The organism is Prevotella sp. ICM33, from assembly GCF_000517825.1.
In the GTDB taxonomy this organism is placed as follows: domain Bacteria; phylum Bacteroidota; class Bacteroidia; order Bacteroidales; family Bacteroidaceae; genus Prevotella; species Prevotella melaninogenica.
Window position 1 is genome coordinate 1 of the sequence record NZ_JACD01000105.1, and the last position, 57,671, is coordinate 57,671.

A 57,671-nucleotide genomic window follows, 5' to 3' on the forward strand; every position below is an offset into this window, starting at 1 on the left:
TGTTTGTAGAAGGCAGATAGACATCGCACCTAATTACATTTATCATGTAGTTTATTCTTCTCCATAAAACCATTTAATTAGAGCAAATCATACCATGTATGTGGATTAATCTCATTTTGTTAACAATCTACAAATTTAACGGAAGAACTTTTTTTATCCTTACTCTGTGACTATATTATAACGATAAGATACAAACTAAACCTTTTTCTTTTTGATTTATGTCCGTCATTCCTTTGTAGACTGAAATAAAAGCATTAATTTTGTAGGCATAAAAAGAAAAGCAAATGCAGGCAATGATTTTTGCAGCCGGACTCGGTACCCGTTTGAAACCGCTTACTGACACAATGCCAAAAGCGTTGGTAAGGGTGGGAGGTGCTCCACTGCTTGAGCATGTAATCAGGAGATTAATAGATGCTGGATGCAGTCGTATGGTTGTTAATGTACATCATTTTGCAAACCAGATAACAGACTATTTGGATGCACACAACTATGGTGTGGATATCTATGTGTCTGATGAAACAGAGCAGCTCCTTGACACCGGTGGTGGTATCAAGCGAGCTGCTTCGCTTTTTGATCAGCATCAGCCAGTGCTGATTCACAATGTTGATATATTAAGTAATGTGGATTTAGCAGCTTTCTATCGCCATGCTTTAGAAACAAAGGCAGATGCTCTGCTGTTGGTAAGCCGTCGTGTGACCCAACGTTACTTGATATTTGATAGTAATATGCGCTTGGTGGGCTGGACAAATGTGGCTACAGGCGAGGTGAAGTCACCTCATGCCGAGATACGTCAGTTGCATTTCGTCTCACCAACAGAGGAAGAAAGTTCTTATTATCAGAACAACTGTTACCTCTGTGCCTTCTCTGGTATACACGTGTTAGCTCCCTCTGCGGTACAAACCGTTGAGGCTGTTGATAAGGATAAGTTCCCCATTATGGACTTCTATCTCAACAATTGCGGCACACTTGATATCCGTGGCGAACTAAAAACCGACCTTCATCTACTTGATGTAGGCAAACTCGACAGCTTACAAGCTGCTGAAGACTTTATTGCAAATTCAGAGTATCAAAGCTCCAAGACGGAGAACTGATATTTTTAAATACATTCATTTACATGCAACAGAAGATTATCATTTTGGATTTCGGCTCACAGACGACACAGCTTATTGGCCGTCGTGTACGTGAGTTGGATACCTTCTGCGAGATCCTCCCTTACAACAAGTTCCCGAAGGACGACCCATCTGTGATTGGTGTGATTCTTTCTGGTTCACCTTATTCCGTACATGACCCAGAGGCTTTCAAGGTAGACCTCAGTCAGTTTATCGGTAAGATTCCAGTGCTCGGTATCTGTTATGGTGCTCAGTACATCTCTTATTCAAATGGAGGTAAGGTTGAGCAGACGGGTACACGTGAGTATGGTCGTGCCAACTTAGAGAGTATCGACCTTAACAACCGCCTTTTTGCAGGCTTTGAGAAAGGCTCGCAGGTATGGATGAGTCATGGTGATACGATTACAGCAATCCCAGAGGATTACGAGATTATAGCTTCTACTGGTGATGTTAAGTATGCTGCCTTTGCATCAAAGACACAGCCAGTATGGGCAGTACAGTTCCATCCAGAGGTTTACCACTCATTGCAGGGTAAGCAGTTGTTGGAGAACTTCGTTGTGAATATCTGTGGTAGCAAGCAGGAGTGGAGTGCAGCTTCATTTGTAGAGAGTGCTGTTCAGGAGATTCGTGAGCAGGTGGGTAACGACCGCGTTATCCTTGGTCTTTCTGGTGGTGTTGACTCTTCTGTTTGTGCAGTATTGCTCAATAAGGCTATCGGTAAGAACCTTACTTGTATCTTCGTAGACCATGGTATGCTCCGTAAGAACGAATTTACAAAGGTGATGGAAGCTTATAAGGGACTTGGACTGAACGTTATCGGCGTTGATGCATCGGAACAGTTCTTTAAGGATTTGGAAGGTGTTACCGATCCAGAGCAGAAGCGTAAGATTATTGGTCGTGACTTCGTTGAGGTGTTTAATGCTGAAGCTAAGAAGATTACGGATGCTAAGTGGCTCGCACAGGGTACTATTTACCCAGACCGTATTGAGAGTCTTAGCATTACGGGTATGGTTATCAAGAGTCACCATAACGTAGGTGGTCTTCCAGAAGAGATGCACCTTCAACTTTGTGAGCCACTTCGTTGGCTTTTCAAAGACGAGGTTCGCCGTGTAGGTTATGAGCTTGGAATGCCAGAACGACTTATCAAGCGTCATCCATTCCCAGGTCCTGGTCTTGCTGTTCGTATCTTGGGTGATATTACTTGTGATAAGGTTCGTATCCTTCAAGATGCAGATGATATCTATATTGAGAAGATGCACAACTATACTATGCCAGATGGTTCAAGTCTTTACGACCATGTTTGGCAGGCAGGTACCGTATTGCTCTCTACGATTCGTTCAGTAGGAGTGATGGGTGATGAGCGTACTTACGAGCATCCAGTTGCTCTCCGTGCCGTTACATCAATGGACGCAATGACAGCTGACTGGGCACACCTCCCTTATGATTTCATGGCAGATGTTTCTAATGAAATCATTCGTAAAGTGAAGGGAGTTAACCGCGTATGTTATGATATCTCTTCAAAACCACCTTCAACAATTGAGTGGGAGTAAGAAGGAAAACAGACAAAATAAAAGGATAGGGACGCAGTTGTGTCCCTATTTTTCGTTATACAATATTATAAAGAAATAAGAACAGGATTTGTATAGGACTTTAGGATAGTGTAAGATATTGTTTGTTGCATTGATAATCAGGTTGTAAAGTCTTGTTTTACTTGGTTGGTTTCATTACAGTCTTTTAATCATTGCAAATTATTTACGTGAAAAAAAATATTTATTTTCATGAAGAAAAATATTTATGTTCATGAAAATAATTCTTTTTTATCGTGAAGAAAATTCGAAAGTAACACTTTGTAGACTGAATAAAGGGTAAGGCTCATGGTCTTGAAACAGTGTTTTAACAGCTTTAGAAGGCTGATATTAGGACGAAGGTGGCGGGAAGGAAAAGTGGTTTGGTAATCTTAATGGAAAGAAATTAGCGCTGTTGTTAAAAAAAAGTCCGAAGACTCATAGTGAATCTTCGGACTGATTATATCTGTATTTCAGATAGTTACTTACTTGTTCTTCAGCAAATCGCGAATCTCAGAGAGCAGTTTCTCCTCGTTAGTTGGCTCTGGATCAGGTGCAGGAGCAGCTGGTTCCTCTTCCTTCTTCTTAGAGAGCTTGTTGATACCCTTTACCATCATGAATACGCAGAAAGCAATGATAATAAAGTCAAGCAATGTCTGCAAGAAGTTACCATAGTTGATGGTTGCTGGAGCAGGAGCAGTTACACCAGGAATTTCTACTTGTGGAAGTGTGTACTTAAGGTCTGAAAAGTTAACGCCACCGATAAGCCATCCGATAGGAGGCATGATGATATCGTCAACGATAGATGAAACAATCTTGCCGAAAGCACCACCGATGATTACACCGACAGCCATATCAACGGCATTACCCTTTACTGCAAATTCCTTGAATTCTTGAATAAGTTTGCTCATAATTAATTTTGTTGTTAATTTGTTTGTTTGTCTTGCGTTTTTATACTAATACCCTTTCTTTTGTTATATAGACTTTGCAATCTTGGTTCGTTAGATTGCATAGAATTGCCTATGTGTGCGAAACGAGTTATTTTTTATAATAATTAATACGCTAAGCGACTGCAAAAATAAAAAAAAAATTGTATCTTTGCAATCGTAAGATAGAAAATCTTCTATAAGGAGGTAAAAAGAAATTCGTTTTTATAAACTTTTATAAATAATTTAAAGTAAAATGGTAAATGTAGCTATTAACGGCTTTGGCCGTATTGGTCGTCTCGCATTCCGTCAGATGTTCGAGGCTGAAGGTTATGAGGTTGTTGCAATTAACGACTTGACAAGTCCTAAGATGCTTGCTCATCTGTTGAAGTATGATACCGCTCAGGGTGGTTTCGCTGGCAAGTTCGGTGAGGGTAAGCACACTGTAGAGGCTACTGAGAATTCTATCATCGTTGATGGTAAGGAGATTAAGATCTCTGCTGAGATGGACGCTGCTAACTGCCCATGGGCTGCTAACAACGTAGACGTAGTTCTCGAGTGTACAGGTTTCTACACATCTAAGGAGAAGGCTTCTGCTCACCTCAAGGCTGGTGCTAAGAAGGTAGTTATCTCTGCTCCTGCAGGTAACGATCTCCCAACAGTTGTTTTCAATACTAACCACAAGACTTTGACTGCAGCTGATACTGTTATTTCTGCAGCTTCTTGTACAACAAACTGCTTGGCTCCAATGGCAGCTGCGTTGAACGCATATGCTCCAATCCAGTCAGGTATCATGTCAACAATCCACGCTTACACTGGTGACCAGATGATTCTCGATGGTCCACAGCGCAAGGGTGACCTCCGTCGTTCACGTGCAGGTGCTTGCAACATCGTTCCTAACTCAACTGGTGCTGCTAAGGCTATCGGTCTCGTTATCCCAGAGTTGAATGGTAAGTTGATCGGTTCTGCACAGCGCGTTCCAACTCCAACAGGTTCTACAACAATCCTCGTTGCTGTTGTTAAGGGTAAGGACGTAACTGTTGAGGGTATCAACGCTGCAATGAAGGCTGCTTCAACTGAGAGCTTCGGTTATACTGAGGATCAGATCGTTTCTTCTGATATCATCGGTATGCGTTTCGGTTCTTTGTTCGATGCAACTCAGACTATGGTAAGCAAGATCAGCGATGATTGCTACCAGGTACAGGTTGTTTCTTGGTACGACAATGAGAACTCATATACTTCTCAGATGGTTCGTACAATCAAGTACTTCGCAGAGTTGAAGTAATACCAACCGGAAGTTCATCTGCAATCCTCTCTTGCGTAGAGAGTGATTGACGGATAAAATAATAGTCCCTGTCAGCTTGCTGGCAGGGATTTTTTTGTTATCTTTGCGACATGAAGAACGAACAGATAGGTGAGGGTACGGCTGCAGGTATAGCTCTTGACAAGCGTATGATAACCATTCTTGGTCCTACGGCTTCGGGTAAGACCGATCTTGCTGCACATTTGGCAGCCCGGCTTAACGCTGAAATCATCAGTGCAGACAGCCGTCAGGTCTATCGTGGCATGGATATTGGTACGGGTAAAGACTTGGCTGATTACACAGTTGAGGGGCATGCAATACCTTATCACCTTATAGATATATGTGAACCAGGTACGAAGTATAATCTTTTTCGCTATCAACAGGATTTCCTTGATAGTTATGAAGATATACGGAGTAGGGGAGTGTTGCCTATTCTCTGCGGCGGTACAGGTCTTTATATTGAAGCTGTGCTGAAGGGTTATAGCCTTTCGCCAGTGCCACAGAATCCTGAACTGCGTAAGGAGTTAGAGGAAAAGTCGCTTGAGGAATTGACGGCAATGTTGGTTGAACTGAAGAAAAAGAATCATTCCGTCATGCACAACAAGACGGATGTTGACTCTTGTCAGCGTGCTATTCGTGCGATAGAGATTGAAACCTATAATCTCACAAAGCCAACAGAAGAGCGGCAATGTCCACCAATTGAGTCATTAATAATAGGTGTAGACATAGATCGTGAAGCACGAAGAAAGAAAATAACCAACCGCTTAAAAGCACGTCTTGAAGAAGGAATGGTTGGCGAGATAGAAGGATTACTGAAGCAGGGTATACCTGCAGAAGACCTTATCTATTATGGTTTGGAATATAAGTTTGTGACAGAGTATCTCATAGGAAAGCTGTCTTACAATGAGATGTTCCGACAGTTAGAAATCGCCATTCATCAGTTTGCTAAGCGACAGATGACGTGGTTTCGTGGTATGGAGCGTCGTGGCTTTACGATTCATTGGGTAAATGCTGCACAAAAGATGGAAGATAAAGTTGAAGAAATATTGAGCTTATGGTAGAGGAAGGAAGATGGGGCATCATTTATTGTCCGAAGGGAGGATTACTTGGTAATCCAGTAAAGCGTTGGGAACAAGCTGAACGCTGTTTGCAAGCACACAACATACAGTATGATATGGTGCAAAGTGAGAATCCACGTAGTGTGGATAGACTCGTGCGGATGCTGATTAGTAATGGTTATAAAACTATTATTATCTATGGCGGTGACTCTGCGTTAAATGATGCGGTCAACTATCTCATGCTCTTAGAACCAGAAGAGCGTGAGCGTATTACGTTGGGTGTTATCCCGAATGGCGTGTTAAATGACTTTGCACACTTCTGGGGTTTCGATGAGTCACACTTAGAACAGACGATTGTTTGGCTCAAGCAGAAGCGTGTAAGACGAGTAGATGTTGGCTGTATTCGCTACGAGAATAAGAAGAATGAGCGTTGCCGTCGATATTTTCTTAACTGTGTAAACATTGGTATGGTGGCAAATATCATGAGTCTTCGTCGCCGTATGCGCCACCTTTTTATATCCCGCACAATCTCCTTCATCCTCTCTTGCTTCCTACTAATGTTTCAGCGTATGGATTATTTCATGTCGCTGAAAATCAATGTAGATAGTATAAAACAGCGTCTGATGACTGTTTGTATTGGTAATGCCCAGGGTTATGGGCAGACCCCGAATGCTGTACCTTATAATGGTCTGCTCGATGTTTCCATCGTTTCTCAGCCAAAGCTGTGGCAAGCAATGGAAGGAATGTATCTCTTGTTGCGGGATAAGATATTAAATCATCGTAATGTGATGCCATATAGAACACAGGAGTTGAGTGGACAAATTGCTGAGCACACACCTGTCAGTGTTGATGGTCGACTCTTGAATGGTACGCCTGTTGGTACGTTTACGATTGGTGTTGAGAAAGAAGTTATAAACTTCCTTATTCCAGATTAACCTTTTACTATTAAATAGTTATAGATTTTGTCTAAACTACTTATAGAAATGTTGAATGCTGGTTATGAGTGCTCAGCAAAGTTTTTTCGTGTACGTAGGTTTTAGTGGCATTCTCTCTCTTATTATAGAGATAGTAGTTACTCTCTTCTTACCTTTTTGGCTAACGTTTTATTGCCCCGCACAATATGTGCGGAGGCTTCGCACACATGGTGTTGGTGCTTAGTATGCATGGTCTTGTATGCTAAATATTCTGCAATCTATTGTTTGGATAAGCGTAGATTGTTGTTACGAAAAATGTTATATTTTACTCTAAAAAAATAGGACTTTCTTGGTTAGGAAACAACACAAAAACAAGAAATTCTGAAACATTGTAGTCTAATGATTGGTTTGGGTTTAAATATGTTCAAGCACTGATAAGCCAGTTGAAAGAAAAATCAAATTTGCTGTCACTTCTGTCATCTCATATAAGATGCTAACAGATTAGTTTACAGTTAGTTCTATGAGAATGTTAAAATGACAGCAAATTAAATTAAAAGTAAATTTGTAATAAGAGCTATATTACCCTTCTCATTCTATTAAGTATTATAACTGCAAACACAAGAAAACAGAATATTTCGAAGATGAGAATGGGAGACTTGTAGAGGAATGTTTTATTGTACACTAATAATTGAAAATATTATCTTACTTTATGATGCCATTATGAAAAATATTTGTATCTTTGAAGAGCCGAAGGGCAAAGTCTGTAAAGACTTCTACCAAAGGACAAATAAAAACCAAACAATAAACCTTAAAAGACATGAGCTACTTAAAATTTGAAAAAGCTCTGATGACCAATCTTCAAGATTCGCTTCCCAGAGAGCTGTTACGAACGAATCGCTCTGGTGCCTATTCTTGTTCGACGATTGTTGATTGTAACACACGCAAGTACCATGGACTGCTTGTTGTTCCTGTTCCTGAACTGGACGACGAGAATCACGTACTGCTGAGTTCGCTCGACCCTACCGTCATTCAGCATGGTGCCTCTTTCAATCTGGGTTTGCACAAGTATCAGGGCAATAACTTTAGTCCACAAGGACATAAGTATATTCGTGAATTTGACTGTGATACTGTGCCAACTACGCTTTATAGGGTAGGTGGTGTCTTGTTAAAAAAAGAGGTTGTCTTCCAGCATTATGAAGACCGTATTTTAATCCGTTATACTTTATTAGAGGCTCACTCAAAGACTACTTTGCAGTTCCGCCCATTCCTTGCCTTTCGTAGTGTTCGCCAGTTTACTCATGAAAATGGTGCTGCTAATCGTTCGTATGAGGTTGTGGATAATGGTATCAGCACGTGTATGTATGCTGGTTATCCATCGCTTTTTATGCAGTTCTCAAAGAAGAATGAGTTTCACTTTGAACCCTACTGGTATCGTGGATTGGAATATCCAAAGGAGCAGGAGCGTGGTTATGCTTCTAATGAGGACCTTTATGTTCCTGGCTATTTTGAGATGAATATCAGCAAGGGCGAAAGTATTGTCTTTGCAGCATCAACGGCAGAATGTCGTACATCAACTTTAAAGAATCTGTTTGATAAGGAAGTGGAGTCACGTAGTCCACGTGATAACTTCTTCCACTGCCTTGTTAATGCTGCTCATCAGTTCCATAATCGTACAAAGAACGATGAGCGTTATATTCTTGCAGGCTATCCTTGGTTCAAGTGTCGTGCTCGTGATCAATTCATTGCTTTACCAGGACTTACTTTGAGTATCGAAGAACAAGATTACTTCGAACTGGTAATGGAGACCGCTGCAAAGGGATTACGTGAGTTTATGGAAGGTAAGCCACTCAGCGTGAAGATATACGAGATGGAGAAACCAGACGTTCCTCTTTGGTGCGTGTGGGCTATACAACAGTATGCTAAGGAGGCTGGTAAGGAGCGTTGTAGAAAACTCTACATGGGTTTGATTCGTGATATCGTTGATTATCTCTTAGCAAGTAAGCATCCAAACCTCACTTTAGACACGAATGGATTGCTCTATGCTGATGCAAAGGGAGAAGCGATTACATGGATGAATTCTATGAATAATGGTCAACCAGTTGTTCCACGCTCTGGGTATATCGTAGAGTTTAATGCGCTATGGTACAATGCACTACGCTTTACAGCCGCAATGGAGATGGAGAGTGGTAATGAAGAGCGTGCAAACGAACTTGATGTACTTGCAGAGAAATGTAAGGTTTCATTTGTTGAAACATTCCTCAATGAGTATGGCTACCTTTATGACTATGTTGATGGTAGAATGGTTGACTGGAGTGTACGCCCTAATATGGTGTTTGCTGTAGCACTTGATTATTCTCCACTTGACCAAAAGCAGAGGAGGGGAGTCTTAGATGTTTGTACACGAGAGTTACTTACACCAAAGGGACTGCGTTCGCTTTCTCCAAAGAGTGGCGGATATAATCCGATGTATACTGGCCCACAGAGTCAACGCGACCTTGCCTATCATCAAGGAACAGCTTGGCCATGGTTGGGTGGCTTCTATCTTGAGGCCTGCTTGAAGCTTTATAAGCAGACACGTCTGAGCTTTGTAGAACGTCAGTTGGTAGGTTATGAAGATGAGATGATTAACCATTGTCTTAGTACACTACCTGAACTCTTCGACGGTAATCCACCGTTTAATGGACGTGGAGCTATCTCCTTTGCCATGAACGTAGCTGAGGTGCTTCGTACGTTAGAATTACTTGAGAAGTATAAATTTTAAGAGGAGGAACCAGTATGAAAGTTTTAATGTTTGGATGGGAGTATCCTCCTCATGTATATGGTGGTTTAGCAACTGCTAACTTTGGTATTTCAGAAGGTCTGCATGCACAGGGTGATGTTGAGACGATTCTCTGTTTGCCACATCCTTTTGGTGATGAAGACCATACTTATGCTGAGATTGTAGCAATGAATCATGTGCCTATCGCTTATCGTGAATTGGGTTATGATTATGTAAAGAGTCGTCTTGGCAATATTATGTCACCAGAACTTTACTACAAGTTGCGTGAGCATATTTATGCTGACTTCAATTATATGAACGTCAACGACCTTGGCGCAATGGATTTTGCAGGAGGTTATCCTTCAAATCTGCACGAGGAGATTAATAATTATTCGATTATTGCTGGTGTTGTTGCACGTACATATGATTTCGATATTATTCATGCACACGACTGGTTGACTTATCCTGCTGGTATTCATGCCAAGCGTGTGTCAGGTAAGCCTTTGTGTATTCATGTACATGCAACCGACTTCGACCGTTCACGTGGTAAGGTTAATCCAACCGTATATGGTATAGAAAAGGATGGTATGGATAATGCTGATTGTATTATGTGTGTGTCAGAACTTACACGCCAGACGGTAATTAATCAGTATCATCAGGATCCACGTAAAGTGTTTACGGTTCATAATGCCGTTTATCCTTTGCCACAGGAGATTGTAGATATCCCACGTCCTGACCATAAGGGTAAGGAGAAGATTGTTACTTTCCTTGGTCGTTTGACGATGCAGAAAGGACCAGAATACTTTGTTGAGGCTGCCAATATGGTGCTTCATCGTACACGTAACGTTCGTTTCTGTATGGCAGGTTCAGGCGATATGATGGACCAGATGATTTATCTTGCTGCTGAAAGAGATATTGCGGACCGTTTCCATTTCCCTGGTTTTATGCGTGGGAAGCAGGTTTACGAGTGTTTGAAGGCCTCTGATGTCTATGTTATGCCGTCTGTCAGTGAGCCTTTTGGTATCTCTCCTTTGGAGGCAATGCAATGTGGTACACCGAGTATCATTTCAAAACAGAGCGGTTGTGCAGAAATTCTTAACAACTGTATCAAGGTAGACTATTGGGATATTCATGCGCTTGCTGATGCTATTTACTCCATTTGTCATAATGAGAGCCTCTTCGATTATCTCTCTGTAGAGGGTAAGCGGGAAGTGGACCAGATAACATGGGAGAAGGTTGGTGCGTGGATTCGTGAACTTTACCTTCGTACCTTGGGTTGGCAATAAAAGCCATGAGAGTACTAATAACCTTTTTAAAACTAAAACAAAAAGATAATGAAAACAATCTGTTTATATTTCGAGATACACCAGGTCATTCACCTGAAACGCTACCGCTTCTTTGATATTGGTACCGACCATTATTATTATGACGATTTTGAGAACGAACGTTCTGTATCAGAAATCGCTGAGAGAAGCTATATGCCAGCACTGGATACGCTGTTGCAGATGATTAAAGACAATGGGAAAGCATTTAAGGTAGCCTTCTCACTTTCGGGTGTGGGTATTGAGCAACTTGAGATGCATGCTCCACAGGTGCTTGACAAACTGCAAGAACTGAATAATACAGGCTGTGTAGAATTCCTTGCAGAACCTTACTCTCATGGTTTGGCATCATTAGCTAATGAGGAAAGCTTTAAGTCTGAAGTAAAACGTCAGGCTCAGAAGATTAAGGAATACTTTGGTCAGACACCAAAGATATTACGTAACTCATCACTTATTTATAGTGACGATATTGGTTTGATAGCTTCTCAGATGGGCTTTAAGGGAATGTTGACAGAGGGTGCAAAGCATGTCTTGGGTTGGAAGAGTCCACATTATGTATATAACTGTGCGCTTGCTCCTAACTTAAAACTTCTGTTGCGTGATGTGAAGTTGAGTGATGATATCTCATTGCGTTTCAATAATTCAGATTGGGATGGCTATCCATTGTTTGCTGATACATATATGGCACAGATTGCAGCACTCCCAGAGGAGGAGCAGGTAATCGGTATCTTTATGAACCTTTCAGCACTTGGTATAGAACAGCCATTGTCAAGTAATATTCTTGAGTTCTTCAAGGCGTTACCAGTTTGTGCTAAGCAGCAGGGTATTACCTTCTCTACTCCAACAGAAATTTGCATGAAATTGAAGAGTGTTGACAATCTCTATGTGCCAGATACCTTGAGTTGGATGGATGAAGAACGTGATGTCAGTACATGGTTGGGTAATCCAATGCAGCGTGAAGCTTTTAACAAGTTGTATAGTATTGCTGATCGTGTACGTATTGCTAACGACCCACGTATCAATCAAGACTGGGACTATTTGCAGGCAAGTGATAACTTCCGCTTTATGTCAACCAAACCTTCACGTGTTGGAATGGATCGTGGTATCTATGATAGTCCATTTGATGCCTTCACCAATTATATGAATATTCTTGGCGACTTCTTGAATCGTGTCAATACGCTTTATCCTGCTGATATTGATAATGAGGAGTTGAATAGCTTGCTTACCACTATCCGCAACCAGGGCGATGAGATTGAAATGAGAACTAATGATATTAGTAATCTTCAAGCAAAGGTTGACAAATTGGAAGTTGAAGGCGATAAACTTCGTGCGCAGTTAGAGAAGAAATCGTCAGCGAAGAAGGCTACTACATCAAAAACGGCAGCAAAGAAACCTGTCAAGAAAGTTTCTGCTAAAAAGGCTGTAAAGGCTGTTGCTGAAGAAGTGAAAGCTAAGTAAGTCTTTTATAACATACGCCTAACGCTCATATAGCAAACTGGTGAATCTATCAGCTGTGCTATATGAGTGTTTTTTTGTTATCGGATAGCAATATTTTGAAATGTCATCTGATATTATTCGTCTCTAATGAAGGTTATTAGAAGTTTGGTTTAAGGGAGTAGGGGTAGTTGTTATAATGTACAATATCTTAGTGTGGTATGGTATAAAGTGTATAGTAAAACTGATATGAGACTTATTTCTCCTCCATTGAAACACAGCACCAGCGAGAAACCTTGAGCATTACCCCTATGCCAGGGATTTCTTTTAGGAGATAATACTTCTTACTTGAGCGAACTAATCGCCCAATCATCCCCTTTAATGGTCCAAACTTAACAAGAACCTCGTCCCCAGCTTTCATTTGTGCCTCGTCTGAAGATAGGAACTTACGCATCGTTATCTCTGGATTACACATCAAACGGAACTCATACATCTGGTCGTGTGGGATAAGTGCATACTCTTGTGAATCCTTAGCTTTCTTTACAACGCTAATCTTATAGTTGGCTTCTTGTACAATCTTCTGAAATGAAATGTCTTCTCCAGGTTTCTTAACAAAGATAAGATTGCGAACAACAGGACGAAGAACAGAGTGGGGTTTGCCATCATGTCCTTCTATATCGACATATTGTTCTGGAACGAAACATTCCAAACCATGACTTGTAAAGTAGGATCTCACCTCTTCAAGCTTCAGTGTGAATAGCCTCACTGCATACCAAGGCGTTCCATCATCAATGACTCCGTCTATATAGCTTGCTGCTGTTGTCATAGTTTGTACAAGAATAATTATTTGTTAGATGTGCAACCAATTAGCCATAATCCTTTTCCCATCTGGTGTTAGAACGCTCTCTGGGTGGAATTGGATGCCATAGATGTTATGCGTTCTATGGCGTAATGCCATGATTAGTCCCTCTTTGCTTTCGGCTATTATTTCTAAGCAATCGGGGAAGTTTGTTTTCTCTACGACCCAACTATGATAGCGTCCCACGAGAAAGTTTTTAGGCAAACCAGCAAACAATGGCGTTTCAACGATTTGTGTGGTTTCAGTTGTTACACCATGGAAGACATCAGACAAATTCTTCAACTTTGCTCCGAATACCTCACCAATGGCTTGATGTCCTAAGCAAACGCCCAAGATAGGCCTTACCCCAGCATAACGATGAATAACGTCCAATAGTAAGCCAGCTTCTGAAGGAACCCCAGGACCAGGACTTAAAACAATACGATCGTAGTTATTCAAATCTTCAAGGGAGAACTGATTGTTGCGAACTACCGTTACATCAACTCCTAATTCCTTTATGAGATGAACAAGATTATAGGTAAAAGAATCGTAGTTATCAATGATAACACAATTTGTTTTCATTCGTGTACCAACCTTCTAATCAATAGACTTACTTTACTTTTTCAAGAAAGTCCTTTAGTAAAGCAAAATCCTTTACCGCTGGTGCTGTCTCAAACTTCTCGTTCACACTGATACCATAGAACTGGGGATGAGAAAAGCTTTTAATCTTGTCAATATCTTCGGCACCAATATTCCCACTTACAAGGAAAGGAACTTTCCCTTCATATGCTTCCAAAATGCTCCAATCCTTTAGATTATCTTCGATGTCAAAGAGGAAATAATCAACCCCTTCTACATATTCTTTGTATTTCTCAATGTCCTCACGCTTTGTAATAACAATACGCTTCATAATCTTTATTCCAGCATGAATGTCAGGGTCGAGGGTGCGTCGAAGATTATCAATCATCACCATACTTTCTTCTCCATTGAGTTGGATGATATCAAGATTGAAGTTTACAACACGTGTAACAATATTCTGTGGCATGTCATCAGCAAAGACTCCACAAAGAGTAGGTCTTTGTTGCTGTTGAGATGATTCATGTGCAGATAAGGCAGACAGCGTTCCATAATCGGGAATAATACCAGCACATGACGATATCTGACTAACGTAACGTTCGCTTTTAGGAAGGAAATTCAATCCCACCCAGTCTATGCCAAGTTGAGAAACTTCGTGAATATTGTGGGCATCACGCATGCCGCATACCTTTATAATCATATAGATATAAAAATCTCAAATTCTTTTACGCTACAAACTTACATAAAATTATCGAATTATACGCTTGTGAATTAAAGAAAAACTCTTTTATTTAAAGGAAAGATGAATAAAAAGGAATGATACAAGATAATCCCAACAAATTAATGCATATAAAGTGAAAATATTCTTGTAGGAAGATATAATAATATTTTTTAGATAGCGTTTAGAAGACATATAACTCTCAACAACTTATTTTTGGCCTATGGTTAGAATATTTACTTCCGAAGAACTTAAGCCGTCTGAGAAGACGCTTAATATTATCCGACAGATAGCTTATACCTATCGTGTTATTAAAATCAATGGGAAGATGCAAACCTTCTGTTTGAATTAATATTTATATGGAAATAATAGTATCACCTTCCCTGCTCTCCGCTGACTTCCTTCATTTGGATAAGGAGATTGAAATGATTAATGAAAGTGAGGCTGATTGGCTTCACATGGATGTAATGGATGGCGTCTTTGTGCCTAATATCTCTTTTGGCTTTCCTGTGCTTGAAGCAGTAGGTAAGGCGTGTAAGAAGCCAATGGACGTACACTTTATGATTGTTCATCCAGAGAACTATATCCAACAGACAGCTGACACTGGTGCAGCTATCATGAATGTTCAGTATGAGGCTTGTGTTCATTTACATCGAACGATACAAGCGATTCATGCTGCTGGTATGAAAGCTGGTGTGACACTTAATCCTTCAACACCTGTCAATGTTCTTGAGGATATCATTGGTGATGTGGATATCGTTCAGCTCATGAGTGTAAACCCAGGTTTTGGTGGACAGAAATTCATAGAGAGCAGTATCAAGAAAGTACAACGCCTTCGTCAGTTGATTGACCGTGAAGGTAGTAAAGCTCTGATAGAGGTTGATGGCGGTGTACAGGCTGACACGGCTCCTCGTTTGGTTGAAGCTGGTGTCGACATTCTTGTTAGTGGCAGTTATGTCTTTAAGGCTGCAGATCCTAAGGCAACTATCCATTCACTCAAACAATTACATAGATAATTATAAGGTATAAAAGATACCCTCACTTGTTCTTAACGTGATAGTTAAGAGATAAGTGAGGGCATTTTATATCGTTAAGAAAAGAACTATTTGTTCTTATGTTAGTTGCAAACTTACTTTGTGTTCACGAACCATTCTCCGCAAGTTGAATATGGCATAACGCATACGCCCAAGGCTGGTGTTAATGCTAACACCCGTCGTCTCAGCAATCTCTTTAAAAGACATCTCTTGGTAAAAACGCATAAATACCACTTCACGTTGTGTCGCAGGAAGAAGGTTCACCATTCGTTTTACATCAGAGAGTGTCTGACTGTTAATGAATTGACACTCAATGTTATCAATAACAGTATCATCACCACCAACATTAGATAGGTCATTATCCTTAGGGGCATCAATCACTTTATCTGCACGCTGCGCACGATACCAGTCCATGATTACATTATGAGCAATGCGCATAATCCATGCAGAGAACTTACCCGTTGGAGAGTATCTTCCCTGTTGCAACTTCGTGATAATCTTCACGAATGTCTCTTGAAATAAGTCGTCAGCAGCATCCCTATCACGCACAACGAATAGAATATACGAAAAAAGTTTCGATTGATTGCGCGATAGCAACAAATCGAAAGCATCGTTGCTTCCTTCAATGTATGACAATGCCAACTGCTCGTCGGTCATCTCATTCAGATTCTTCATTTTCAATTTTCTTTCTTATGAAGTAGAAGTATGTCGATAGGCTTTTCTAACTTTTATTATTATTTGGGGTTGCAAATATAATCAATTTTCTTATTTGCTGCAAATCTTTTATATAAAAAGTCACTCGTTCAACCATTCGCTTGCCAGTATATGCTTTTTCATACCTGGTATTCCTAAGTATTTTTGTTTAATGCCAAAGAAGGCAATATGTCTACCATAATTCTGAGGATTAGCGGCTAAAGCAATATCTTCTTTCATTTGTTTGTTGACCATTTGGATAGAAATAACATTCTCTGGGTCAGCCTCTTCTGGGTCATCAGCTAATAGGATTGCAGAGTCATACGTGAAAGGTGGTTCCCATTCAGCCTGCTTGATATTTCGTTTGCAAGCTCCAACAATATAACCATGTACCCAAACTCCATTATTCCCAAAGTCTCCTTTAATAAATTCCGAAACAGTATAGATCTTCGCTTCATTAGGTGAGTGAGAAGGTGAGTACTTTTCTGTTTCGTCTTCATTATCATCATCTGATGGTAGAATTGTTTTACCACAACTAAACAATAGTACAGCTGCGAAAAGTAAGAAGGAAAGTTGGTTTATCTTCATAGAATTAAGTTTAATAATCTGATACAAAGGTAAATAAAGATTATCAATAAGTCAAGAGTTGGACACGTTTTTCTGAAATGTAGGTAAATAAAAAAGAGGTTGGTGCAGGAAGCTACCAACCTCGAAAATGATTTAGCAAAATATCTAAATCAGTGAAAAACACATCGCAAATATAGGATAAATAGTGGAATAAAACAAATTTTATCAACAAAAAAATATGTTTTTAACATTGTATGCGCACACATGGGCTAAATATGAAACGGTAGGTTCTTCTGAAATATACCGTGATAAAGACGCTATATTTGGTGTAAAACGATAATACCTCTTTATACGAATAGTTTTATTTTTACTTTGCTGTCACTTTTAACACTTTACGTAACACTGCTGTAAATGAGTAAGTTATATTCTTGAAGTGACTGACAGAAGTGACAGGAACTTTATTTTTGAGAGGATTGCTTTGCTGTAATCGCTTTTCTTATTTTATATTTAGTTATAAGACGAAAGAGATAATGACAATGCAGAGAGCATTCAATGACTATATTGAAATCTAAGGGCTTGTAGTGAAACGGATGTGCCAATATAAAAGAATGATTCCAACAGCAGTCGTATGTTGGAGGGCTCACACATGAGTACATGATAAAAAGAATTCGTATAAGGATTATACATTGATTTATAATTGCATATATCATAATTATTAGCTAAATTTGCATTGTATTTAAACCTTTTTATTAATTAAATAAAGTTATTATGAATAAAATTCTACGCTTTGCTTTTGTTGCAGCATTCGCTGCTGTTAGTTCTTTATCATTTGCACAGAAGACTGTGACTTTTGAGCTTTCGTCGGCTGAAAGCTATAAGCAGTTCGGATTAGCAGGTCAGTCATCTCAAACATCCAAAGATGGTGATTTTACGGAGGATAAGTCTGTAACTTCGGGTGATGTAAAACTCACCGTCTCTACAAGTGGGGGAAAGACTGCAAACCGAATGTGGAAAGGTTCGTTGAGAATGTATGGTGGAACACTTACTGTTGAAAGTGCTAATGACAATATTGTTAAGGTTGTTTATGCTGTATTTTTCGATAATTGGGATGAAAGTAACAATGTTGATAATAAGAATCTTGAGATGACTTCGGAGAAAGAAGGGACGAAGGTTTTTAAGTTCTACAATTGGACTGGAGTCTCAAAGAAAGTAGTCCTCAATGTAAAAAAGGCTTTTCTTAGAAGTGTTACAATAACGTCAGTTACTGCTGCTGGTATCAAGAATGTTCAGACGATTGAGGTAAATGAGAATGCACCTATCTACAACCTCGCTGGTCAGCGTGTAGATAAGGATTATAAGGGAGTAGTTGTACAGAACGGTAAGAAGTTTATCAAGAAGTAAGCAAGTTTATTGAATTATCTGATAAACTCCTCTCATAGATTCGATTCATTAGTGTCTTATCTTATTAATATAAACATTTTTGAACACATATTCTAATCTTTAACCGATGTGTTGAGTGTCCGCACATGTTGTGTTGATGCCCAACACATGTGGTGTGGATGCTTAGCACATATAGTGCGGTTGGCAAACAGACATCGTTTTGTAGGCAATCACCATTACAATATAATAGATGGGTAGAAGTCGTTTGCCGTTTGGAAGCGTGTGTATCTCTCTTAAGATAGAGCGATATTTCGATGAACAGAGAGTTAACTTTGGGTTTAAGTTCTGTCAGATAGCTTAACTTGTTTATAATGAGCGTGTTATTAAAGTTCTATTTACACGCCTAATCATATAAAAAAGCACCAAAGAAACGATATGTTCTTTGGTGCTTTTATCATGTCATATTCTTAGATTAGAATTCACTTGTAAAGTGGAAACGGATATTCTCAAAGTCTTGCTGTGCCATGCTTAGCACATAACCTGAGTCAGCGAGGAAGACGTCACGTCCCTCAATATCCTTAGCCATATACTGGTATTTACGCTTTTTGAAGTTCTCTAACTCTTTCTCGTCGTCAGCCTCAATCCAACAAGCTTTATAGAGGTGTACAGGCTCCCAACGACACTTGGCATTATACTCATGCTCCAATCGATACTGGATAACCTCAAACTGAAGTTGTCCAACGGTTCCCACGATACGACGGTTGTTGAATTGATTGACAAATGACTGTGCAACGCCTTCATTCATCAACTGTTCTATACCTTTTTGGAACTGCTTAGACTTCATTGGGTCATCGTTCTCAATGTATTTAAATAGTTCTGGTGAGAAGCTTGGCAGACCGCGGAAGTGGATGTTTTCTCCCTCAGTTAATGTGTCACCAATCTTAAATACACCACCACTATCAGGCAGACCAACGATGTCACCTGGGTAAGCCTCTTCTACTGTACTCTTGCGTTGAGCCATAAACTGAGTAGGAGAGGAGAAGCGCATCGTCTTTCCATTACGAACATGGAGGTAAGGCTGGTTACGTTGGAACTTACCAGAACATACCTTACAGAAAGCAATACAACTACGGTGGTTGGGGTCGATATTGGCTGTAATCTTGAAGATAAAGCCTGTGAACTTTGGTTCACTTGGCTCAACCATACGCTCTTCTGCTTTAGTAGGACGTGGACTTGGTGCTATTTCAACGAAACAATCGAGCAACTCTTGCACACCAAAGTTATTCAATGCAGATCCGAAGAACACTGGTGCAACCTCTGCACGGCGATAAGCTTCAACATCAAAGTCAGGGTAAACACCATTGACTAATTCAAGGTCGTTGCGTAGCTGTTCAGCAAAGTCAGCACCTACTTGCTCGTCCAAATCATTTGAGTTGATATCTACTTCGATTTTCTCTGTCACACGCTGCTTATTAGGTGTAAAGAGGTTCAACTGCTGTTCGTAGATGTTATATACACCCTTGAAGCGCTGTCCCTGACCGATAGGCCATGAGAGTGGACGTACACTAATCTTGAGTTCTTCTTCCAACTCGTCTAAAACCTCGAATGGATCACGACCTTCACGGTCCATCTTATTGATAAAGATGATAACTGGTGTGTTGCGCATACGACACACCTCCATCAACTTACGTGTCTGAGCTTCCACACCCTTGGCAGAGTCAACAACGATGATAGCAGAGTCAACAGCCGTCAGTGTGCGATAAGTATCTTCTGCAAAGTCTTGGTGACCAGGAGTATCAAGGATATTTACCTTATAATCTTTATAGTCAAACTCCATTACAGAAGTTGATACAGAGATACCACGCTGTTTCTCAATATCCATCCAGTCGGATGTAGCTGTCTTACGTATCTTGTTGCTCTTCACCGCACCAGCAACCTGAATCTGACCACCGAAGAGAAGGAATTTCTCAGTCAAAGTAGTCTTACCAGCATCTGGGTGAGAGATTATGGCGAACGTTCGCCTGCGTTCTATTTCATTCATTTGTTTTATATTCTTTGGGAGTAAAAACCTTGTCAGCTGTTGTTGAAGTGGAGCTAACTAAATTAGCTTATAGTTCTTTAAATCAATTTATAGCTGAACTAAGTCTAACAATCTTTCTTTTTAACTCCTATTATTTGTCTTGTTCCTGTAAGCCTTTCATGCACTTCTTCAGTGAATCAACCCAATATGGAATCTTTATGCCAAAGGTTTCCTTAATCTTTGTCTTATCAAGGACAGAGTAGGCAGGACGTGTAACAGGTGAAGGGAACTCGTCGCTGTGGCAAGGTTGGATGTCACATGCTGTGTTTCCAGCAAGTTCTGCAATCTTAATCGTGAAGTCATACCAGCTACATACGCCCTCATTAGAGAAGTGGTAGATGCCACTATTTCCTTCATACTTGCGGTTCTCAACGATATCGAAGATGGCATCTGCTAAGTCGCCAGCATAGGTTGGTGTTCCGCACTGGTCGAATACAACCTTCAGCTGTGGCTTAGTAGCTGTGAGATTTATCATCGTCTTAACGAAGTTATGACCAAACTCGCTGTAAAGCCATGCTGTACGAAGAATAATATGGTTTACACCAGTAGCTTGAATCTTCTCCTCACCATGTAGTTTTGTTAAACCATAAACGCCAGTAGGAGTACCCTTCATGTCCTCTTTGCAAGGAGTGTTATATGGGTCGCCACCGAAGACATAGTCTGTGCTGACATGAACAAGCAAGCCACCAACCTCTTTCATAGCCTTTGCAAGGTTCTCTGGTGCAGTCGCATTGAGTAATTCAACAATCTCACCCGCCGTCTCTGCTTTGTCTACATTGGTCCACGCAGCGCAGTTGATGATACATTCAATCTTATTGTCTTGTACCATCTTGCGGATGTCTTCGAGATTAGTAATGTCTAACTTCGTATATCCCTCACATACGTCCGTGAAGATATAGTGGTCTTTACTCTGTTTAGATACAAGCTGTATCTCATTGCCAAGCTGTCCGTTAGCTCCAGTAACTAAAATATTCATAAGCTATCTCCTTTATTCTTCGCCGAAGTTTAAGCCTTCAGTCTTATCCTTTATGTAGTAGTCGGACAACATACCAATGAAGGTTGTTATCTCGTTAAGCGCACGAGTTGTCTCGGGGGTAATCTCTTTCTTCTGCAAACGAAGCATCATCACTCCATAAAGAAGGTCGAAACAAGTTTCGATCTCACTCTTTCCTAACTGTGCAGCAACACTCTTTAAGCGTTCATCATTTGTACGTGCCATCTTGTCTGCTGTACGTTTTGTCTTACCTCTTAGCTCAACAATGAATGGTAAGACACGATAATATTCAGCAGAATAGAACGGAAACTTTGATGATTGCAGCAACTGTGCGTGCAACTCTGTAAGGTCCTGCATGAGCACCTTGTTAATCTGTAGGTGTCCACCTTCTCGACAACCTTCTTGATTCATCATGCGTACAAGGTCACCAAACCAGTCTTCCTCTTCCTCCTTTTGTTCTTCAGTGTATTGGAACTGGTCGATATATTCTTTACGGATTCGTGTCAATGAGCAACCGTAAGCACGGATAGTATCTTCTATCTGCCACATATAAAGCAGATATTCAGCTATACTCTTCTTTCTTAATTCCTTAGCTACAAACATAAATTATCCTTATTCCATTAATCCATCAATAGTTGGCAGATGATAAAGATTAAATATTGTACCCACAAGCATAATGATAGAAAACAGAATGACAACAGAACCTATAACCTTATTTATAATAAGAATACCATTGACATCAAACTTTCCTCTAATCTTATCTATCAACCATGATAAGCCATACCACCAAAGTAACGCACCAGCAGGGATACAGGCAAAGCCTATAATCATCTCTAATGGGCGATTGGGCTGTACGAAAGCGAATTGTGCGTAACTTGCAATGAAGAGGAAGATAATCATTGGATTAGAGAGGGTTACCAAGAAGGCTGTAACGCCATTATGGAAGAGAGACCCCTTCTCCTTACCACTCTGATGAGCTTTCTTCATCGGATCTGACTTGAAGCAATAGATTCCAAAGAGTAATAATAATATACTTCCTGTAATCTGTACTATCAACTTATAGGTAGGGTTTTCTAAAGGTCCCATAATGAAACTCATACCTAACCCTACGATAAGTGCATAAATTGTGTCGCTGATGGCGGCTCCAATACCTGTTATAAAACCATACCAACGCCCCTTGTTCAAAGTTCGTTGTATACATAATATTCCAACTGGACCCATGGGAGCCGATGCTATAATTCCAATAAGCAGTCCCTTGAAGATGAAATCCAGTATATCTAATTGAATAGGAAATTGCATGCTTGTTATTTTGGGTGCAAAATTGCAAAAATAATACGAGATAAGCAAATTTACCTAACAAAACTTTGTGGCATTCCTCTTTTTTTCATAACTTTGCCCATAGTATATTCAAACTAAAAACTTATTATGTCATGGACGTAACAGAGCAGAAACCAGTTGTAACTGGATTGGAAAAGCCATTCGTAATTGGCTTGGATTTAGGAGGAACAAACGCAGTATTCGGTGTCGTAGATCAGCGTGGTCAGGTACTTGCCACCAATTCTATTAAGACACAGGCTTATAAGACAGTCGACGATTTTGTAGAGGCAGGTGTAGAGGCAATAAAACCTCTCGTTGCAAAATATGGTGGAATAGGTCAGTTCCGTGCTATGGGTATTGGTGCACCTAATGGTAACTTCTATCGTGGCACGATTGAGTTCGCACCAAACCTCTCATGGGGTCACGATGGTGTTGTGCCATTGGGAGAAATGTTCTCACAGAAGTTGGGTATTCCTGTTGGTCTTACCAACGATGCAAATGCTGCAGCTATCGGTGAGATGCAGTATGGTGTAGCACGTGGCTTGAAGGATTTCATCATGATTACTCTTGGTACAGGCGTAGGCTCAGGTATTGTTATCAATGGCCAGATGGTCTATGGTTCTGATGGCTTTGCTGGTGAGTTGGGTCATATGATCATGGTTCGTGGAGAGAAGGGTCGTACTTGCGGTTGTGGTCGTACAGGTTGTTTGGAAACTTACTGCTCTGCAACAGGTGTTGCTCGTACCGCTCGTGAGTTCTTGAAGAATAGCAAGGAAGACTCTTTGTTGCGTGAGATGAAGCCAGAAGATATCACTTCTTTGGATGTTTCTATTGCTGCTGGTCGTGGCGATGCACTTGCGAAGCGTGTTTACGAGTTCACTGGTAATATGTTAGGTGAGGCTTGTGCTGACTTCGCAACCTTCTCTTCTCCAGAGGCTTTCATCTTCTTTGGCGGTCTAACTAAGGCTGGTGACTTATTGATGGAACCTATCATGCGTTCTTATAAGGAGCATGCTTTGGAAATCTTCAAGGACAAACCAAAGTTCTTGGTAAGTTCGCTTGACGATGCTGCTGCAGCCGTTCTCGGTGCTTCAGCTATTGGTTGGGAATTGTAATTAATGATATAAAGTCCAGAGTTCTTTTGAGTTATATGTGCAGTTTGTCTGCTTGTCTACTTGAAAGAGTCTAAAACTTATATATTCAAAGTAGGGACAAACACCCTTGTCAGACATTCTTTTTATAATTAAAAGAACTGACTTACGAGGTTGTTTGTCCCTATTATGCTTTTTCTATATTGCTAACTTTATGCGATTTCCTTTTTGTAATGGTGTCTGCAGGCTATGTCTAAGTTGATAGAAGGCGATTTTCAATAAATTACCTATGTGTGTCTTGTTATATTGATAGTGTTAAAAAGGATTTTTACTACCCGTATTCTTTCTATGTGTTGCTATTCCGCACATCTCGTGTTGATGCCCCGCACATATTGTGCTGATGCTTCGCACCAATGGTGTTGAGTATAGAATGTCTTGCTAAACATTGATTAGAAGGAGGCTATTTGTAGTTAGTATAGAATTGTTCAGTCAAAAGTAATCATATGGAAGATTCTTCGTTTGAAAGTTATATCAGGCTTTAAAACTCTTTGTAGACTTTCTTTTTGTAGTTTTTGTTTTGTGTTCTCATTTTTTTAATCTAACTTTGCGAATACTTATAATACTTAGAAAGAAAAAACAATAACAGAAGATGAAACAGGAAGACGACATCAAGAAAGCGATTGAAGTGATGAGAAAGGGGGGTATCATTCTTTACCCAACTGATACAGTGTGGGGTATAGGTTGCGATGCTACCAATGCGGAAGCTGTAGCAAAGGTATATGCCTTGAAACGCAGAGATGATTCGAAGGCTCTTATTTGCTTAGTTGATTCTGATAACCGACTTCAGCGTTATGTTCGCAATGTTCCTGATGTTGCTTGGCAGTTGATAGAAGCTGTTGAGAAACCAACAACATTGATTCTTGATGGTGCTGTTAATCTTGCTCCAAATCTGATAGCAGAAGATGGCTCTATAGGTATTCGCATTACAAAGGAGCCCTTCTCACATGAGTTATGCTATCGATTCCAGAAGGCTATTGTAAGTACTTCGGCAAATGTCAGTGGTGAACCTGCTGCGCAGAATTATCGTGATATCTCACAGGAGATTCTTGATGGTGTTGACTATGTTTGTGAGTCAAGACGTCAGGAACACAAACCACATACTCCATCCAGCATTATCAAATTGGCTGCTGATGGCGAAGTAAAAGTTATAAGGAAATAATTGAATAGATAGATGAAAGTATCAGGTAGTCAGGGGATTATTTCTCGACTTGATAATTGGCGAAAGAATCATGTTTCCAATCGCGAGTTAGTCTTAGTACTGGCGTTTGCTATTGGTCTTCTTGCTTCATTGGCAGCATATATTCTTCACTTTATTATCAAATTGATAGAGGAATTAGTAACCTCTGGTTTCGATGTTGCAACGATTAACTGGCTCTATCTCATCTATCCAATCGTAGGTATTTGGCTGACAAGTCTATTTGTTAAGTATGTTGTACGTGATAATATTTCGCATGGTATTACGCGTGTCCTCTATGCTATTTCTACGAAACAATCTCGGTTGAAAGCTCATAATACTTGGTCGTCTATCGTTGCTTCTGCCATTACGATTGGTTTTGGTGGTTCGGTAGGAGCAGAGGCACCTATTGTGTTGACGGGTTCAGCTATTGGTAGTAACCTCGGATGTATCTTTAATTTAGATAATCGCACACTCATGCTTCTTGTGGGTTGTGGTGCAACGGCGGCTGTATCTGGTATTTTCAAGGCTCCAATAGCAGGATTGGTATTTACATTGGAAGTGTTGATGGTCGATTTGACCATGGCTTCTCTTTTGCCGATATTGATTGCATCAGTGACGGCAACGTGTTTCTCCTATTTCTTCACAGGTGGTTCGTCAATGTTTCATTTCCAAATGGATAACATTTGGGGACTTGATCGCGTTCCACCGACAATCTTGTTAGGCATCGCTTGCGGTTTTGTATCACTCTACTTCATGCGCTTAATGTCATGGTGTGAGAATGGTTATGGGAAACTTTCTTCTAAGCCTTATCTGAAACTTCTTGTGGGAGGCTTGGTGCTTTCTCCGCTTATTTTCCTCTTTCCCTCTCTCTATGGTGAAGGCTATGATAGTTTGAGATTGTTTATAGAAGGAAAGACAGAGACTGACTGGATGCAAATCATGAGTGGTTCTATGTTTGCTGAAAAGTCAAATTTCTTACTGCTTTATGTGGGATTAGTTGTAATGACGAAGGTCTTTGCAACCAGTGCAACAAATGGTGCAGGCGGTTGTGGTGGAACCTTTGCGCCTTCTTTGTTCATCGGTGGCTTTGGTGGTTTCTTCTTTGCTCGTTTTTGGAATATGGAGCAACTTGGTGTTTATATTCCAGAGAAAAACTTTACGCTCTATGGTATGGCAGCTGTGATGTCGGCTGTGATGCATGCACCTTTGACGGGTATCTTCCTGATTGCCGAGCTAACAGGCGGTTATCAACTCTTCATCCCATTGATTATCGTGACTATCAGTTCTTATCTTACGATAAATATCTTTGAACATCATAGTATATATGCTGTACGTTTGGCAAAGCAAGGTAAACTTCTCACACACCATACAGATAAGTCTATCCTCACTTTGATGAGTATGGATAAGATTATCGATCATGACTTTACATCTGTCGAACCGGATATGGAGATGGGAAAACTTATTCATGCTATCAGTTCAAGTCGCAATGATTATATTCCTGTGCTCGATGAGTCTCGTAAGTTATTAGGTGAGATTGATATTAACAATCTACGACATATTATTTTCCGTACAGAGCTTTATCACCGTTTCCATGTCAATCAATTGATGTCGCCACCAGCAGCAATGCTCGGTGTCAACGACCCAATGGAGGATGTGATGAAGACTTTTGAACGTACAGATGCACAGTATTTACCTGTTGTGAATATTGATAGCCAGTTGGTTGGCTATATCTCTCGAGCTCGCCTTTATAGTATGTATCGTCAGTTTGTAGCAGATTTTAGTGCAGAATAATAGGTATCTGCCGTCTCTTACTTATTATCTCATCTCTTGTTAAATTCCCAAAGATAATGAAAAAAGAAAATATACGTATTGTTTTTATGGGCACTCCAGAGTTTGCTGTGGAGTCGTTGAAAGCATTAGTTGAGAATGGATATAATGTTGTAGCTGTAGTCACACAGCCTGATAAACCTGTTGGACGTCATCAAGAACAGCTGCAGCCATCACCGGTGAAACTCTATGCACTTGAACATAACTTGCCTGTTTTGCAGCCTGTAAAGATGAAGGATGCTGATTTTATAGAAGAATTGCGTTCTTATAAAGCTGATATGCAGGTGGTTGTAGCCTTTCGAATGTTGCCGGAGATGGTGTGGAGTATGCCTCGCCTGGGTACGTTTAACGTTCATGCAGCTTTGCTCCCACAGTATCGTGGTGCAGCTCCAATCAACTGGGCGGTTATTAATGGTGAGACCGAGACAGGTGTGACGACCTTCTTCCTTGATAAAGACATAGATACTGGTCGCATTATCCTTCAAAAACCATTTGCTATTCCTGATACAGCTGATGTTGAGTATGTCTATGATGGCTTGATGTATTTGGGTGCAAAGATTGCTATGGAAACAATTGATCTCATTGCATCTAAATTGCCTGAAGATAGTCTTGATAACGTTGATTTCTCTGCAGTTCTTGATGGCATAAGTGCTCCTCAAGTGTGTGAAGATGCTGAATTACATCATGCACCGAAGATATTCAAAGAGACATGCGAAATCAATTGGAACCAGTCTGCTAAGAAAGTTTATGATTTTGTGCGTGGACTCAGTCCTTATCCTGGCACTTGGAGTATACTCTGTTCCATTGAAGACAATGGAGTAAAGCCTTTGATTATGAAGGTTTATAAGACAGCTAAGTCAGATCGCGCAGCTGTAGGAGAGCCTGGTACGCTCGTTGTAGAAAAGTCTCGTCTATATGTTAATACGTCTGACAGTCTCTTGGAACTTCTTGATATTCAGTTGACTGGTAAGAAGCGAATGGATGTTCGATCATTCTTAAATGGCTTTAAGGATATAGAGAAGTACCTCTTCCAGACAGAATGACGATAGTTTAGACAGAATGACATAAAGACATATTCCTTTAATGACATATTTTGTTGTTTGGTTTAAAAAATGTGGAGTATATATCAGACAGAAATACATAAGCTATCTTAATCCACAGCCCACAAATCCCATATTAAATATGTCATTAAGGAAATATGTCTTTATGTCATTCTGTCTTCAACTAAAATATGTCATTGAAGGAATATGCCTTTATGTCATTCTGTCTAAACTATCGTCATTCTGTCTTGCTCTATAGCTTCACTGGCATTGTTACTTGTAGTTCCGTGAAGTCTGCCTTCGTTGCATGTGCATTAACGCTAAAGCCTAAAGTAAGATTCTTTAGCTTAGGGAAACTATAAAACACACCAACTTGTTCATGATAAGGTCTTTCCAATCCATTGCGTGATTTATAACCCATGTGTCGGTAGAGGTAATAACCTAAGCTGACACGAACAGACATGTTACCATAAAAGATCTCGTGACGACCTTCGATGCTAAGTGACCACGGACTATGCTTCTCTCCGATGTATCCATGCTCCTTATCATGTTGTGCAACCCTACTGGCATAATCTCCATAGAAAAGACCAAAGCCTATGCCAGATGCCCAGCGACGTGCATAACGATAGAGTAGGTGAGTATGGAAAGAATAGGATCCGTAGAAAGTAAACTGCTCCTTACGATAGTCGGGATGTCCTTGTGGAGTTTCAAATTGTGTCTGCTGCCAATCCTCAAGTAAAGTTTTACCACCTATTCCAAGCGTAAATTCAGTAAACCAATACTTTTGGAAGGGATTTTTAGGAAGTGTGTTCCCCTTTGCAACCTTTGTTGTTTCCTTCTCTGGTTCGTATACAATACCCAGGAATGGACCTAAATAGTTTGCTCCTTTGTTGGGTCGTGCCATAGCTCCATTACTATGGTGTGCGAAGTCTAATCCAGCCTTAATGCTCCATTCCTTCGCTACCTTATATTGTCCGTACAGTCCTGCTGTGAAGAAGATATTAAGGTGTGAACCAATATATTCGTTGTCAATATTGTTCTTCTGGTTATATTTTAGTGAAGTATATCCTACGCCAGTGCCTAAGTAATAGCCCCATTGCCAGTGTTTACTACGATAAAGTGGACGATTAAACGTACCATAGAGTGTCAGAAAGTTGCCTAATTTACTGGTGTAGTCTACTGGCTGTGCTTCTCCCCATGGATAGTCTTTATGCATCGTTGTCCCATGGTTGAAGTTATAACGCAAGCCAATAGAGAAGGTTGGATAATTATAATCGCGTGCAAAATCATTCTCTGATGGTGTGATATTTAGCTGTGCAGCTATGGCATGCGTTTCTTTCGTCTTAGTCCAAATACGTGGCTCCTTATCTAAACATAAGGTTTGGGCAGGGATATAACGCATCTCTACCCCTGTTTTGGGTATAGCTATAGAATCATACTCTTCTGCAGAAGCAACTGCAGAGAGTAGTAAAAAATGTATGAAAAGGAGTTTTCTCACTTGTTCTCAGGCAACATTAAAGCACCTGTATTCTGTAGCCAAGTGTTACTTCCAACATGCTGTTTCGAGCACTCTTTAATAAATCCTTTGCTTCAGTATCTCTTGCTAACTTTCTGAAGTATAGGTTGTAACGTGCTTCTATCTGCCATTGCTTCCATTCATAACTAACACCAAGAGGAAGTGCGACATCACCACTATGGATATGATTCTTGAGGTTGATATCTTCACCATTTTTCTCTTTAGCATGTGCGCTGATAACATATCCTGCGTGTACTCCAGTAGTGAAACTCCATGGTAAATCTGCCCAAGGATACCAACGTACTATATAGTTAGTGTTGATATAATGTAAATTGACATTGTATGGACCATATTTTTGTATAATAGGGTTTCCATAGTCGTCTGTGGTGTTGATATTACGATAGATACCAGAACCTCCTTGGTGGCTATATTGCATTTCAACGTCTATTGCAAGGTTTTTAGCCACGAAGACTTCAACATAGGCACCAGCAACAGCCCCCAACTTAAAATTGTTATCAACACCTAAGAGGTTTGATAAGTTTAATCCAACTTTTGGGGCTGCATATAAATCCCATACCGTATGCTCACCAGTTGGTTCAGTATCTTGAACAATGGCTCCTTTAACGTCTTGGTAGCCTTCTTTAACAACTTCGCCAATACGTTTCGCGACGTTTTTGTTTATTACCTGAGCCTGTCCGTTTGTCAATGCCCCTAAAAGGATGGCAGCAATCAATATAATCTTTTTCATTTTTTAGGAAAACTGATTCTGATGCAAAGATAGTGATTTTTCTTCAAACCATTGATATCTTGTGGCTTTTTCATACATATAAAGATAGAGAATACAATACAGAATGACATAAAAGTATAGATAATGTTAAGCCAGAATGACAAAAATACATATTTTTCAATGACATATTCAATATAGTCTGTGTAGATAAATATGTTAAGCCATAATGACATAAAGACATTTTTAATGACATATTCAATACAAAAAAGGTGGTTGGAGTATTAATTATGTCTCTATGTCATTCTGTCTTAGCTTTGTCATCATATGTGCGGGGTATCTCGGTGATTACTCCCCTCCCTTTGGGGGAGGGGCGAGGAGGAGGGGCCAGTTGGTGGATTAGGCCTTGTTGCTCATTCTTTCTTTTTTATATCGTGTGCCTACAATTATTCTATGAATATTCTTTCTTTTCTCATTTTTTTTATTTAATTTTGTACCCATAATAAAGGAAATTAGAACTATTAACAGAATGATTCTGCGAACGAAGCATCTACTGAATTGACCAACACAGTTTTTGTTGTTTAAGTTAACGATTGTTACTGTACCACGTCTATTTGTTTTTTGCCCATTCGTTCTTATGTGGAGTGACCGTGATAGTTGTCAGCCTGCAAGCTTTTCATTGTTTGTAGGGAGGAGATGATATTTTCTCTTTTTGACTTAATCGGTATCTACGTCTTCTTTGTTTTGTTCTCTTTTCCTTATCTAATCTAAGAGTATCTTAATATTATGAATAACCAATGGAAATAAACGAATTGCTGAGCTTAGAAACTTTCCCTAAGAGTTATGAAGCTTGCTTTTTGGAATCTTGTTCTGTAAAAGAGAACTGACGTGTCATTTATATATTCAAACAATAGTCTGCTACTAACACGTTGAGAAGGTTCTTGTAAGAAAATAGGGTCAGTTATTATAATCTTGTAGCGTAGGTGCTTATTTATTTATAATTGTAAGTTTCAAGAAAAATGAACTTGAATAATCAGGAGGTACGACATTCAAGCCTAGATGTCATAAAGTTCTTTGCAGCCTTTATGGTTGTTTATATTCATTATGGAACAGTAGAAACTGGTACATATCATCTTATTTCACACCTGATAGAAGGATTATGTCGTTTAGCAGTTCCCTTATTTTTTATGATATCTGGATATTTCTATCCGATGTTAAAAGAAAAAGGAAGATTTAGAAGGCATCTAATAAAGTTATTATTTTTAGCTATAGGGTCATCTGTCTTGTATAATTTGATTCATAGTGTTGAATTACTGCAAGATGGAGGAAGCATCGTAGAATACTTATCTACAACATATACTCCAAAAATTATTATTGCTTTTTTCATTATCAATGCTGATCCAGCCTCTTTTCATCTATGGTTTTTGTGGGCAAGTTTGTATGTTTATATTATTTTCTTTTTTGTAGATAAGATAAAAAAAGTAAATTCTCTATATATTTTATCTATTTTGGTATATATAGTTAGTATTCCAGTGTTATATTCAAAAGGCTATGTAACGAATTTTTTATTTTTAGGTCTTCCCTATATGTGTTTAGGAAGATATATGAAAGAAAAAAAAGTTTTCTTAGCAAAAACTTCAGATAAGACGCTTATTCTTTTTTTTATAATATCTGCAATACTAATAGTTGTAGAATGTTATGTGCTTAGCTTTTTTTATATGAATGGACTTGATTCACATCTATTTGTATTACCAGCAGCTTATTGTTTATTTAGTTTAGCTCTTCGTAATCCAAGTTACGGGAATCGTATTATATCTACTATAGGTAAGCAAGACTCTGGTTATATTTATATTGTTCATGTTTTAGTTGCTCGTAATATACTTTCTTCTATTTTCCCTCATCAGTCATTATTAGGAGAAATTTTATATCCAGTAACAATATTCTTAGTGACAATAACTATAATAGAAATGATTAGATTTCTTTTTAAAAAGTTTCTTTTTAAGAAAGTAATTTGATTTTTTTTTGAGTAAAAATACGAAGTAAAATGTCTGAGATATCTTCAAAACGTCAAGTTACTAAGAATGCAATCATGTTGTATGTGAGAATGTTTTTCTCTATGATTGTAGGGTTATATTCTTCACGTGTTATATTAAATACACTTGGCGTAACTGACTATGGAATTTATAATGTTGTGGGGACCATAGTTCCAATTTTTGGGTTTTTAAGTAATGCTATGGCTGGCTCAATTTCTAGGTTTATAACTTATGAGCTTGGCAAGGGAAATATAGAACGCTTGAAAAGAACTTTTAGTTCAGCAATAATAGTTCAGTTATCTATAGCTTTAATTATATTTATTTTGGGTGAAGTCGTAGGTTTATGGTTTGTTAATGCAAAATTAGTAATTCCATCAGAACGATTATATGCAGCGAACTGTATACTCCAGTTTTCAATTGTATCTATATTATTGAATATTATACAAGTGCCATATAATGCTTGTATAATAGCACATGAGAAAATGGGAGTTTATGCTTATATCGAAATTTTAAATGTTATATTAAAGTTGCTAATATTATATATGCTTGTTATAGGAGGTTTCGACAAGTTAATTCTTTATGGATTGTTGTCTTTAATAGTATCTATTATCATAATGTCTTCTTATAGAATATATAGTATACGTAAATTTGAAGAATGTCACTTTAAATTTGTCATTGATAAGGATATTCTAAAATCAATGCTTACATTCAGTGGATATGATTTGTATGGGAATATATGTTTGACTGCTAAATTTCAAGGTATACCATTCATTATTAATCTTTTCTTTGGAGTCGTAATGAATGCTGCTGTAGGTATAGTATATACAGTAACAAATGTTTTTCGTTCATTTTGCGGGAATATTTTGACAGCATTTCGACCACAAATAGTGAAGAATTATGCCCAAGAAAATTATACAGATATGTCTTATATGATAAATCTATCTATAAGAATGTTGTTGATGTTGTCAATTCTTATAGTCGTAATTCTTATCTATAATAGTCAGATTGTATTGGAATTATGGTTAGGAAAAGTACCACCAATGACATCTATATTATTAAATATAGCCTTGGTTGAAAATCTTTTTGCTCTTCTTGCTGAGTCACTGCGAATTGGCATAAATGCGACAGGTAAGATAAAGGGGTATAGTTTTTGGAATGGCACATCATTATTGTTGGTAATTCCATTCTCATATATTGCACTTAAGTTTGATAGTTCTCCTGATATTGTTTTTTATATAAGTTTAATATCGCAGATAGGATGTTCTGTGATTAGTTTATATTATCTAAAAAAAGTTCTTTCTCAATATTCTGTAGTTTTATTGTTTAAGATTTTGATTAAAGTTCTTTTTCCATTAATAGTTGTATTGGTGTTTCTTCTCTTTATTGATTTCAATAATTTTCCTATTTTTCTTAGATTATTATATTCTGTAGGGACAATATTCTTCTTGTATTTTGTAAGTGCTTATTTTACTTTGACTCATAGTGAGAAGCAATACATAAAAGGTTATTTATATAGAAAGTTGGGCAAATGAAATCTATTCCTAAAATATCAGTTATTATTCCTGTCTATAATGCTGAAAAATATGTAGCATATTGTATAGAAGGGATTTTACATCAAAAGTTTGATGATATAGAGGTCGTTATCATAGATGATGGCAGTAAAGACAATTCTTTAGTTATATGTAATGAGTATGCAAAAAAAGATTCTAGAATACGTGTTATAAGCCAAGAGAATCAAGGAGTAAGTGCTGCAAGAAATAAAGGAATAGAACTAGCAAAAGGAGAATATATTGCTTTTATAGATAGTGATGATAAAATAACTCCTGAATATTTATCGTCTTTTGGCCTAAAAAATGATATAGAAATTCAAGGACATGTTATATATGAAAATAATATCCAAAGGAGTGTAATATATACCAAGAGAAAGGTGCAAGAAGACGTTGCAAAAGTTTTCTGTTTAGGACCTTTTAATTCTGCTGTATGGGGAAAAATTTTTAAGACTTCAATTATTAAAGATAATAAAATAGTGTTTCCTGTAAATCTATGTTTTAGTGAAGATACTATTTTCTTACTACAATATATCAAACATTGTAAAACACTTGCTGTTTTTGATGCTGCGGAATACATTTATATTAAACATAGTGGGTCCCTGACTGATAAAAAGTATCCAATGAATGATATGATGTTGAAGGAGAAAATGATAGTTGAGTCTTATAAGCTCCTTTTCCCAGAATCTAAATTTCAAAAGGATTTTTTGCGAGAAGTGTCTTTAAGTATAATTTCTAAGTATTATTTTTATTACGATTTAAGTAAGAAGGAGTTTATTAATGTAGGATATTTACGATATTTAGCTGATATTTACTTGAATAAGTTCGATAAGTTTATGCTGTTTATTGGAATGTCGTATTTTGCATATTATGTTAGATGGCGTCATAGAATCAGAGTAAAAGTTTTTGCTCGAATATTCTCAAATAAAGTAGATACATTATTGAATGCTCGTTAATAATTTGTCTTCAGTTTATCTGATTTTAACAATTTTAATATATTAAAAAGATTATTGCGAAATTATATATTTATTTGGTGTGTTGATGAGAGTATGCCGTAAGTTGAAATGAGTTTAACATATAGCTTATGGATATTATTTTTTAGAAAATAATGTGTTTTAGATAGCCATTACTCTTACTTCATTTATTGGAAATTTAAATTATCAGACATGCTTAATTTTACGGTAGGTCCAGTTATGTCCAGCGACATTATTCGTAGCATAGGACAAGAGCAGGTTCCTTATTTTAGAACCAAAGAGTTTTCTGAAGTAATGCTTGAAAATGAGAATCTCATAAAGGAGTTTGCAGGGGTAGAAAAAAAAGGTAGAGTTGTGTTTATGACCTGTTCTGGTACAGGATCAATGGAAGCTTCTGTTATGAATCTCTTTACTTCTAAAGATAAAGTACTTATTATTAATGGTGGAACTTTCGGAGCCCGTTTAGTACAACTTTGCCAAATTCATTCTATTCCTTATACAGAAATAATACCAGATTTTGGGTATGATATTGCAGATGATGTACTGAAGCAATATGATAATAAAGGGTATACAGGTTTCTTAGTAAATTTAGATGAAACCTCAACAGGAGTTCTATATGATATTAATAGGATTAGTAAATTCTGTAAGCGTAATAACTTGTTACTTGTTGTTGATTCTATTAGTTCATTTCTTTGCGATCCATTTAATATGCAAGAGTTAGGGGCAGACATTATGATTACTGGTTCGCAAAAAGCTTTGGCTTGTCCTCCAGGTATCTCACTTATCGCAATGTCGGAGCGTGCAGTTAAATGTATTAAACAAAATAGGGTACAATCTTTGTATTTTAATTTAAAAGATGCTCTTCTGGATGGAGAACGTGGACAAACTCCTTTTACCCCTGCTGTTAGTATTCTTCGTCAGATAAATGTACGTTTACGTGAAATAAAAATGTCTGGTGGTGTTGAGAGTGAGATAAACAGAGTTCAAGAACAGGCGTATGATTTTAGAAGTAAAATTAAGGATTTACCTTTTAAGTTTGCTTCTCATTCTCCAGCTAATGCTGTGACTTCGTTATTCTCTTTGACTGCAAAGGCATTTGATATTTTTACTATATTGAAAGATGAATATAATATATGGGTATGTCCAAATGGAGGTGAGATGCGTGATAAAGTGTTCCGTGTTGGTCATATTGGAAACTTGACAGCTTCTGATAATACAACATTGGTTAATGCCTTCAAGGATCTGCAAAAACGAAATATTATTTAACAGATGATCAGAGTTATTACTTATGGGACGTATGACCTTTTACATAAAGGGCATATACGTCTTTTGGAGAGAGCTAAAGAACTTGGTGATTATTTGATAGTTGGTGTTACTGCAGATAATTTCGACAGATCTCGTGGAAAAATTAATGTTCAACAAACTTTAGCGGAGCGTATAGAGGCTGTAAAAGCTACTGGTCTTGCTGATGAAATTGTTGTTGAAGAATATGAGGGGCAAAAAATAGATGACATACGACGTTATGGTGTCGATATTTTTACAGTCGGATCTGATTGGAAGGGACATTTTGATTATCTAAATGAATATTGCAAGGTTGTTTATCTTGAGCGTACACAAGGAATTTCGAGTTCAGAGCTGAGAGCAGACAGCTGTGGCATCAGACTTGGATTGGTGGGTGAGTCGCCAATTTTAAATAAGGTTGTGAACGAGAGTAGAATAGTTAATGGTATAGATATTTCTGGTATTTTCAATGAAACTACAAAATTTCTTTCAGAGAAATTAGATGTTGTCAACTTTAGCTCGTTTAAGAAGTTGCTGGATAACTCTGATGCAATCTATATTATTTCGAATCCACAAAGGCATTATTGTCAGATTAAAGAAGCTTTACTATTAGGGAAGCATGTTTTGTGCGAGTCACCTATCTGCATAAAGCAGGTAGAATGGGTTGAACTACAAAAAATTGCAGCCGAGCAATCTTGTGTACTAATGGACTCCATCAAGACTGCTTATTCCACGGCTTATTATAGATTATTATTATTAGCAAAGAGTGGACAGATTGGTAAAGTAGTATCTGTAGAAGCAACGTGTACGAGTTTAGATTATCTACAAAAAGCTGATTCCGATGATATAAAATATATTTGGAATAGTATAAGTGCATGGGGACCAACAGCTCTTTTACCAATTTTCCAACTTTTAGGTACAGAGTATCTTTCTAAAACAATAATCTCTCATCCCTTAAATAATAAATCTGATTTTGATGCTTTTACAAAGATAAATTTTATTTATCCAGAAGCTGTCGCCTCTATGATAGTTGGGCAAGGAGTCAAATCTGAAGGAAATCTCATTATTAGTGGTACAAACGGATATATTTATGTTCCTGCACCGTGGTGGAAGACTGATTATTTTGAGTTGAGATTTGAAAATCCTGCAGAAAATAAACGTTATTTCTATCAGTTGGATGGTGAAGGAATTCGGTATGAACTGGTTTCTTTTGTTAAATCAATAAGAACAAAAGAAAATTATTTTTATGTTAGTAAGGATGTCTCACAAGCTATTGTAGGTGTTATTGAAGATTTTAATTCTCGTAAAGAATTTATACAAATATAATGGATAATTATGATTTGGCAAAATTTAAGTACTACCTGTTAGAAACCTTTAAAGCTTTTAAGGAGGTATGTACTATACACAATTTAACATACTACGCAGCCTTTGGTACAGCTTTGGGTGCTGTTCGTCACCAAGGCTTTATTCCTTGGGATGACGATATTGACGTATATATGCCTCGTGAGTCTTTGAAACGTTTTATGACGTTGAAAGGGAAAATTCAAGGGCATTATGATATTGCATTTACGGATGATAATGGTTATTATGTCTATTTTCCTAAATTTATAGACACAAACACTACAGTGTTAGAAGGTGAGGACTTTACTTTTGTTGGCGGTGTTTGGATAGACATTTTCCCATTAGATGAGTTTGATATGAATCGAAAAGATGAGATTCATGAAAAGAATCTTATTTTCAGTCGTGTTTACAAGCAGTATTTTAAATCGGTTCGTGAAACAGGGCTATCTGTTTTATTAAGAAAAATAGTCAAGGGTGATTTTGCTGGAAGTGTTAAAACTATAACAGATATCTTTTATTATAATCCTCGTTCAGAAAAGTTTAAATATGAATTACATTCTCTTATTGAGTATTTTTCCAGTATACGGGGGGCTCATTATTGTAGATATTCTCCTGATATAAATGAGAGTGATACTTATCCAAAAGAGTGGTTCAATGAAGGTGTGGAGGTCCCTTTTGAGGATACAACGATAGTGTTGCCTAAACTTTATGACAAGTATCTTACTACTGAGTTTGGTGATTATATGACTCCTCCCCCAGTAGATCAACGTGTCACTAATCATGGTCATTATTTTTTAGATCTTGATAAGCATTATACACTTGAAGAAGTGAAAAATATTCTTGCAAAAAAAGGATAATTTGCTCATCAATTAAATCGGAATATTTATTTATGTTTATTCAATTGTCAATTCTAATAAGTAGAAATTGTTTTGTTAATACCCAGTACATATCTTTTATGAAATAACAAGATTACGTGTATCATGAGACTCCCAAAAGATAGCGAAGAAGAAAATATATTAATATAATCTTATTATTAGTAGTAGAGTAAGGATTCATCAAAGCAAATTTCTGCTAAGTAATTGTTGTTGTTATCATGTCACATGAAATTTTGAATTGGATATAATATCTGTTCAAGAAAGATGCTGAGTAGTAATGATTTTTGATTGATGGATTGAATGTCCTGAGAGAAGAATATCCTACGGCCCAATTGTTTTACAGAAATTTTGATAGGATTTAAGTCATTATTTATAGAATATATCTTAATAGAAGTGATTTAAGCAAATATGTTAATTTTTTCACAAAGAAACTTAGTGTTTTATGAATATTGATTTTGTGATTTTTTGGGTTGATGGTTCTGATATTGAATGGCAGAAGAAAAAAGCACTATATAAAGGTACTCCTTTTCAGAATGCTGATGTCAGATATAGAGATTGGGATATCCTAAAATTTTGGTTTAGGGCTGTGGAAGAATATGCCCCTTGGGTAAACCATGTATATTTCGTAGCGGATAACCAAAAGCCTGAATGGTTGAATTGGGATAACCCTAAACTTTCTTATGTAGATCATAAGGATTTTATTCCACATGAGTTTCTGCCAACTTTTCAGGCAAACACTATCGAAAATAATCTTCATCGTATATCAGGGTTAAGTGAGCATTTTGTTGTATTCAACGATGATATGTTTATTAATGCCCCTATAACTCCTGAATATTATTTTAAGAACGGCTTACCATGTGATGCTACTTTAGAGTATATTTTTGGGGGTCGCGGTTTTATCTCTCCAGATGATTGGGGAATTAGCGTGATGGAGTATTGTAATACTCAGGTTGTTAATGCTCACTTTAATAGACGAGAGGTGACAAAAGTTAATCCTAAAGGGTGGTACGGAAGTTATTTAGGATGGAAGTATCGTTTGCAGGCCTATCTGATACTTTTTTTCAGACGAACAGAATTCCAGCATTTCTATACCCCTCACAATGAAAAAGCATTTCTTAAATCCGTATATGATGAAGTCTGGAGAGTTGAAAAAGACGCATTAGAGAAGAGCTGTACACGTTTCCGTGAACCAATGTCTATAAATAACTATCTTTTCCGGTATTGGCAGTTGGTAAGTAATAAGTTCTATCCAATGGAAGTATTAAGTAAAAAGAAAGTTATGCAAATCCAACCTGATACAATTTCTATGATTGAACGTATGATTACCGATTCAAGTATAAAATCTCTATGTTTGAACGATTCTACTTATTGTACATTTGAGGATTATCAAATCTTAAAGCCCCAAATCATCAGTTTCTACCAGAAGAAACATCCATCGAAGTCAGAATTTGAAAAGTAGTATGTAAATTTATGGATAAAATTTATAATTGTGGATATTGTTTTACACATTAATTAGTCTATTAGCATAATAATAAATGTGTTAGAAATATTATGTTTTAGATTAATAGTAGTACTAATTTAAATCAAAAAATGAATGATGAAGCAGACTGAAAGATTATATATGTTAGATATGTTGAAGGGAATTGCAATTTTAGGTGTTGTTTTTTACCATGCAAATCTTTTCTCATATGGATATTTAGGAGTTGATATATTCTTAGTTATTGCTGGATATTTCACAACAAAAAGTATAGTAAATCAATATAATAATGGAAATTTCTCTTATTGGAGATTCCTGAGGAATAGATTAGTTCGTATATGGCCTTTAGTTATAATTATAAGTATCTTATCTTTAGCTTTAGGTTATTTTACAATGCTTCCAACTAATTATAAGAATACTGCAGAAACAGCTTTAGGATCAGGTGTTTTTTTGAATAATTTTGTTCAATATATTACAGCCGGTGATTACTGGGATGCATCTAATGAATATAAGCCATTGATGCATACATGGTATATAAGTTTAGTTTTACAGTTCTATATCCTATACCCTTTATTTTTTATTGTGGTTCATCGTTTATCTAAAGATTGGAAAGGACTTATATTTAAGGTCTTAAGTTTAGTAGGATTGCTATCTTTAGTTTTATATTCATTACCAATATTAACTCCTGCATTCCATTTCTATTTGCTTCCGTCTCGTCTTTTTGAATTCATTGCTGGTGGACTTTTAGTATTGCTTCCCGCTATTGAGCAAAAAGGAATTACTTGGAAAGTTTGGAGTTGTTTATTAGTAATAATTTTGTTAATAGCATTTAATGAAAATCTAAATGCTCAGCAGTATAGATTGCTAGCAATAGTATTTACAACAACACTTTTAGTATGGCTTATTACTGCTAAGATAAACTTTATAACTATTCCCAATTTTAAGATATTATCTTTTTTAGGGATGGCTAGTTATAGCATATATTTATGGCATCAAGTTATAATAGCATTTTATCGAAATATATTTAATGATCAGTTAAATATATGGGAATATATATATGTAATAGGGGCCTCATTAGTGGTAGGGGGATATTCTTATTATTTTATAGAGCAAGGTGTTGATAAAATAATAAAGAAAAACTCCCAAGCAACAAAATATGTTTTATCTATTTGTTGTATTATAGTCTTACCTATATCATATTTATCCGTTAATTTTTATAAACATGAAGGAGTTGTCAGAGACATTCCTGAGTTAGAAACTTATATCGCTAAACCTGCAACTTGGGCTACACTAGTATATAATGACACGATTCACAAGTATGATATTGATTTTCCTAATAACGGTAAAAAGAATGTGCTAGTTGTTGGGGATAGCTATGCGCGTGATTGGTATAATATTCTTAAGGAATCTAATTATGCAGATTCTCTTAATCTATCATATCATAAAGCCTTAGATAATATTTTATATGATAGAATTAGAAAGGCTAATTATATATTTTTAGCTAATCATGGAGATTTCAATCTTTTTGATTCATTTATCCCTCAAATGGCTAAAAAGAAACTTTTTCGTGTTGGAGATAAAAGGTTTTTTTCTAGTCCATGCTTGATTTATAATAAAAGACTGTTTGATGATTCTTATTATAATCAAAAAATAAATATAACAAATGATATATTAAATCGTAATATAAAAGAGAAAGTAATCTTTGGTGATGGATTTATTAATATGATGGATGTTATTAAAGATGGCTCTGGACAATATAATATCTTTACTCCAGAGCATAAACTGATTAGTCATGATGGTTTGCATTTGACAAGAGCTGGAGCGAGATACTATGCTCACAAACTAAATATTTCAAAATTATTTAATAGAGCACAGTTACCACTGCAAAAAACAAAGTAAATATGACAAAACAGCAGACTCAATTTATTAAAGGTATAGCCCTATTGTTTATGGTGTGGGGGCACTTGTTTGCAAGTCCTGAGATAACAAATAAATTACAATCATTGATATCTATTGGTGGTATCCCCTTTGAATCTCTTATATGTAGAGGAATGGGGCCTGTAGATTTTTTCTTAGTTGTAGGCGGCTATGGATTATTTTATCTATATAGAAAAGGTGATGATAAATATTTTTTCTTAAGAATATTTAAATTATATATTCACTATTGGATAATTTTAATCTTCTTTGTGCCATTGGTAATTATAATTGGTCATAAAACTTTTGTTTTATCTTTCTTACAAATATTTTATGAATTTACAGGGTTACATGCTTCCTGGGATCCACCTGCATGGTTTTTACTCCCTTATTCTCTTTTATCATTATCGCATAAGAAAATTTTCTATTTGGTAGATAAAATAAATTGGAAGTTTGCTATGCCGATTCTATATGTGTTATCATTTCTTATGGCAGTTTTGTTGCATCTGTATGGTAGTACGGTAATTAATTCTAATCCTCTTTTATCGACCCCTATTGTTTTCGTAGAGTTCTTATTCCCATTCTCTTTTGGAGCCTATGCATGCAAGTATGATATCTTTACAAAGTTAAAAGACTTTATCATTAATAGAAAAATACACACTCTTTATGTTGTACTTTCTTTGATAGTTTTATTTGCATTCCGGTGTTTTTTTAATACATCAGCTGGACATTCTCTATATGTGATTCTTTTTATTTGTCTTTTTGTTATGATTCCTATTAATAACTCTAAGACTAACTACTTATGGATAATACTAGAGAAAATAGGTAAGCAATCTATGGGTATGTGGTTGATTCATTTTTTTATTTATGCTTATCTCTTTGATGGTGTAATTTATAATCTTAAAAGCCCTATGATAATATTTGTATCGGTAGTTAGCATTTCGTATGCTTGTTCATTGGCTATTAATGTTCTTACGAATATAATAATCTCTAAAGTAAGATTCCTAAAATGATTTGTACCAAAAAAGATTTAAAAGAATGTCTTTTAAATGAGCTAACCTTGTATGGAGAAAATAGTAATTTCTCATGGCTTAGACGTTGGCTTTTTCATGGTAATTTAACTATATCAAGGTATATAAGGGTTTTAAGGTACACAGAGTACTATCATAATAACAGTTATCATAAGACAGGTAAGTTATGTAATATTTTTAATGATATTATCTATATTTATTATCACCGTTTATATGAAGGGTTAGGTGCTAAATTGGGTTTAGAGATAGGGCTTAATTCTTGTGATTCTGGATTATTAATTTACCATAAAGGTTTTGTCGTAGTAAACTATCAAGCAAAGATTGGTAAAAATGCTCGTTTTCATGGATGTAATTGTGTCGGTAAAAGCCATACAGGGGTACCTGTGATAGGAGATAATGTTGAGTTTGGTGTAGGGGCTTCTGTTATTGGGGGAATACAAATTGCAAACAATGTGAAAATTGGAGCTGGAGCTGTTGTTACAAAAGATATTCTTGAAGAGGGAGCAACCGTAATAGGAGTTCCTGCTCATATTATAAATAATAAATGAAAAAGAAAGTTCTATTTATTATTGGAACCTTACAGTCTGGAGGGGTTTCTAAGAGTATGGTAAGTCTGCTGAACGTTTGGGATAGAGATAAGTATGATACTTCTCTATTACTGTGTTCTAAGGAAGGAGATGTTTTCTCAAAATATCTTCCAAAAGATGTAAATGTGATATATAGCCCAGTCGTTGAAAATGTTATGGGAGGATTTTCATCAGCAAAATGGTTATTGTTACATGGATACTTACTGCTTTCTATAGGTGTTTTAATTCGACTTTTACTTTCGCGTGTATCTAAATCGTTGTCTGGTGAATTGATTGCTAAGATGATGCCTGTTATTTCAAACGTGCATTATGACTTAGTCGTAGACTATGGTGGGCAACAGTTGCTGTATTACATGGTTAATAAACTAAGCGCAACACGCAAGGTGAGCTTTTTCCATAATGACTATTCGAAATGGTCTTATTATTATAGTGCTGATAAAAAGTATTATCCCAAAGTTGATAATATCTTTTCTATTTCTAAGACCTGTACAGATGCCTTAAAAAAATATTTCCCCAATTGTGCGGGTAAAATATCAATAATGGAGAATATATCTTCTCCAAGTATGATTCAAGCACAAGCGGAAGATTATACGGATGACTTACGAGTAATGTTGCAAAAATATAAGAATGATGGGAATAATATATTTTGTACTGTTGCTCACTTCTGTCGACGAAAGGGTGGGGATTTTGCAATTGAAGCAGCAGAGATGTTAAAGAAACAACATATAAAATTTAAATGGTTATTTGTGGGTAAGGTTTTGGAACAAGATTTATTTAAGTCTATAAAAGAGAAGGGATTAGATGAAGATATGATATTTCTTGGTATCCATAGTAATCCTTATCCGTACATAAAATTATCAGATATTTATGTTCAGCCTTCTCGGTTTGAAGGTAAATCTATATCTTTGGATGAGGCAAAGATATTATGTAAACCTATTGTTGTTACAAACTTCTCTACTGTTGGTGATCAATTTGAAAATGGAAAGAATGGAACGATATGTGAAATGAATGGGGAGGCTGTTGCTAATGCGATTGCTGGGCTGATAAATGATTCTAGTTTACGTGAATCTTATCAAAAGTATCTTGAGACACATATTGTAGATAATTCAAATGAAGTAAATAAACTATATAAATATTTGTAATGGCATATTATATTATATTATTCGTTATAACAGCTATTCTTGCATGGCTAAATACTGGCAATACAAAAGTTTCTAAACCTTTTTTCTTTACATTTTGCCTATGTATAGGCTTGTTTGTTGGCTTGTCAGATATGTTAGGAGGATATGATAGATATATCTATTGTGAAGTATTTGAGATTATGCATGAAAATATTACAAAGGGTATATTTATTAATGAGCAATTTCTTAGTTTCTTTGGGAAAGAGCCAGTTTATGGTTTAATAAACGATTGTATTGCTTTTTTTACTCCTAATCGTTATATTTTTATTTTAGTTTATACTCTATTTTTATATACGATATATGCTATTAATTTTTATAGATATACTAAAAATCCATTTTTTGCTTTTCTTGTATTTGAGGGCTTAATGTTTTTCTTTACTTTCACTTATCTTCGTCAGGTATTAGCAGCAGGAGTAATATGGTTGTCTATCCCTTATGTGGCACAAAGAAATTTTAAGAAGTATTTTTTATTTGTGATACTTGCAACTCTTATACATAACTCAGCAGCATACATGATTCTTTTATATTTTATACCAAGACGTAAATTTGAAAAGAAATATATTGTGCTATTTATGTTGGTTTTATTGCTTATAGGAATTAGTGGTGTAACTAGATTTGTTTTTTCTATATCTGGAGATGTCGTAAGTAATGCACGAATTGCTGGATATGCAAACACGGCCGAAATTGGTTTTAGAATAGAGTATGTTATAGAAGCAATGCTATTTCTCTTTATCTTATTGATAAATTATATGAGAATTGATGACGATGAACTTTCGTTGACTATGACTAATGTATATTTAATGTTTTGTGGCTTACTGCTTTTCTTCTGTAAATCCTCAGACGGAGGTCGTATCTCATGGTATTGTTTATTAGGAATTATAGTTGTGTTAGAAAGGCTTTGTAGGCCTAAATCTGCTATACAGTTGAAGGCTTTTGTAAGTATAATGTGTTTTGTTCTTTTTTATCGTATTCTGTTAGCTTGGGGGGTATTAATATATCCTTACAAAACATTCCTAACTCCTGGAATCAGACAAGGAGACTTCATAGAAGAGATGTATGAGTATGATCATAAATATGATAATGATAAACTTTATAATCTATGATAACTGTTTTTACACCTACGTATAATAGAGGGCATCTATTAAACAGACTTTATGAAAGTCTTGTTATGCAGAGATATAAAGACTTTGAGTGGATAATTGTAGATGATGGTAGTACTGATGGTACACAGGATATTGTATCTTCCCTTATTTTAGGTCATGGCAATATGCAGGATGGGTTTCCTATTCGTTATTTTAAGAAAGAAAATGGTGGAAAGCATACGGCAATTAATTTAGGTGTAAAATATGCTGAAGGTGAATTATTTTTTATAGCAGATAGTGATGATTTCTTACCAAAAGATTCTTTACAAATTGCTCATGAGGAGTGGAGCAAGATAAAGTATGATGACACTTTTCTTGGTATTTGTGGTATTGATGCGGATCTGAATGGTAAGATTATAGGTAGTGGTTTACCTAAAGATTATATAGATTGTCATGCATGGGATTTATCACCTATTTATAAAGTTACTGGTGACCTTAAAGAAGTTTTTAGGACAGATGTGTTACGCCTGTTTCCTTTTCCCGAGATTAAAGGAGAGAAGTTTTGCCCAGAGGTGCTTGTATGGTTTCGAATGGCACGCAAATATAAAATGAGATTTTTAAATCGGATTATTTATATTGCAGATTATCAGCAAAATGGTATAACATCATCTATAACGCGCCTACGAATGAATAGCCCTATAGGTAGCATGCTAACATACTCTGAATTGGTATATTATCCAATCCCTTTTAAGGATAAATTAAGAAATGCGATAAATTATTGGCGTTTTCGTTTTTGTTTAACAACTAAAAATAGGACAGGTGTATCACAAAATGAAGTAGATATACCTAAAATTAGTAGAAGGTGGTATTTCTTAGCGCCAATAGGATATTTAATGCATCTTAATGATAAAAGAACTATATAAGTAATAAATATGATATCAGACAATCTTCATATAGCAATATCTTCTGACTCTAATTATGCCAAATTAGTTTCAATATTACTTGTTTCGCTCTTTGAAAATAATCAGTGGGCAAGTTGTATAACAGTTCATCTTTTGTCTAATAATATAGATGAAGAGAGTATAAAGTTGATTGAAAAGCATATTCCTTCTGATAAGGGAAACCTTGTAGTATATGATGTTAGTGATATTGCAGGAAGATTAAAAATTAAAGTTCCTAGTACAATCGCTATTTCTGCCTATTCTCGACTTTTTCTTTCATCTCTTTTGGATGAAAGTATTGATAGAGTTATCTATATGGACGTAGATGCTATAGTATTAGGAAGTTTAAAAACAATTTGGAGTTCTAATTTAGAAAATAATCAGATTGCAGGAGTCTTAGATGATGTTGCGCTTTATGCAAAAAAAGCTATTGACTTAGAATCTAATGAAGCATATGTAAATTCTGGTTTTTTGTTGCTTAATCTTAAACAATGGAGGGAGGAAGGTATTGAAGCAAAAATATTAGATTATCTTATAGCACATAATGGCAATGTTTTTCATCACGACCAAGGATTGATTAATGCTGTGTGCATACGTAAAATGATATTACCTGTAAATTATAATATGGTAACTAATTTCTTTGTTTTTCCATATCATAGCTTTAAGCAGCAACCATTCTATTCTGAAGAAGAAATGGAGGATGGAAAAAAGCATCCTATATTTATTCATTTTACAGCAGGTGTTGCTAACCGTCCATGGATGAGAAATTGTAAGCATCCTTTAAAGGATATTTTCCTTAACTATAAGGCAAAATCTTTATATAAAAATGTTCCGTTAGAAAAGGATACTCGTCCTATGAAACTTAAATTACTTGCAAGTTTGTACTACCATAGTAAGCCTCTCTATTACTTTACACTAAAGATTCGTTCTTTAGTGGAAAGTAGAAAATAGTTATTATAATGGAAGTAGGAGTTTAATACATCTCCTTGGTAATAATATCGAGAATGTTGGTTGGGTAGTATGATATCCATCTATAATTTGATAAACAAATAATTTTAAAGATCACTTAGATGAAGGTTTATATTGATCCAAGAACAGAATATAGATATACCTCTTTTTATAGATTAGGTTTATATAAGTTTTTTGGTAAAGACAAAATAATATATTCCGTTAAACCATTTGAAGATTTAAAGATTACAAATGCAAGTCAATATGGTTGTGGAATGGAGGTAGTGTTTGATAATGAAAATGGTAAAATAACGAAAGTTTATTTTGATATTAAGGACGTTGCTGAAATAGAAAAAGATAAATATGATTGGTGTGATATCTATTCTAAAGTTAATGTTAAGTTTGGGGATTTGGAAAAGTATGACAAACTTTTTATCCCTGGTCCTAACTTTGCTGTAAAAAATCGTTCTCTTATTGGATTATTAACTTTTGGATTGAAGAATTTCTTACGTGGGAAATCTTCCTCTTTCCAGTCTCTGAAAGGATTTATGCGTGATTACTTTTACATTTATGAGCGTCGCCGCTCAATGGAATTCTATGAGAAGGATGTAGAAGTAAAGCCTAATTATATATTTCATGCGTCTACATTGTGGTATAATCAATTTGCTAAAGAATGTACAAATTTATATAGAGGAGAGTTCTTAAAGTCTTGTCAACGAGCAGGAATAGAAATAGAGGGAGGATTATATTACCTTAGAGATAATCCTGCTGTCTTATCAGAGATGCCAGATTATCCTGAATACGAAAAATTATATAAGGATTTTATTTATGATAAACGTTTATCTATGGACGATTATATAACGAAGACAAAGGAGAGCATTCTAGTTTTTAACACACCTTCTGTTTGTGGATGTCATGGATGGAAGTTGGGTGAGTATCTTTGTATGGGGAAAGCCATAATTTCATCTCCTCTTCTTCGTGAAATGCCTGGAGAAGGACTAACACATGGCAAAAATATTCATATTGTCAATTCGCTAGAAGAAATTTATGATGCTGTAGTAAAGATTAATTCTGATGCTCAGTATCGTAAGAGGTTAGAAGATGGAGCAAGAAGGTATTACGAAAAGTGGATTGCTCCAGAGATAGTTATTCAACGGTTATTAGAACAGGTTGGTGAACAGCCTTGAATCTGAAACGTAATTCAGTTTTGCTGTCATTCTTGTCATTTGAATAGAGAGTATAATCTGGTAGATATCATTTGTTTATGATGAAATGTTAAAAGTGACAGCAAATAGTTTTTAAACTTATTGTGGTATTCTTATTTGGAATATGATTAAAACAGGATTATTATTGTAGAATAAACGCAGCTGATAATGAGAATATTACAAGTCATAACATCTTTGGATATGGGTGGGGCTGAAACGTTGGTTGTTAATTTGATACCAAGGTTGCAGTCTTTGGGGAATACTGTGGATTTATGTATCTTTAATGGAAAAGAGACACCATTGACCCATAGATTGAAGAAAGAGAGTCCACAGACAAAGATATATGCGTTAGGACATGGGGTTTATAATCCGCTCTATATATTAAAGCTAATAAAGATAATGAGGAATTATGACATTGTTCATACGCATAATTCTTCACCACAGCTATTTGTTGCAATCGCCAGTTTGTTTAGTTACACTAATCTTGTTTCTACGGAACATAATACTTCTAATCGGAAACGAAATTGGAAATGGTATCGCCCGATAGAAAGTTGGATGTATGGCAGGTATGATCATGTAATATGTATCAGCAAGATAGCAGAAGACAAACTAAGAGAATATATGGGGGGAGAATGGCTTGTCAAATCATCAGATAAGTACAAGTCAATTACCACAATAAATAATGGAATAGATGTCAATACAATATCAGAAGCTGAACCATGTAAAGAATTATTAGATTTAAAAGAAAGTCGTAAGTCTATCTTGATGGTGGCTGGATTTCGTAAACAAAAGAACCAAGATACTATTATTAGGGCTTTAACCTTATTAGATAAAGAAAAATATGAGGTCTGGTTTGCTGGTATAGGTGAACGGATGGAAGAAGTAAAACAGTTAGCTCTATCTTTAGGTGTAAGTGACCGAGTTAGATTTTTAGGCTTACGTACTGATATTCCAAATGTCCTGAGAGCAGCAGATATTATCGTGATGTCTTCTCATTGGGAAGGATTAAGCCTTAGTAATGTAGAGGGAATGAGTGCACATAAGCCTTTTATAGCCTCTGATGTTAATGGTTTGAAAGAAGTAACTAAGGGATATGGTATTCTTTTTCCACATGAGGATGCAAAGGCATTGGCTGAAGAAATCAACCGATTAGCAAGTGATGAAGCTTATTATAACGAGATTGCAGAACGCTGTTATAATAGAGCTTTGGAATTTGATATTAGCAATACAGTAAGTGGTTATGCTGATGTGTATAAAAATATCTTAAATTAATATCATCAAGTTTTCGTCTTGATAAATAGGTTTCTATAAGTTGAAAGATATTCAAAGAAAGAAATTAATTCGCGTTACAACTGCGGACATATCTTTAAATAGTTTGCTAAAAGGGCAGCTGAAGTTTTTGAACCAATACTTCGAAATTATTGGTGTTGCGAAAGATACAGATGTTCTGAAGGAGGTTAGTGAACGAGAGGGAATTCGTGTTGTGGATGCTCCGTTAGAACGTCCTATAAGTTTAGTGAAAGATATCAAGGGTTTATGGTTCTTGTATCGTCTGTTCCGTAAGGAGAAGCCATGGTGTGTACATGCTAATACTCCTAAGGGAAGTCTTTTGGCAATGATAGCTGCATTCTTTGCATGCGTTCCGCATAGAGTTTATACTGTTACTGGCTTACGTTATCAGGGAGCTCATGGCTTTTTAAGAACAATTCTTAAGACGATGGAGCGCTTGTCATGTCTTTTTGCTACAAATGTTATTCCAGAAGGACAAGGGGTATTACATGCTTTGCAAGAGGATTGCATTACTAAGAAGCCGTTGCGTGTGATTTGGAATGGAAATATTAACGGTATTGATACCGAGTTCTTTACCCCTGTTGATAATACCAATGATAAATCAGATAGATTTACCTTTGTCTTTATTGGAAGAATGGTTAAAGATAAAGGAATACATGAGCTTACGGAATGTATGCGACAACTGAATTGTCGGTTAATATTGGTTGGAACATTTGAGGAGGAGGATGCCGTTTCTGCTTCTGATAAAGAGTTCTTGACAACTTCTGAGAAGGTTAAGTTTGTTGGCTGGCAAAGTGATGTTCGTCCTTTCTTAGCTCAAGCTGATGCACTTGTTTTCCCAAGTTACCGTGAAGGATTTCCTAATGTGCCAATGCAAGCTGGTGCTATGGGGTTGCCTTGTATTGTAACGAATATCAATGGTTGCAATGAAATCATTAAAGATGGACTGAATGGTAAAATTATTGCAGCTCCTCTTAAAGAAGGGTCTGAGGTTATGCAGCAGGCTTTGTTTAATACTATGAAATGGTTTATTGAGCATCCTGAAGAGGCTAAACGTATGGGACATAATGCTCGTCCAATGATACGTGAGAGGTATGAACAGAAGGATATTTGGAAGGCATTAAAAGAGTTTTACGATGCTTTATAAAATAGCACATATCTTACGTGACAAATTACCTTGGATTTGGGATGTCATCGGCATCATAAATTCTTTCCTTTTTGGATTAAGGTATGATGGTAAAATGGGGCAAGTTCAGAATATTCTTACTCATTTCACGAAGACAACAGAAGAGGATGGTAATGCACTTTCCTATAGGATAGAGAGCCTTGGTAAGGATAATCTTTCTTTGTTGGCAAAGATGTTTGCAGAACAGCCTGCGTCAGCCTTTGATTTCTTTAAACCTCATGGTTTCGATGAACTGTCATTAAACAAGTTAGCAAAGGATAAAAGTTTTCTTGCTTATATTGTTGTTGTAGAAGGAAATGCTCAGCAAAAAGTATGTGTTGGATATTTTTTCCAGCGTAGTTTCTTTTGGGGGAAATCCTTTCGTGGGTATATGACTGATTACCGTTGGCAACGTTGTGGAATCAATAAAATGATGAATCTGTGTGCGACTGATATATCTTCATTGTTAGGTCTCCGAGTGTTTGGTACAATTGCGCCGGATAATATTGCTTCTATGAAATCTTCCCAGACTGCTAATGATATTCATATTGTTGAAACATTACCTAATGGAGATTACTATGTAGAGTATAAACCAAAGACAAAATAAACTGCTAATTTCTCTAATTTTTCGAATGTTCTTTATGGACTGCTAATTTCTCTAATGTTCTTTGTGAACTGCTAATTTCTCTAATTCCCCGAATGTGCATTTAGGATAACGGATCTCTTTAATTTCACGAATATAGCTAAGCTTTTTCATATTATGAATGTTGAGAAGGAATTGGTGTGTAAAAATGAGGCGTACCAAATAATTGGAGCTGCAATGGCTGTTCATAATGAGTTGGGTAGTGGGATGCGTGAGATAGTTTATGGTGATGCTCTTGAGATAGAATTTAAATTACGAGGAATTCCTTTTCAACGGGAGCAGACATTCAATGTCTTTTATAAGGGAGTAGAGTTACAGCATAAGTTCAAATGTGACTTTATTTGCTTCAAGAATATAATTGTAGAACTTAAAGCTGAGAAGGGACTTACAGATATTGATCGCTCACAGATTATTAACTATTTGAAGATAACAAAATGCCCATTGGGTATACTTATTAATTTTGGTGAAAGTTCTATAATGTACGAACGTTATATATGATACAAAAGATTAGTTCTATCCGTATTATTCGTAGTATATATTATTGGTTTCATTTTTGCTATTAGAGTGTCTTCTATTTATATCATTCGTGTCATTAGCGTCATTCGTAGTTTTTAATGAATCTGTTTTCATATTCTGAAATTCGTGTCATTAGCTTTATTCGTAGTTTTTAACTCATTTATAAGTTATGTTTTTAAAATGGTTGTTTGATAAACTTGCATCTTTGTTTGGTTTGCTATTCCTTAGTCCAGTATTATTGGTAGTAGCAATTCTAATCAAGGTGAAGATGCCTGGTCCTATTTTGTTTTGTCAGAAGCGAGTAGGGCAGTATGGCAAACTGTTTACTGTATATAAGTTCAGATCGATGACAGTCAAGGCTGAGGCTTCTGTGGCAAGTAGGGATTCAGAAGCAACTTCTATTGCATCAACTGAACAGTGCCGCATCACACCACTTGGCGAGAAACTTAGACGTTATAAGTTGGATGAGTTACCAGAACTCTGGAATGTCCTCAAAGGTGATATGAGTTTTGTCGGTCCACGTCCAGACGTTCCTGGCTATGCAGATCAGTTGCAAGGAGAAGAAAGAGATATTTTGAAGTTAAAGCCTGGAATAACAGGTCCAGCCAGCTTGAAATATAGAAATGAGGAAGAACTCTTAGCCTCTGTTGAGAATCCTGCTCAATATAATGATGAGGTTATTTTCCCTGATAAAGTTAGGTTAAACCTCTATTATTTAAAGAACTATTCCTTTATAAAAGATATTCAAATGATTGTCTGTACAGTTCTCGGTAAAAAGATGGACTATGCAGGTGAAAAAATATAATTAGTAAAATGGAAAGAAATCGTGTTTTACTTTGTCTCGCTCACATGAGTGGTAACGAGATGAAATACATCCAAGAGGCGTTTGATACCAATTGGGTGGTGCCATTGGGACCAAATGTCAATGGTTTTGAAGATGACTTGAGACGTTTCTCAGTCTCTGTAAGTCCTTCAGGTGAAAGGAGAAACTTCCTTGAAAAAGAGGAATATCCACAGACAATTATGGCACATGAGGATAATCCTGATAATCTTTGGAAGGAGTCTTTACCAGAATTGGAGGATAAGCGTATAGTTGCACTCTGTTCAGGTACCTCTGCTGTACACCTCGCTTTAGTTGTATTGGGAGTTAAAGCAGGCGATGAGGTCATCTGTCAGAGTTTTACCTTTTGTGCCAGTTCACATCCAGTAACTTACCTTGGTGCAACTCCTGTGTTTGTTGACTCAGAGAAGGAAACATGGAATCTTGACCCTGCACTTTTGGAGGAAGCTATTAAAGATAGAATTGCCAAGACCGGTAAGAAACCAAAAGCAATCATCGTAGTTTATCTTTATGGTATGCCTGCAAAGATAAAAGAAATTCTTGCAGTAGCAGATAAATATGACATCCCTGTTGTAGAGGATGCTGCAGAGGGTTTAGGTTCAAGATATGAAGGACAGGTATGTGGTACCTTTGGTGAGTATGGTGTTCTTTCATTTAATGGAAACAAGATGATTACCACATCAGGTGGTGGTGCACTTGTTTGTCCTAATGAAGAGGCTCGTAATAATGTGATGTTCTATGCAACACAGGCTCGTGAGGGTTATCCATACTATCAGCATGAGAAGATTGGTTTCAACTATCGTATGAGTAATGTTTGTGCTGGTATCGGTCGTGGTCAGATGACAGTTTTAGATGAGCATATTGCTCATCACCGTCATATTGCTCATTTATATGAAGAGGCTTTCAGTAAGATAGATGGTATTACTTTCCATGCAAACCCTTCATCAGAGTTTGATTCTAACTTCTGGCTGAATACAATGGTTCTTGACCCTTCTGTTAAGGTGAAAGGTCAGGAGAATGCATATAAGACAACAGTACAAGGAGCTGTAGGTGGTGCGGCTGGTGTTATTCATTCAGTAGATAATACACATACTGATTGTGAACCAAATGCTAATGTTGAGGCTATGCGTGTCTTCCTTGATAAAGCCAATATTGAGAGCCGTCCTCTTTGGAAGCCAATGCACAAGCAGCCATGTTATAAGGATTGTCCAGCATACGTAAATGGTGTGAGCGAAAGTCTTTTCAAAGTAGGTATGTGTTTACCAAGTGGACCATTAGTAACAGATGATGATGTGAAATATATTGTGGAGAAGATAAAAGAGGCAATGGTATAAGTGTTATCTTTTATAACTCATATTAAGGGCTGACGTCGGAGATCTTAATGTCTTCGGTGCCAGCCCTTGTTGTGTTTCTCCATATATTAGATTATGGTAATATCTGATTTACCTTACCTTCTTATCCTCTACATAAAAGCCGTTGGGATTATCAAATGAATAAATAAAAATCTCAATCTTTATTAGGTTTGTATGTCAAGTGGATAAAAGGCATGATTTTCTACCATTTTTGATATGTACGTGTCGCAAATGTACGAAAAAAAACTGAACGAACGAAGAAAAGAATAGAAATTTAGTACTTATTTTTCAAGTTTTATTTTCTCTTCTTTTTTGATAATATCTTTTACATTATCTGGCGTTGTAGATGGTAATAACATCGTAGAAATCAATGAGTTGATAATTGTCGATATGTTTTTTAATTGCGTCGTCTTATTATCTTTATTGGTCGTGTTGTCTGTTATTTTCGACAGAGAATCCTTTGGTAATGTAGCCTCATAATTTGTCCAACAAGCAGTAGCCATACGTTTTATCTGTGCAAGTCGTCCCAGCACATTTTCTTCCTGTTTATACTGGTTATAAATCTTTTCAGCATTCATATATTGGTCATATGCAGGTTTCCATGATTGAAGAAACATATTGCATAGACCTAACCGATAATAGACATCTCCTTTTTCCCGTTCATAACATACGGTTAGAGTTTTCTCATAATAGGGGATTGCTTCCTTGTATTGCTTTAAGTTAAACTTACTTTCTGCAGTAGTATAATAGTAGACTGACCGCTCATGTGGCGCAAATACTTCCAATTTAGGCATAACACCCTCTAAGTATTTAACTGCTGCTTCATAATCCCAATCATGGTAATAGCAAAGACCTATATAAGCTTTGAAACGTTCGTTAAGCTTATATTCTTTATCCAATCGCTGAAAGATAAGCAGGGCTTCATGATACTTTGCTGAAGTAAAGTATTCCAGTGCTTTCCCTAATTCTTCAGCATCCTTGCTCTTTTGTGCAAATGCAGGGATAGAAGTTGTAAGGCATAGCAGAAGCGTTATGATTAATTTTCCTGTTCTTCTTACAGCCATATTATCTTTTTTACAATCTTCTCGCCATATTGTGCAAGGTCAATATCAATCAGAACTTTTCCTATTTGATGATTTTCGTGAGAGTCACCCATAGTTTGTTCTATCTCTTTTAAGCATTGTATTACTTGGGTGAGAGATAATTTTGTATCAAAAGTTCCTATACAATTCAAGAATTTGTCAGACTTTATTCCAATCGGTTCAGTCCATTGTGCATCAGAGAATTTGACACCCTCGAAACGTTGTTTCAGCAGTGTCTGAGCTTTGAAAATATTCTCCTCCTGATTAGAATTTGAGCCAAGTGCAATGATTGTCTTCATGAATACAAAGTTACGTATAAGTTTTGAAATCTTTGTGAGATTTAAGATAATTCACTTTGTATTATATAATAAAACCCGTATTTTTGCAGTTATATAATCTAAAAAGAACTTTTTATGAAGCGATATATCTTCCTTTTTATCTCATTCCTCTATATGTTTTCTACCGTAGCGTCGGGACAGGCAAGGTGGAATCAAGTTTATCAATCCTATATTGATCAGTATAAAGACATGGCTATTGAAGGTATGCTGAAGTATGGCGTACCTGCAAGTATCACGTTGGCACAAGGTCTGCTCGAGAGTGGGGCAGGGCGTGGAAGACTTGTTCTTCTTGGTAATAATCACTTTGGTATCAAATGTCATGGTTGGCTGGGTCGTACGATTTCGCATGATGATGATGCAAAAGGAGAATGTTTCCGTGCGTATGATAGTGCGTTAGAAAGTTTCGAAGATCATTGTAAGTTTCTTCGTGACCGTCCCCGTTATAGAAGTCTGTTCAGTTTGGATAGATCCGATTATCGTGGTTGGGCGTATGGGTTGAAGCGAGCAGGTTATGCTACTAATCCTGTCTATGCACAGAGTCTCATTAATCTTATTGAGCTTTATAAGCTTTACGAGTATGATAAGGCGAAAAGTTATGACCGCTTTATGGCTCATCATAGTGGTGAGAATTCTGTTGTTCGTGGCATAGAAAATGGTCGTCCAAATCCTGTTCAGGTTTTGGGTGCACATCCTATCAATAAATACAATGACAACTATTATGTTATTGTAAGACAGGGAGATTCTTTTAAGTCGTTAAGTAAAGAATTAGAAATTAGTGTAGGTAAGTTGGCTAAGTACAATGAACGTGATAAGCATGAACGTCTGATTCCTGGAGAGTATATCTGGTTGAAGAAGAAACAAAAGAAAGGTCCGAAGGAGTTTAAGAAGCGTCCATATTATGTACGTAAGTCAGAGAGTTTGTATGATATTGCACAACGTTATGGTATTCGTTTGAAGAGTCTTGTGAAGAAGAATGAAAAGATTGCCGAGCGTGGTCTGAGAATTGGCGATGAGGTGATATTATATTAATCCCCAATCTCTGTATTCATTGCAATTCATATTGTAAACTTAGAGCTTTGGATTAAACGTAATATCTCTCTAAAATGGTTTATCTGATACCTGCCCAATCAGTCATAAGACTAAAGAAAGTTTAGGCTTTAATGACTAATAGGAGGCCAAGATAATTATTAATACACATAAAAAAGCCCTTATTTATCTGCTTATAGATAAGTAAGGGCTTTGTTATTTGTTTGTCTTTACGCTATTTGCTACGCCTTTGCAACAAATGCAAACAATCTGTTCGACAGTAAAATAGTTAGAGTTCCTAAGAAGCGGATAAGGCCCTATGACTGATTAGAAATCAGTCAGACAGGTATCCAATGCTTTGGTGATAGCCTCTTTGTCGAGGTCTTGACCAATAAATACGAGTTTCTGCATTCTGTCACCGTATGGCTCCTCCCAATCTTTCTTAAGTTTAGGATTATTCTCAAGGAACTCGCGCAACTGGAATGGTGGCATAGTAGCATACCATTGACCTGCATTGCGAAGGCTCACCTGCTTACCAGCCTGCTCAAAGACATAACAGATATCCTTCTCATTAGAGAAATAGCAGAGACCTTTACAACGAATAATCTGCTTAGGCCACTGACGTGCTACGAAGTCATCAAAGAAATTGATGTCGAATGGACGGCGTGCATAGTAAACGAAGGTCTGGATGTTATATTCCAAAGCTTCACCGCTTTCTTCATTCTCCAAACCATGATGATGGTGGCAGTGGTGGTGATGGTGATGCTCGTGATGATGATCGTCATGCTCATCGTGGTGGTGTTCATGCTCATCATGGTCGTGATGATGTTCATGTTCATCCTCCTCATCATCGTGACCTTCTATCTCTGCAATCCATGAAGCAGAGGTAGCAACCTTGTCAAAGTTGAAATCTCCTGTATTGAGGATTTTGTCTAAGTCAACATCTCCATAATTACACTCGATAATCTCAGCCTTTGGTT

52 protein-coding genes (1 of these 52 running past the window's edge) are annotated in these 57,671 nt (G+C 36.8%); 37 read left to right on the forward strand and 15 right to left on the reverse strand.

The window, feature by feature from the left end:
* The first annotated feature begins 284 nt into the window (after window positions 1-284).
* Entirely contained in the window at window positions 285-1,091 is an 807-nt protein-coding gene (locus HMPREF1505_RS12010) for a sugar phosphate nucleotidyltransferase (protein ID WP_036925752.1), read from the forward strand.
* A gap of 23 nt (window positions 1,092-1,114) precedes the next feature.
* On the forward strand, window positions 1,115-2,659 hold the full coding sequence (gene guaA / locus HMPREF1505_RS12015) for a glutamine-hydrolyzing GMP synthase (RefSeq protein WP_036925755.1): 1,545 nt from the start codon (window positions 1,115-1,117) through the stop codon (window positions 2,657-2,659).
* A 500-nt stretch (window positions 2,660-3,159) separates the two neighbouring features.
* Here guaA and mscL read toward each other — a convergent pair whose 3' ends face one another.
* Window positions 3,160-3,585: a large-conductance mechanosensitive channel protein MscL gene (gene mscL, locus HMPREF1505_RS12020; RefSeq protein ID WP_013264510.1), complete on the reverse strand. Its 426-nt coding sequence runs from the start codon at window positions 3,583-3,585 to the stop codon at window positions 3,160-3,162.
* 271 nt (window positions 3,586-3,856) lie between these two features.
* Between mscL and gap the strand changes: the two genes are divergently transcribed.
* The 6 genes from gap to HMPREF1505_RS12050 all read left to right on the forward strand — a co-directional run bounded on the left by gap (window position 3,857) and on the right by HMPREF1505_RS12050 (window position 12,413).
* Window positions 3,857-4,885 carry a type I glyceraldehyde-3-phosphate dehydrogenase gene (gap, locus tag HMPREF1505_RS12025; RefSeq protein ID WP_004361298.1) on the forward strand — a complete coding sequence of 343 codons (1,029 nt, stop codon included), beginning with the start codon at window positions 3,857-3,859 and terminating at the stop codon, window positions 4,883-4,885.
* Window positions 4,886-4,995: 110 nt separating this feature from the next.
* Entirely contained in the window at window positions 4,996-5,964 is a 969-nt protein-coding gene (gene miaA / locus HMPREF1505_RS12030; RefSeq protein ID WP_081722964.1) for a tRNA (adenosine(37)-N6)-dimethylallyltransferase MiaA, read from the forward strand.
* The gene (locus HMPREF1505_RS12035; RefSeq protein WP_036925757.1) at window positions 5,958-6,896 is read left to right on the forward strand and encodes a diacylglycerol kinase family protein; all 939 of its coding nucleotides are present in this window, start codon (window positions 5,958-5,960) and stop codon (window positions 6,894-6,896) included. Before miaA ends, HMPREF1505_RS12035 begins: the two co-directional genes overlap by 7 nt.
* 796 nt (window positions 6,897-7,692) lie before the next feature.
* Window positions 7,693-9,636, forward strand: coding sequence for a glycogen debranching enzyme N-terminal domain-containing protein (locus tag HMPREF1505_RS12040; protein ID WP_036925759.1), 1,944 nt, complete (start codon window positions 7,693-7,695; stop codon window positions 9,634-9,636).
* 14 nt (window positions 9,637-9,650) lie between these two features.
* Window positions 9,651-10,919, forward strand: coding sequence for a glycosyltransferase family 4 protein (locus HMPREF1505_RS12045; protein WP_036925762.1), 1,269 nt, complete (start codon window positions 9,651-9,653; stop codon window positions 10,917-10,919).
* Between the two features lie 48 nt (window positions 10,920-10,967).
* Window positions 10,968-12,413 carry a glycoside hydrolase family 57 protein gene (locus HMPREF1505_RS12050; RefSeq protein ID WP_036925765.1) on the forward strand — a complete coding sequence of 482 codons (1,446 nt, stop codon included), beginning with the start codon at window positions 10,968-10,970 and terminating at the stop codon, window positions 12,411-12,413.
* Window positions 12,414-12,645: 232 nt separating this feature from the next.
* Here HMPREF1505_RS12050 and HMPREF1505_RS12055 read toward each other — a convergent pair whose 3' ends face one another.
* Genes HMPREF1505_RS12055 through HMPREF1505_RS12065 form a run of 3 tightly spaced genes read right to left on the reverse strand, consistent with a single transcriptional unit; the run spans window position 12,646 to window position 14,503 of the window.
* The gene (locus HMPREF1505_RS12055) at window positions 12,646-13,215 is read right to left on the reverse strand and encodes a UpxY family transcription antiterminator (RefSeq protein WP_036925768.1); all 570 of its coding nucleotides are present in this window, start codon (window positions 13,213-13,215) and stop codon (window positions 12,646-12,648) included.
* Window positions 13,216-13,239: 24 nt separating this feature from the next.
* The gene (locus HMPREF1505_RS12060) at window positions 13,240-13,809 is read right to left on the reverse strand and encodes an aminodeoxychorismate/anthranilate synthase component II (RefSeq protein ID WP_036925771.1); all 570 of its coding nucleotides are present in this window, start codon (window positions 13,807-13,809) and stop codon (window positions 13,240-13,242) included.
* A 28-nt stretch (window positions 13,810-13,837) separates the two neighbouring features.
* Window positions 13,838-14,503: a phosphoribosylanthranilate isomerase gene (locus HMPREF1505_RS12065; protein WP_036925774.1), complete on the reverse strand. Its 666-nt coding sequence runs from the start codon at window positions 14,501-14,503 to the stop codon at window positions 13,838-13,840.
* Window positions 14,504-14,744: 241 nt separating this feature from the next.
* On the opposite strand from HMPREF1505_RS12065, the gene HMPREF1505_RS13650 reads away from it, so the two are divergent.
* A complete protein-coding gene (locus HMPREF1505_RS13650) occupies window positions 14,745-14,873 on the forward strand; it encodes a hypothetical protein (RefSeq protein WP_004361286.1) in 129 nt (42 codons plus the stop codon).
* Between the two features lie 7 nt (window positions 14,874-14,880).
* Window positions 14,881-15,537 (forward strand): ribulose-phosphate 3-epimerase, encoded by a 657-nt coding sequence (gene rpe, locus HMPREF1505_RS12070; protein ID WP_013264849.1) that lies wholly within the window; start codon window positions 14,881-14,883, stop codon window positions 15,535-15,537.
* 96 nt (window positions 15,538-15,633) lie between these two features.
* Here the strand turns inward: rpe and HMPREF1505_RS12075 are convergent, their stop codons facing one another.
* Window positions 15,634-16,230, reverse strand: a complete 597-nt coding sequence (locus HMPREF1505_RS12075; RefSeq protein ID WP_036925777.1) for a sigma-70 family RNA polymerase sigma factor — start codon at window positions 16,228-16,230, stop codon at window positions 15,634-15,636.
* A 120-nt stretch (window positions 16,231-16,350) separates the two neighbouring features.
* Window positions 16,351-16,836, reverse strand: coding sequence for a DUF6359 domain-containing protein (locus tag HMPREF1505_RS12080; protein WP_036925780.1), 486 nt, complete (start codon window positions 16,834-16,836; stop codon window positions 16,351-16,353).
* A gap of 747 nt (window positions 16,837-17,583) precedes the next feature.
* Between HMPREF1505_RS12080 and HMPREF1505_RS12085 the strand changes: the two genes are divergently transcribed.
* On the forward strand, window positions 17,584-18,216 hold the full coding sequence (locus HMPREF1505_RS12085) for a hypothetical protein (RefSeq protein ID WP_036925782.1): 633 nt from the start codon (window positions 17,584-17,586) through the stop codon (window positions 18,214-18,216).
* 451 nt (window positions 18,217-18,667) lie between these two features.
* Here the strand turns inward: HMPREF1505_RS12085 and HMPREF1505_RS12090 are convergent, their stop codons facing one another.
* The 4 genes from HMPREF1505_RS12090 to HMPREF1505_RS12105 form a co-directional block, all read right to left on the reverse strand.
* Window positions 18,668-20,236, reverse strand: a complete 1,569-nt coding sequence (locus tag HMPREF1505_RS12090) for a peptide chain release factor 3 (protein ID WP_036925784.1) — start codon at window positions 20,234-20,236, stop codon at window positions 18,668-18,670.
* A gap of 130 nt (window positions 20,237-20,366) precedes the next feature.
* On the reverse strand, window positions 20,367-21,251 hold the full coding sequence (gene rfbD / locus HMPREF1505_RS12095) for a dTDP-4-dehydrorhamnose reductase (protein ID WP_036925787.1): 885 nt from the start codon (window positions 21,249-21,251) through the stop codon (window positions 20,367-20,369).
* Between the two features lie 12 nt (window positions 21,252-21,263).
* Window positions 21,264-21,872, reverse strand: coding sequence for a DUF4924 family protein (locus tag HMPREF1505_RS12100; protein ID WP_004361270.1), 609 nt, complete (start codon window positions 21,870-21,872; stop codon window positions 21,264-21,266).
* A gap of 9 nt (window positions 21,873-21,881) precedes the next feature.
* Complete coding sequence (locus HMPREF1505_RS12105; protein WP_036925790.1) at window positions 21,882-22,568, reverse strand: LysE family translocator; 687 nt, start codon at window positions 22,566-22,568, stop codon at window positions 21,882-21,884.
* A 131-nt stretch (window positions 22,569-22,699) separates the two neighbouring features.
* Here HMPREF1505_RS12105 and HMPREF1505_RS12110 point away from each other — a divergent pair, with 131 nt between their 5' ends.
* From HMPREF1505_RS12110 to fmt, 4 genes are all read left to right on the forward strand, one after another.
* Window positions 22,700-23,701: an ROK family protein gene (locus tag HMPREF1505_RS12110; RefSeq protein ID WP_036925793.1), complete on the forward strand. Its 1,002-nt coding sequence runs from the start codon at window positions 22,700-22,702 to the stop codon at window positions 23,699-23,701.
* A gap of 625 nt (window positions 23,702-24,326) precedes the next feature.
* Window positions 24,327-24,896 carry an L-threonylcarbamoyladenylate synthase gene (locus HMPREF1505_RS12115; protein WP_004361264.1) on the forward strand — a complete coding sequence of 190 codons (570 nt, stop codon included), beginning with the start codon at window positions 24,327-24,329 and terminating at the stop codon, window positions 24,894-24,896.
* Between the two features lie 12 nt (window positions 24,897-24,908).
* On the forward strand, window positions 24,909-26,705 hold the full coding sequence (locus HMPREF1505_RS12120) for a chloride channel protein (RefSeq protein WP_036925794.1): 1,797 nt from the start codon (window positions 24,909-24,911) through the stop codon (window positions 26,703-26,705).
* 56 nt (window positions 26,706-26,761) lie between these two features.
* Window positions 26,762-27,784 carry a methionyl-tRNA formyltransferase gene (gene fmt, locus HMPREF1505_RS12125; protein WP_036925796.1) on the forward strand — a complete coding sequence of 341 codons (1,023 nt, stop codon included), beginning with the start codon at window positions 26,762-26,764 and terminating at the stop codon, window positions 27,782-27,784.
* A gap of 250 nt (window positions 27,785-28,034) precedes the next feature.
* Here the strand turns inward: fmt and HMPREF1505_RS12130 are convergent, their stop codons facing one another.
* Together HMPREF1505_RS12130 and HMPREF1505_RS12135 are read right to left on the reverse strand one after the other, a co-directional pair.
* Window positions 28,035-29,279: an acyloxyacyl hydrolase gene (locus HMPREF1505_RS12130; RefSeq protein ID WP_036925799.1), complete on the reverse strand. Its 1,245-nt coding sequence runs from the start codon at window positions 29,277-29,279 to the stop codon at window positions 28,035-28,037.
* Between the two features lie 16 nt (window positions 29,280-29,295).
* The gene (locus tag HMPREF1505_RS12135) at window positions 29,296-30,045 is read right to left on the reverse strand and encodes an outer membrane beta-barrel protein (RefSeq protein ID WP_036925801.1); all 750 of its coding nucleotides are present in this window, start codon (window positions 30,043-30,045) and stop codon (window positions 29,296-29,298) included.
* Between the two features lie 995 nt (window positions 30,046-31,040).
* Here HMPREF1505_RS12135 and HMPREF1505_RS12145 point away from each other — a divergent pair.
* The 21 genes from HMPREF1505_RS12145 (at window position 31,041) to HMPREF1505_RS12245 (ending at window position 54,227) form a co-directional block, all read left to right on the forward strand.
* Window positions 31,041-32,036, forward strand: coding sequence for an acyltransferase (locus HMPREF1505_RS12145; protein ID WP_036925806.1), 996 nt, complete (start codon window positions 31,041-31,043; stop codon window positions 32,034-32,036).
* Between the two features lie 29 nt (window positions 32,037-32,065).
* Complete coding sequence (locus HMPREF1505_RS12150) at window positions 32,066-33,586, forward strand: MATE family efflux transporter (protein ID WP_051412373.1); 1,521 nt, start codon at window positions 32,066-32,068, stop codon at window positions 33,584-33,586.
* Window positions 33,583-34,557, forward strand: a complete 975-nt coding sequence (locus HMPREF1505_RS12720) for a glycosyltransferase (RefSeq protein WP_051412374.1) — start codon at window positions 33,583-33,585, stop codon at window positions 34,555-34,557. The genes HMPREF1505_RS12150 and HMPREF1505_RS12720 overlap by 4 nt, the downstream gene beginning before the upstream one ends.
* A gap of 237 nt (window positions 34,558-34,794) precedes the next feature.
* Window positions 34,795-35,841: an alanine--glyoxylate aminotransferase family protein gene (locus HMPREF1505_RS12160; RefSeq protein ID WP_231480397.1), complete on the forward strand. Its 1,047-nt coding sequence runs from the start codon at window positions 34,795-34,797 to the stop codon at window positions 35,839-35,841.
* 3 nt (window positions 35,842-35,844) lie between these two features.
* Window positions 35,845-37,182, forward strand: coding sequence for an adenylyltransferase/cytidyltransferase family protein (locus HMPREF1505_RS12165; protein ID WP_036925811.1), 1,338 nt, complete (start codon window positions 35,845-35,847; stop codon window positions 37,180-37,182).
* On the forward strand, window positions 37,182-38,054 hold the full coding sequence (locus HMPREF1505_RS12170) for a phosphorylcholine transferase LicD (protein ID WP_036925814.1): 873 nt from the start codon (window positions 37,182-37,184) through the stop codon (window positions 38,052-38,054). Before HMPREF1505_RS12165 ends, HMPREF1505_RS12170 begins: the two co-directional genes overlap by 1 nt.
* Window positions 38,055-38,514: 460 nt before the next feature.
* Window positions 38,515-39,531 (forward strand): stealth family protein, encoded by a 1,017-nt coding sequence (locus HMPREF1505_RS12175; protein ID WP_036925816.1) that lies wholly within the window; start codon window positions 38,515-38,517, stop codon window positions 39,529-39,531.
* 135 nt (window positions 39,532-39,666) lie between these two features.
* On the forward strand, window positions 39,667-41,448 hold the full coding sequence (locus HMPREF1505_RS12180) for an acyltransferase family protein (protein WP_081722965.1): 1,782 nt from the start codon (window positions 39,667-39,669) through the stop codon (window positions 41,446-41,448).
* Window positions 41,449-41,450: 2 nt separating this feature from the next.
* Window positions 41,451-42,476: an acyltransferase family protein gene (locus HMPREF1505_RS12185; RefSeq protein WP_036925822.1), complete on the forward strand. Its 1,026-nt coding sequence runs from the start codon at window positions 41,451-41,453 to the stop codon at window positions 42,474-42,476.
* Window positions 42,473-43,042 (forward strand): serine O-acetyltransferase, encoded by a 570-nt coding sequence (locus HMPREF1505_RS12190; RefSeq protein WP_036925825.1) that lies wholly within the window; start codon window positions 42,473-42,475, stop codon window positions 43,040-43,042. The genes HMPREF1505_RS12185 and HMPREF1505_RS12190 overlap by 4 nt, the downstream gene beginning before the upstream one ends.
* A complete protein-coding gene (locus HMPREF1505_RS12195; RefSeq protein WP_036925827.1) occupies window positions 43,039-44,223 on the forward strand; it encodes a glycosyltransferase in 1,185 nt (394 codons plus the stop codon). The genes HMPREF1505_RS12190 and HMPREF1505_RS12195 overlap by 4 nt, the downstream gene beginning before the upstream one ends.
* Window positions 44,223-45,365: an EpsG family protein gene (locus HMPREF1505_RS12200; protein ID WP_036925828.1), complete on the forward strand. Its 1,143-nt coding sequence runs from the start codon at window positions 44,223-44,225 to the stop codon at window positions 45,363-45,365. The genes HMPREF1505_RS12195 and HMPREF1505_RS12200 overlap by 1 nt, the downstream gene beginning before the upstream one ends.
* Complete coding sequence (locus HMPREF1505_RS12205) at window positions 45,362-46,267, forward strand: glycosyltransferase family 2 protein (protein ID WP_036925831.1); 906 nt, start codon at window positions 45,362-45,364, stop codon at window positions 46,265-46,267. Before HMPREF1505_RS12200 ends, HMPREF1505_RS12205 begins: the two co-directional genes overlap by 4 nt.
* Before the next feature lie 9 nt (window positions 46,268-46,276).
* The gene (locus HMPREF1505_RS12210) at window positions 46,277-47,236 is read left to right on the forward strand and encodes a glycosyltransferase family 8 protein (RefSeq protein ID WP_036925835.1); all 960 of its coding nucleotides are present in this window, start codon (window positions 46,277-46,279) and stop codon (window positions 47,234-47,236) included.
* Between the two features lie 119 nt (window positions 47,237-47,355).
* Window positions 47,356-48,420 (forward strand): glycosyltransferase, encoded by a 1,065-nt coding sequence (locus HMPREF1505_RS12215; RefSeq protein ID WP_036925837.1) that lies wholly within the window; start codon window positions 47,356-47,358, stop codon window positions 48,418-48,420.
* 186 nt (window positions 48,421-48,606) lie between these two features.
* The gene (locus HMPREF1505_RS12220) at window positions 48,607-49,710 is read left to right on the forward strand and encodes a glycosyltransferase family 4 protein (RefSeq protein ID WP_036925839.1); all 1,104 of its coding nucleotides are present in this window, start codon (window positions 48,607-48,609) and stop codon (window positions 49,708-49,710) included.
* A 40-nt stretch (window positions 49,711-49,750) separates the two neighbouring features.
* On the forward strand, window positions 49,751-50,875 hold the full coding sequence (locus HMPREF1505_RS12225) for a glycosyltransferase family 4 protein (RefSeq protein WP_197017527.1): 1,125 nt from the start codon (window positions 49,751-49,753) through the stop codon (window positions 50,873-50,875).
* Window positions 50,865-51,500 carry a hypothetical protein gene (locus HMPREF1505_RS12230; RefSeq protein ID WP_036925841.1) on the forward strand — a complete coding sequence of 212 codons (636 nt, stop codon included), beginning with the start codon at window positions 50,865-50,867 and terminating at the stop codon, window positions 51,498-51,500. Before HMPREF1505_RS12225 ends, HMPREF1505_RS12230 begins: the two co-directional genes overlap by 11 nt.
* A gap of 153 nt (window positions 51,501-51,653) precedes the next feature.
* Window positions 51,654-52,034 (forward strand): GxxExxY protein, encoded by a 381-nt coding sequence (locus tag HMPREF1505_RS12235; RefSeq protein ID WP_036925844.1) that lies wholly within the window; start codon window positions 51,654-51,656, stop codon window positions 52,032-52,034.
* Window positions 52,035-52,221: 187 nt separating this feature from the next.
* Window positions 52,222-52,857 carry a sugar transferase gene (locus tag HMPREF1505_RS12240; protein ID WP_036925847.1) on the forward strand — a complete coding sequence of 212 codons (636 nt, stop codon included), beginning with the start codon at window positions 52,222-52,224 and terminating at the stop codon, window positions 52,855-52,857.
* A gap of 8 nt (window positions 52,858-52,865) precedes the next feature.
* A complete protein-coding gene (locus HMPREF1505_RS12245; RefSeq protein WP_036925849.1) occupies window positions 52,866-54,227 on the forward strand; it encodes an aminotransferase class I/II-fold pyridoxal phosphate-dependent enzyme in 1,362 nt (453 codons plus the stop codon).
* Window positions 54,228-54,526: 299 nt separating this feature from the next.
* Here the strand turns inward: HMPREF1505_RS12245 and HMPREF1505_RS12250 are convergent, their stop codons facing one another.
* Together HMPREF1505_RS12250 and HMPREF1505_RS12255 are read right to left on the reverse strand one after the other, a co-directional pair.
* The gene (locus tag HMPREF1505_RS12250) at window positions 54,527-55,309 is read right to left on the reverse strand and encodes a M48 family metallopeptidase (RefSeq protein WP_036925851.1); all 783 of its coding nucleotides are present in this window, start codon (window positions 55,307-55,309) and stop codon (window positions 54,527-54,529) included.
* A complete protein-coding gene (locus HMPREF1505_RS12255) occupies window positions 55,300-55,626 on the reverse strand; it encodes a 2-amino-4-hydroxy-6-hydroxymethyldihydropteridine diphosphokinase (RefSeq protein ID WP_036925854.1) in 327 nt (108 codons plus the stop codon). Before HMPREF1505_RS12255 ends, HMPREF1505_RS12250 begins: the two co-directional genes overlap by 10 nt.
* 114 nt (window positions 55,627-55,740) lie before the next feature.
* Between HMPREF1505_RS12255 and HMPREF1505_RS12260 the strand changes: the two genes are divergently transcribed.
* Window positions 55,741-56,694: a glucosaminidase domain-containing protein gene (locus HMPREF1505_RS12260; protein WP_036886794.1), complete on the forward strand. Its 954-nt coding sequence runs from the start codon at window positions 55,741-55,743 to the stop codon at window positions 56,692-56,694.
* Between the two features lie 324 nt (window positions 56,695-57,018).
* Here HMPREF1505_RS12260 and HMPREF1505_RS12265 read toward each other — a convergent pair whose 3' ends face one another.
* A protein-coding gene (locus HMPREF1505_RS12265; RefSeq protein ID WP_036925857.1) for a GTP-binding protein crosses the window boundary here: on the reverse strand, window positions 57,019-57,671 show its 3' portion. Its footprint extends 604 nt past the window's final position; only the last 653 of its 1,257 coding nucleotides appear in the window; its start codon lies beyond the right edge, outside the window; its stop codon occupies window positions 57,019-57,021.

What these genes read in the sequence shown, in the direction of transcription:
- HMPREF1505_RS12010 (WP_036925752.1), top strand. Translation starts at nt 285, where the DNA reads ATGCAGGCAATGATTTTTGCAGCCGGACTCGGTACCCGTTTGAAACCG.
- guaA (WP_036925755.1), top strand. Translation starts at nt 1,115, where the DNA reads ATGCAACAGAAGATTATCATTTTGGATTTCGGCTCACAGACGACACAG.
- mscL (WP_013264510.1), bottom strand. Translation starts at nt 3,585, where the DNA reads ATGAGCAAACTTATTCAAGAATTCAAGGAATTTGCAGTAAAGGGTAAT.
- gap (WP_004361298.1), top strand. Translation starts at nt 3,857, where the DNA reads ATGGTAAATGTAGCTATTAACGGCTTTGGCCGTATTGGTCGTCTCGCA.
- miaA (WP_081722964.1), top strand. Translation starts at nt 4,996, where the DNA reads ATGAAGAACGAACAGATAGGTGAGGGTACGGCTGCAGGTATAGCTCTT.
- HMPREF1505_RS12035 (WP_036925757.1), top strand. Translation starts at nt 5,958, where the DNA reads ATGGTAGAGGAAGGAAGATGGGGCATCATTTATTGTCCGAAGGGAGGA.
- HMPREF1505_RS12040 (WP_036925759.1), top strand. Translation starts at nt 7,693, where the DNA reads ATGAGCTACTTAAAATTTGAAAAAGCTCTGATGACCAATCTTCAAGAT.
- HMPREF1505_RS12045 (WP_036925762.1), top strand. Translation starts at nt 9,651, where the DNA reads ATGAAAGTTTTAATGTTTGGATGGGAGTATCCTCCTCATGTATATGGT.
- HMPREF1505_RS12050 (WP_036925765.1), top strand. Translation starts at nt 10,968, where the DNA reads ATGAAAACAATCTGTTTATATTTCGAGATACACCAGGTCATTCACCTG.
- HMPREF1505_RS12055 (WP_036925768.1), bottom strand. Translation starts at nt 13,215, where the DNA reads ATGACAACAGCAGCAAGCTATATAGACGGAGTCATTGATGATGGAACG.
- HMPREF1505_RS12060 (WP_036925771.1), bottom strand. Translation starts at nt 13,809, where the DNA reads ATGAAAACAAATTGTGTTATCATTGATAACTACGATTCTTTTACCTAT.
- HMPREF1505_RS12065 (WP_036925774.1), bottom strand. Translation starts at nt 14,503, where the DNA reads ATGATTATAAAGGTATGCGGCATGCGTGATGCCCACAATATTCACGAA.
- HMPREF1505_RS13650 (WP_004361286.1), top strand. Translation starts at nt 14,745, where the DNA reads ATGGTTAGAATATTTACTTCCGAAGAACTTAAGCCGTCTGAGAAGACG.
- rpe (WP_013264849.1), top strand. Translation starts at nt 14,881, where the DNA reads ATGGAAATAATAGTATCACCTTCCCTGCTCTCCGCTGACTTCCTTCAT.
- HMPREF1505_RS12075 (WP_036925777.1), bottom strand. Translation starts at nt 16,230, where the DNA reads ATGAAGAATCTGAATGAGATGACCGACGAGCAGTTGGCATTGTCATAC.
- HMPREF1505_RS12080 (WP_036925780.1), bottom strand. Translation starts at nt 16,836, where the DNA reads ATGAAGATAAACCAACTTTCCTTCTTACTTTTCGCAGCTGTACTATTG.
- HMPREF1505_RS12085 (WP_036925782.1), top strand. Translation starts at nt 17,584, where the DNA reads ATGAATAAAATTCTACGCTTTGCTTTTGTTGCAGCATTCGCTGCTGTT.
- HMPREF1505_RS12090 (WP_036925784.1), bottom strand. Translation starts at nt 20,236, where the DNA reads ATGAATGAAATAGAACGCAGGCGAACGTTCGCCATAATCTCTCACCCA.
- rfbD (WP_036925787.1), bottom strand. Translation starts at nt 21,251, where the DNA reads ATGAATATTTTAGTTACTGGAGCTAACGGACAGCTTGGCAATGAGATA.
- HMPREF1505_RS12100 (WP_004361270.1), bottom strand. Translation starts at nt 21,872, where the DNA reads ATGTTTGTAGCTAAGGAATTAAGAAAGAAGAGTATAGCTGAATATCTG.
- HMPREF1505_RS12105 (WP_036925790.1), bottom strand. Translation starts at nt 22,568, where the DNA reads ATGCAATTTCCTATTCAATTAGATATACTGGATTTCATCTTCAAGGGA.
- HMPREF1505_RS12110 (WP_036925793.1), top strand. Translation starts at nt 22,700, where the DNA reads ATGGACGTAACAGAGCAGAAACCAGTTGTAACTGGATTGGAAAAGCCA.
- HMPREF1505_RS12115 (WP_004361264.1), top strand. Translation starts at nt 24,327, where the DNA reads ATGAAACAGGAAGACGACATCAAGAAAGCGATTGAAGTGATGAGAAAG.
- HMPREF1505_RS12120 (WP_036925794.1), top strand. Translation starts at nt 24,909, where the DNA reads ATGAAAGTATCAGGTAGTCAGGGGATTATTTCTCGACTTGATAATTGG.
- fmt (WP_036925796.1), top strand. Translation starts at nt 26,762, where the DNA reads ATGAAAAAAGAAAATATACGTATTGTTTTTATGGGCACTCCAGAGTTT.
- HMPREF1505_RS12135 (WP_036925801.1), bottom strand. Translation starts at nt 30,045, where the DNA reads ATGAAAAAGATTATATTGATTGCTGCCATCCTTTTAGGGGCATTGACA.
- HMPREF1505_RS12145 (WP_036925806.1), top strand. Translation starts at nt 31,041, where the DNA reads ATGAACTTGAATAATCAGGAGGTACGACATTCAAGCCTAGATGTCATA.
- HMPREF1505_RS12150 (WP_051412373.1), top strand. Translation starts at nt 32,066, where the DNA reads ATGTCTGAGATATCTTCAAAACGTCAAGTTACTAAGAATGCAATCATG.
- HMPREF1505_RS12720 (WP_051412374.1), top strand. Translation starts at nt 33,583, where the DNA reads ATGAAATCTATTCCTAAAATATCAGTTATTATTCCTGTCTATAATGCT.
- HMPREF1505_RS12160 (WP_231480397.1), top strand. Translation starts at nt 34,795, where the DNA reads ATGTCCAGCGACATTATTCGTAGCATAGGACAAGAGCAGGTTCCTTAT.
- HMPREF1505_RS12165 (WP_036925811.1), top strand. Translation starts at nt 35,845, where the DNA reads ATGATCAGAGTTATTACTTATGGGACGTATGACCTTTTACATAAAGGG.
- HMPREF1505_RS12170 (WP_036925814.1), top strand. Translation starts at nt 37,182, where the DNA reads ATGGATAATTATGATTTGGCAAAATTTAAGTACTACCTGTTAGAAACC.
- HMPREF1505_RS12175 (WP_036925816.1), top strand. Translation starts at nt 38,515, where the DNA reads ATGAATATTGATTTTGTGATTTTTTGGGTTGATGGTTCTGATATTGAA.
- HMPREF1505_RS12180 (WP_081722965.1), top strand. Translation starts at nt 39,667, where the DNA reads ATGATGAAGCAGACTGAAAGATTATATATGTTAGATATGTTGAAGGGA.
- HMPREF1505_RS12185 (WP_036925822.1), top strand. Translation starts at nt 41,451, where the DNA reads ATGACAAAACAGCAGACTCAATTTATTAAAGGTATAGCCCTATTGTTT.
- HMPREF1505_RS12190 (WP_036925825.1), top strand. Translation starts at nt 42,473, where the DNA reads ATGATTTGTACCAAAAAAGATTTAAAAGAATGTCTTTTAAATGAGCTA.
- HMPREF1505_RS12195 (WP_036925827.1), top strand. Translation starts at nt 43,039, where the DNA reads ATGAAAAAGAAAGTTCTATTTATTATTGGAACCTTACAGTCTGGAGGG.
- HMPREF1505_RS12200 (WP_036925828.1), top strand. Translation starts at nt 44,223, where the DNA reads ATGGCATATTATATTATATTATTCGTTATAACAGCTATTCTTGCATGG.
- HMPREF1505_RS12205 (WP_036925831.1), top strand. Translation starts at nt 45,362, where the DNA reads ATGATAACTGTTTTTACACCTACGTATAATAGAGGGCATCTATTAAAC.
- HMPREF1505_RS12210 (WP_036925835.1), top strand. Translation starts at nt 46,277, where the DNA reads ATGATATCAGACAATCTTCATATAGCAATATCTTCTGACTCTAATTAT.
- HMPREF1505_RS12215 (WP_036925837.1), top strand. Translation starts at nt 47,356, where the DNA reads ATGAAGGTTTATATTGATCCAAGAACAGAATATAGATATACCTCTTTT.
- HMPREF1505_RS12220 (WP_036925839.1), top strand. Translation starts at nt 48,607, where the DNA reads ATGAGAATATTACAAGTCATAACATCTTTGGATATGGGTGGGGCTGAA.
- HMPREF1505_RS12230 (WP_036925841.1), top strand. Translation starts at nt 50,865, where the DNA reads ATGCTTTATAAAATAGCACATATCTTACGTGACAAATTACCTTGGATT.
- HMPREF1505_RS12235 (WP_036925844.1), top strand. Translation starts at nt 51,654, where the DNA reads ATGAATGTTGAGAAGGAATTGGTGTGTAAAAATGAGGCGTACCAAATA.
- HMPREF1505_RS12240 (WP_036925847.1), top strand. Translation starts at nt 52,222, where the DNA reads ATGTTTTTAAAATGGTTGTTTGATAAACTTGCATCTTTGTTTGGTTTG.
- HMPREF1505_RS12245 (WP_036925849.1), top strand. Translation starts at nt 52,866, where the DNA reads ATGGAAAGAAATCGTGTTTTACTTTGTCTCGCTCACATGAGTGGTAAC.
- HMPREF1505_RS12250 (WP_036925851.1), bottom strand. Translation starts at nt 55,309, where the DNA reads ATGGCTGTAAGAAGAACAGGAAAATTAATCATAACGCTTCTGCTATGC.
- HMPREF1505_RS12255 (WP_036925854.1), bottom strand. Translation starts at nt 55,626, where the DNA reads ATGAAGACAATCATTGCACTTGGCTCAAATTCTAATCAGGAGGAGAAT.
- HMPREF1505_RS12260 (WP_036886794.1), top strand. Translation starts at nt 55,741, where the DNA reads ATGAAGCGATATATCTTCCTTTTTATCTCATTCCTCTATATGTTTTCT.